Origin of the sequence: Odoribacter laneus YIT 12061 (assembly GCF_000243215.1) — a bacterium.
GTDB classification, from domain to species: Bacteria; Bacteroidota; Bacteroidia; order Bacteroidales; family Marinifilaceae; genus Culturomica; species Culturomica lanea.
This window is the reverse complement of the sequence record NZ_JH594597.1, coordinates 237,926-292,961: the sequence shown is the minus strand read 5'-3', so window position 1 is coordinate 292,961 and position 55,036 is coordinate 237,926. Positions and strand designations below refer to the sequence as shown.

Annotated in this window: 65 protein-coding genes and 2 tRNA genes (2 of these 67 cut by a window edge); 54 read left to right on the top strand and 13 right to left on the bottom strand. The window is 40.7% G+C overall.

All coding sequences use genetic code 11. The annotated features are described in order from the left end of the window. The 36 genes from fusA to HMPREF9449_RS13420 all read left to right on the top strand — a co-directional run. Positions 1 to 1,275, top strand: partial view of an elongation factor G gene (fusA, locus tag HMPREF9449_RS13590; protein WP_040611968.1) — the 3' portion only. Its footprint begins 828 nt before the window's first position; only the last 1,275 of its 2,103 coding nucleotides appear in the window; its start codon lies off the left edge, out of view; it ends in the stop codon at positions 1,273 to 1,275. Between the two features lie 71 nt (positions 1,276 to 1,346). Continuing rightward, a complete protein-coding gene (rpsJ, locus tag HMPREF9449_RS13585; protein ID WP_009137840.1) occupies positions 1,347 to 1,652 on the top strand; it encodes a 30S ribosomal protein S10 in 306 nt (101 codons plus the stop codon). 63 nt (positions 1,653 to 1,715) lie between these two features. Beyond that, a complete protein-coding gene (rplC, locus tag HMPREF9449_RS13580) occupies positions 1,716 to 2,333 on the top strand; it encodes a 50S ribosomal protein L3 (RefSeq protein ID WP_009137839.1) in 618 nt (205 codons plus the stop codon). After that, entirely contained in the window at positions 2,333 to 2,965 is a 633-nt protein-coding gene (gene rplD, locus HMPREF9449_RS13575; protein WP_009137838.1) for a 50S ribosomal protein L4, read from the top strand. The genes rplC and rplD overlap by 1 nt, the downstream gene beginning before the upstream one ends. Positions 2,966 to 2,976: 11 nt before the next feature. Next, entirely contained in the window at positions 2,977 to 3,267 is a 291-nt protein-coding gene (gene rplW / locus HMPREF9449_RS13570) for a 50S ribosomal protein L23 (protein ID WP_009137837.1), read from the top strand. A 5-nt stretch (positions 3,268 to 3,272) separates the two neighbouring features. After that, entirely contained in the window at positions 3,273 to 4,094 is an 822-nt protein-coding gene (gene rplB / locus HMPREF9449_RS13565; RefSeq protein WP_009137836.1) for a 50S ribosomal protein L2, read from the top strand. 21 nt (positions 4,095 to 4,115) lie between these two features. Continuing rightward, positions 4,116 to 4,379, top strand: coding sequence for a 30S ribosomal protein S19 (gene rpsS / locus HMPREF9449_RS13560; RefSeq protein WP_009137835.1), 264 nt, complete (start codon positions 4,116 to 4,118; stop codon positions 4,377 to 4,379). A gap of 35 nt (positions 4,380 to 4,414) precedes the next feature. Beyond that, on the top strand, positions 4,415 to 4,834 hold the full coding sequence (gene rplV / locus HMPREF9449_RS13555; protein WP_009137834.1) for a 50S ribosomal protein L22: 420 nt from the start codon (positions 4,415 to 4,417) through the stop codon (positions 4,832 to 4,834). Positions 4,835 to 4,840: 6 nt separating this feature from the next. After that, on the top strand, positions 4,841 to 5,569 hold the full coding sequence (gene rpsC / locus HMPREF9449_RS13550) for a 30S ribosomal protein S3 (protein WP_009137833.1): 729 nt from the start codon (positions 4,841 to 4,843) through the stop codon (positions 5,567 to 5,569). Positions 5,570 to 5,575: 6 nt separating this feature from the next. Further along, entirely contained in the window at positions 5,576 to 5,995 is a 420-nt protein-coding gene (gene rplP / locus HMPREF9449_RS13545; protein WP_009137832.1) for a 50S ribosomal protein L16, read from the top strand. Between the two features lie 44 nt (positions 5,996 to 6,039). After that, positions 6,040 to 6,240, top strand: coding sequence for a 50S ribosomal protein L29 (rpmC, locus tag HMPREF9449_RS13540; RefSeq protein WP_009137831.1), 201 nt, complete (start codon positions 6,040 to 6,042; stop codon positions 6,238 to 6,240). Positions 6,241 to 6,244: 4 nt separating this feature from the next. Beyond that, positions 6,245 to 6,502, top strand: a complete 258-nt coding sequence (rpsQ, locus tag HMPREF9449_RS13535; protein ID WP_009137830.1) for a 30S ribosomal protein S17 — start codon at positions 6,245 to 6,247, stop codon at positions 6,500 to 6,502. 2 nt (positions 6,503 to 6,504) lie between these two features. Further along, positions 6,505 to 6,870, top strand: coding sequence for a 50S ribosomal protein L14 (rplN, locus tag HMPREF9449_RS13530; protein WP_009137829.1), 366 nt, complete (start codon positions 6,505 to 6,507; stop codon positions 6,868 to 6,870). Between the two features lie 87 nt (positions 6,871 to 6,957). After that, positions 6,958 to 7,281, top strand: coding sequence for a 50S ribosomal protein L24 (gene rplX / locus HMPREF9449_RS13525; protein ID WP_009137828.1), 324 nt, complete (start codon positions 6,958 to 6,960; stop codon positions 7,279 to 7,281). Between the two features lie 160 nt (positions 7,282 to 7,441). Continuing rightward, entirely contained in the window at positions 7,442 to 7,990 is a 549-nt protein-coding gene (gene rplE, locus HMPREF9449_RS13520) for a 50S ribosomal protein L5 (protein ID WP_009137827.1), read from the top strand. An 11-nt stretch (positions 7,991 to 8,001) separates the two neighbouring features. Beyond that, on the top strand, positions 8,002 to 8,271 hold the full coding sequence (rpsN, locus tag HMPREF9449_RS13515; protein ID WP_009137826.1) for a 30S ribosomal protein S14: 270 nt from the start codon (positions 8,002 to 8,004) through the stop codon (positions 8,269 to 8,271). A gap of 20 nt (positions 8,272 to 8,291) precedes the next feature. Beyond that, the gene (gene rpsH / locus HMPREF9449_RS13510) at positions 8,292 to 8,687 is read left to right on the top strand and encodes a 30S ribosomal protein S8 (RefSeq protein ID WP_009137825.1); all 396 of its coding nucleotides are present in this window, start codon (positions 8,292 to 8,294) and stop codon (positions 8,685 to 8,687) included. Positions 8,688 to 8,705: 18 nt separating this feature from the next. Continuing rightward, a complete protein-coding gene (gene rplF, locus HMPREF9449_RS13505; RefSeq protein WP_009137824.1) occupies positions 8,706 to 9,260 on the top strand; it encodes a 50S ribosomal protein L6 in 555 nt (184 codons plus the stop codon). Positions 9,261 to 9,282: 22 nt separating this feature from the next. Next, the gene (gene rplR / locus HMPREF9449_RS13500; RefSeq protein WP_009137823.1) at positions 9,283 to 9,639 is read left to right on the top strand and encodes a 50S ribosomal protein L18; all 357 of its coding nucleotides are present in this window, start codon (positions 9,283 to 9,285) and stop codon (positions 9,637 to 9,639) included. Positions 9,640 to 9,651: 12 nt separating this feature from the next. Next, on the top strand, positions 9,652 to 10,158 hold the full coding sequence (rpsE, locus tag HMPREF9449_RS13495; protein WP_009137822.1) for a 30S ribosomal protein S5: 507 nt from the start codon (positions 9,652 to 9,654) through the stop codon (positions 10,156 to 10,158). A gap of 11 nt (positions 10,159 to 10,169) precedes the next feature. Further along, entirely contained in the window at positions 10,170 to 10,352 is a 183-nt protein-coding gene (gene rpmD, locus HMPREF9449_RS13490) for a 50S ribosomal protein L30 (RefSeq protein WP_009137821.1), read from the top strand. 27 nt (positions 10,353 to 10,379) lie between these two features. After that, positions 10,380 to 10,826, top strand: a complete 447-nt coding sequence (gene rplO, locus HMPREF9449_RS13485; RefSeq protein ID WP_009137820.1) for a 50S ribosomal protein L15 — start codon at positions 10,380 to 10,382, stop codon at positions 10,824 to 10,826. Between the two features lie 113 nt (positions 10,827 to 10,939). Beyond that, positions 10,940 to 12,280, top strand: a complete 1,341-nt coding sequence (gene secY / locus HMPREF9449_RS13480) for a preprotein translocase subunit SecY (protein ID WP_009137819.1) — start codon at positions 10,940 to 10,942, stop codon at positions 12,278 to 12,280. Between the two features lie 119 nt (positions 12,281 to 12,399). After that, positions 12,400 to 13,227 (top strand): type I methionyl aminopeptidase, encoded by an 828-nt coding sequence (map, locus tag HMPREF9449_RS13475; protein WP_009137818.1) that lies wholly within the window; start codon positions 12,400 to 12,402, stop codon positions 13,225 to 13,227. A 3-nt stretch (positions 13,228 to 13,230) separates the two neighbouring features. Then, positions 13,231 to 13,452 (top strand): translation initiation factor IF-1, encoded by a 222-nt coding sequence (gene infA / locus HMPREF9449_RS13470; RefSeq protein ID WP_009137817.1) that lies wholly within the window; start codon positions 13,231 to 13,233, stop codon positions 13,450 to 13,452. Between the two features lie 95 nt (positions 13,453 to 13,547). Continuing rightward, entirely contained in the window at positions 13,548 to 13,664 is a 117-nt protein-coding gene (gene ykgO, locus HMPREF9449_RS16310) for a type B 50S ribosomal protein L36 (protein ID WP_071987208.1), read from the top strand. Between the two features lie 30 nt (positions 13,665 to 13,694). Continuing rightward, positions 13,695 to 14,072: a 30S ribosomal protein S13 gene (gene rpsM, locus HMPREF9449_RS13465; RefSeq protein ID WP_009137816.1), complete on the top strand. Its 378-nt coding sequence runs from the start codon at positions 13,695 to 13,697 to the stop codon at positions 14,070 to 14,072. 12 nt (positions 14,073 to 14,084) lie between these two features. Next, complete coding sequence (rpsK, locus tag HMPREF9449_RS13460; RefSeq protein ID WP_009137815.1) at positions 14,085 to 14,474, top strand: 30S ribosomal protein S11; 390 nt, start codon at positions 14,085 to 14,087, stop codon at positions 14,472 to 14,474. A gap of 69 nt (positions 14,475 to 14,543) precedes the next feature. Next, on the top strand, positions 14,544 to 15,152 hold the full coding sequence (gene rpsD, locus HMPREF9449_RS13455; protein ID WP_009137814.1) for a 30S ribosomal protein S4: 609 nt from the start codon (positions 14,544 to 14,546) through the stop codon (positions 15,150 to 15,152). Between the two features lie 14 nt (positions 15,153 to 15,166). After that, complete coding sequence (locus HMPREF9449_RS13450) at positions 15,167 to 16,159, top strand: DNA-directed RNA polymerase subunit alpha (RefSeq protein ID WP_009137813.1); 993 nt, start codon at positions 15,167 to 15,169, stop codon at positions 16,157 to 16,159. Between the two features lie 5 nt (positions 16,160 to 16,164). Further along, a complete protein-coding gene (gene rplQ, locus HMPREF9449_RS13445) occupies positions 16,165 to 16,677 on the top strand; it encodes a 50S ribosomal protein L17 (RefSeq protein ID WP_009137812.1) in 513 nt (170 codons plus the stop codon). Between the two features lie 173 nt (positions 16,678 to 16,850). Further along, the gene (locus HMPREF9449_RS13440) at positions 16,851 to 17,084 is read left to right on the top strand and encodes a hypothetical protein (protein ID WP_009137811.1); all 234 of its coding nucleotides are present in this window, start codon (positions 16,851 to 16,853) and stop codon (positions 17,082 to 17,084) included. 440 nt (positions 17,085 to 17,524) lie between these two features. Further along, on the top strand, positions 17,525 to 17,893 hold the full coding sequence (locus HMPREF9449_RS13435) for a hypothetical protein (RefSeq protein ID WP_009137809.1): 369 nt from the start codon (positions 17,525 to 17,527) through the stop codon (positions 17,891 to 17,893). Beyond that, complete coding sequence (locus tag HMPREF9449_RS13430; RefSeq protein ID WP_009137808.1) at positions 17,890 to 18,462, top strand: hypothetical protein; 573 nt, start codon at positions 17,890 to 17,892, stop codon at positions 18,460 to 18,462. Before HMPREF9449_RS13435 ends, HMPREF9449_RS13430 begins: the two co-directional genes overlap by 4 nt. A 304-nt stretch (positions 18,463 to 18,766) precedes the next feature. Further along, positions 18,767 to 20,053, top strand: coding sequence for a phosphopyruvate hydratase (gene eno, locus HMPREF9449_RS13425; RefSeq protein ID WP_009137806.1), 1,287 nt, complete (start codon positions 18,767 to 18,769; stop codon positions 20,051 to 20,053). A gap of 472 nt (positions 20,054 to 20,525) precedes the next feature. Continuing rightward, complete coding sequence (locus HMPREF9449_RS13420; protein WP_009137805.1) at positions 20,526 to 20,924, top strand: hypothetical protein; 399 nt, start codon at positions 20,526 to 20,528, stop codon at positions 20,922 to 20,924. An 871-nt stretch (positions 20,925 to 21,795) separates the two neighbouring features. On the opposite strand, the gene corA is transcribed toward HMPREF9449_RS13420, so the two are convergent. After that, the gene (gene corA / locus HMPREF9449_RS13415; RefSeq protein ID WP_009137803.1) at positions 21,796 to 22,857 is read right to left on the bottom strand and encodes a magnesium/cobalt transporter CorA; all 1,062 of its coding nucleotides are present in this window, start codon (positions 22,855 to 22,857) and stop codon (positions 21,796 to 21,798) included. Positions 22,858 to 22,952: 95 nt separating this feature from the next. Further along, positions 22,953 to 24,464, bottom strand: coding sequence for a mechanosensitive ion channel family protein (locus HMPREF9449_RS15985; RefSeq protein ID WP_009137802.1), 1,512 nt, complete (start codon positions 24,462 to 24,464; stop codon positions 22,953 to 22,955). Between the two features lie 394 nt (positions 24,465 to 24,858). Between HMPREF9449_RS15985 and HMPREF9449_RS13405 the strand changes: the two genes are divergently transcribed. Both HMPREF9449_RS13405 and HMPREF9449_RS13400 read left to right on the top strand, forming a co-directional pair. Then, the gene (locus tag HMPREF9449_RS13405; protein ID WP_040612017.1) at positions 24,859 to 26,703 is read left to right on the top strand and encodes a 2-oxoacid:acceptor oxidoreductase subunit alpha; all 1,845 of its coding nucleotides are present in this window, start codon (positions 24,859 to 24,861) and stop codon (positions 26,701 to 26,703) included. A 55-nt stretch (positions 26,704 to 26,758) separates the two neighbouring features. Then, positions 26,759 to 27,778, top strand: a complete 1,020-nt coding sequence (locus HMPREF9449_RS13400) for a 2-oxoacid:ferredoxin oxidoreductase subunit beta (protein ID WP_009137800.1) — start codon at positions 26,759 to 26,761, stop codon at positions 27,776 to 27,778. 154 nt (positions 27,779 to 27,932) lie between these two features. Here HMPREF9449_RS13400 and HMPREF9449_RS13395 read toward each other — a convergent pair whose 3' ends face one another. Then, positions 27,933 to 28,625 carry a tetratricopeptide repeat protein gene (locus HMPREF9449_RS13395; RefSeq protein WP_040611962.1) on the bottom strand — a complete coding sequence of 231 codons (693 nt, stop codon included), beginning with the start codon at positions 28,623 to 28,625 and terminating at the stop codon, positions 27,933 to 27,935. Positions 28,626 to 28,884: 259 nt separating this feature from the next. On the opposite strand from HMPREF9449_RS13395, the gene recF reads away from it, so the two are divergent. The 4 genes from recF (at position 28,885) to HMPREF9449_RS13375 (ending at position 32,960) form a co-directional block, all read left to right on the top strand. Beyond that, positions 28,885 to 29,979 (top strand): DNA replication/repair protein RecF, encoded by a 1,095-nt coding sequence (gene recF / locus HMPREF9449_RS13390; protein ID WP_009137798.1) that lies wholly within the window; start codon positions 28,885 to 28,887, stop codon positions 29,977 to 29,979. Positions 29,980 to 30,045: 66 nt separating this feature from the next. Beyond that, entirely contained in the window at positions 30,046 to 30,339 is a 294-nt protein-coding gene (locus tag HMPREF9449_RS13385; protein WP_009137797.1) for a DUF721 domain-containing protein, read from the top strand. A 135-nt stretch (positions 30,340 to 30,474) separates the two neighbouring features. Continuing rightward, positions 30,475 to 32,274 (top strand): lysophospholipid acyltransferase family protein, encoded by a 1,800-nt coding sequence (locus HMPREF9449_RS13380; RefSeq protein WP_009137796.1) that lies wholly within the window; start codon positions 30,475 to 30,477, stop codon positions 32,272 to 32,274. A gap of 26 nt (positions 32,275 to 32,300) precedes the next feature. Then, positions 32,301 to 32,960, top strand: a complete 660-nt coding sequence (locus tag HMPREF9449_RS13375) for a LysE family translocator (RefSeq protein ID WP_009137795.1) — start codon at positions 32,301 to 32,303, stop codon at positions 32,958 to 32,960. On the opposite strand, the gene hydE is transcribed toward HMPREF9449_RS13375, so the two are convergent. From hydE to HMPREF9449_RS13360, 3 genes are read right to left on the bottom strand one after another with little or no spacing between them, the layout of a single operon-like run. Then, a complete protein-coding gene (hydE, locus tag HMPREF9449_RS13370) occupies positions 32,957 to 34,009 on the bottom strand; it encodes a [FeFe] hydrogenase H-cluster radical SAM maturase HydE (RefSeq protein WP_009137794.1) in 1,053 nt (350 codons plus the stop codon). The two genes, HMPREF9449_RS13375 and hydE, sit on opposite strands and share 4 nt — an antisense overlap. A gap of 12 nt (positions 34,010 to 34,021) precedes the next feature. Beyond that, a complete protein-coding gene (locus HMPREF9449_RS13365) occupies positions 34,022 to 34,507 on the bottom strand; it encodes a hypothetical protein (protein ID WP_009137793.1) in 486 nt (161 codons plus the stop codon). A 6-nt stretch (positions 34,508 to 34,513) separates the two neighbouring features. Beyond that, positions 34,514 to 35,668 carry a 6-bladed beta-propeller gene (locus HMPREF9449_RS13360; protein ID WP_009137792.1) on the bottom strand — a complete coding sequence of 385 codons (1,155 nt, stop codon included), beginning with the start codon at positions 35,666 to 35,668 and terminating at the stop codon, positions 34,514 to 34,516. Between the two features lie 269 nt (positions 35,669 to 35,937). Here HMPREF9449_RS13360 and HMPREF9449_RS13355 point away from each other — a divergent pair, with 269 nt between their 5' ends. After that, positions 35,938 to 38,664: a WD40 repeat domain-containing protein gene (locus HMPREF9449_RS13355; RefSeq protein WP_009137791.1), complete on the top strand. Its 2,727-nt coding sequence runs from the start codon at positions 35,938 to 35,940 to the stop codon at positions 38,662 to 38,664. A 200-nt stretch (positions 38,665 to 38,864) separates the two neighbouring features. Here the strand turns inward: HMPREF9449_RS13355 and rsmI are convergent, their stop codons facing one another. Continuing rightward, a complete protein-coding gene (gene rsmI / locus HMPREF9449_RS13350) occupies positions 38,865 to 39,572 on the bottom strand; it encodes a 16S rRNA (cytidine(1402)-2'-O)-methyltransferase (RefSeq protein ID WP_009137790.1) in 708 nt (235 codons plus the stop codon). Between the two features lie 214 nt (positions 39,573 to 39,786). Between rsmI and HMPREF9449_RS13345 the strand changes: the two genes are divergently transcribed. From HMPREF9449_RS13345 to HMPREF9449_RS13310, 8 genes are all read left to right on the top strand, one after another. After that, positions 39,787 to 39,858: transfer RNA gene (locus HMPREF9449_RS13345), tRNA-Glu, on the top strand. Between the two features lie 18 nt (positions 39,859 to 39,876). After that, positions 39,877 to 39,948: transfer RNA gene (locus HMPREF9449_RS13340), tRNA-Glu, on the top strand. Positions 39,949 to 39,981: 33 nt separating this feature from the next. After that, a complete protein-coding gene (rpsT, locus tag HMPREF9449_RS13335; RefSeq protein WP_009137789.1) occupies positions 39,982 to 40,233 on the top strand; it encodes a 30S ribosomal protein S20 in 252 nt (83 codons plus the stop codon). Positions 40,234 to 40,440: 207 nt separating this feature from the next. Continuing rightward, positions 40,441 to 41,193 (top strand): RadC family protein, encoded by a 753-nt coding sequence (radC, locus tag HMPREF9449_RS13330; protein ID WP_040611960.1) that lies wholly within the window; start codon positions 40,441 to 40,443, stop codon positions 41,191 to 41,193. 88 nt (positions 41,194 to 41,281) lie between these two features. After that, complete coding sequence (gene grpE, locus HMPREF9449_RS13325; protein ID WP_009137787.1) at positions 41,282 to 41,857, top strand: nucleotide exchange factor GrpE; 576 nt, start codon at positions 41,282 to 41,284, stop codon at positions 41,855 to 41,857. Positions 41,858 to 41,967: 110 nt separating this feature from the next. Beyond that, positions 41,968 to 43,116, top strand: coding sequence for a molecular chaperone DnaJ (gene dnaJ, locus HMPREF9449_RS13320; protein WP_009137786.1), 1,149 nt, complete (start codon positions 41,968 to 41,970; stop codon positions 43,114 to 43,116). Between the two features lie 10 nt (positions 43,117 to 43,126). After that, the gene (locus HMPREF9449_RS13315) at positions 43,127 to 44,074 is read left to right on the top strand and encodes a hydrogen peroxide-inducible genes activator (protein WP_009137785.1); all 948 of its coding nucleotides are present in this window, start codon (positions 43,127 to 43,129) and stop codon (positions 44,072 to 44,074) included. Positions 44,075 to 44,126: 52 nt separating this feature from the next. Beyond that, positions 44,127 to 44,804: an inorganic pyrophosphatase gene (locus HMPREF9449_RS13310; RefSeq protein WP_009137784.1), complete on the top strand. Its 678-nt coding sequence runs from the start codon at positions 44,127 to 44,129 to the stop codon at positions 44,802 to 44,804. Positions 44,805 to 44,853: 49 nt separating this feature from the next. Here the strand turns inward: HMPREF9449_RS13310 and HMPREF9449_RS13305 are convergent, their stop codons facing one another. From HMPREF9449_RS13305 to HMPREF9449_RS13295, 3 genes are all read right to left on the bottom strand, one after another. Further along, positions 44,854 to 46,389, bottom strand: a complete 1,536-nt coding sequence (locus HMPREF9449_RS13305) for a YifB family Mg chelatase-like AAA ATPase (RefSeq protein ID WP_009137783.1) — start codon at positions 46,387 to 46,389, stop codon at positions 44,854 to 44,856. Positions 46,390 to 46,481: 92 nt separating this feature from the next. Next, the gene (locus HMPREF9449_RS13300; RefSeq protein WP_009137782.1) at positions 46,482 to 47,285 is read right to left on the bottom strand and encodes a UDP-2,3-diacylglucosamine diphosphatase; all 804 of its coding nucleotides are present in this window, start codon (positions 47,283 to 47,285) and stop codon (positions 46,482 to 46,484) included. Positions 47,286 to 47,372: 87 nt separating this feature from the next. Continuing rightward, on the bottom strand, positions 47,373 to 48,536 hold the full coding sequence (locus HMPREF9449_RS13295) for a TlpA disulfide reductase family protein (RefSeq protein ID WP_009137781.1): 1,164 nt from the start codon (positions 48,534 to 48,536) through the stop codon (positions 47,373 to 47,375). 189 nt (positions 48,537 to 48,725) lie between these two features. Between HMPREF9449_RS13295 and HMPREF9449_RS13290 the strand changes: the two genes are divergently transcribed. The 3 genes from HMPREF9449_RS13290 to HMPREF9449_RS13280 all read left to right on the top strand — a co-directional run bounded on the left by HMPREF9449_RS13290 (position 48,726) and on the right by HMPREF9449_RS13280 (position 51,892). Further along, complete coding sequence (locus HMPREF9449_RS13290) at positions 48,726 to 49,178, top strand: hypothetical protein (protein WP_009137780.1); 453 nt, start codon at positions 48,726 to 48,728, stop codon at positions 49,176 to 49,178. A gap of 83 nt (positions 49,179 to 49,261) precedes the next feature. After that, a complete protein-coding gene (locus HMPREF9449_RS13285; RefSeq protein ID WP_009137779.1) occupies positions 49,262 to 51,535 on the top strand; it encodes a TonB-dependent receptor in 2,274 nt (757 codons plus the stop codon). Between the two features lie 39 nt (positions 51,536 to 51,574). Next, positions 51,575 to 51,892 carry a heavy-metal-associated domain-containing protein gene (locus HMPREF9449_RS13280; protein WP_009137778.1) on the top strand — a complete coding sequence of 106 codons (318 nt, stop codon included), beginning with the start codon at positions 51,575 to 51,577 and terminating at the stop codon, positions 51,890 to 51,892. A gap of 66 nt (positions 51,893 to 51,958) precedes the next feature. On the opposite strand, the gene HMPREF9449_RS13275 is transcribed toward HMPREF9449_RS13280, so the two are convergent. The 3 genes from HMPREF9449_RS13275 to HMPREF9449_RS13265 form a co-directional block, all read right to left on the bottom strand. Beyond that, on the bottom strand, positions 51,959 to 52,849 hold the full coding sequence (locus HMPREF9449_RS13275; RefSeq protein WP_009137777.1) for a sugar phosphate nucleotidyltransferase: 891 nt from the start codon (positions 52,847 to 52,849) through the stop codon (positions 51,959 to 51,961). Between the two features lie 101 nt (positions 52,850 to 52,950). Continuing rightward, positions 52,951 to 54,894 (bottom strand): glucosamine-6-phosphate deaminase, encoded by a 1,944-nt coding sequence (nagB, locus tag HMPREF9449_RS13270; RefSeq protein WP_009137776.1) that lies wholly within the window; start codon positions 54,892 to 54,894, stop codon positions 52,951 to 52,953. Between the two features lie 48 nt (positions 54,895 to 54,942). Beyond that, on the bottom strand, positions 54,943 to 55,036 hold the 3' end of the coding sequence (locus HMPREF9449_RS13265; protein ID WP_009137775.1) for an ROK family transcriptional regulator. 1,142 nt of this gene lie beyond the right edge of the window; the window shows 94 of its 1,236 coding nt (coding positions 1,143-1,236); the start codon falls outside the window, past its right edge; it ends in the stop codon at positions 54,943 to 54,945.

Sequence of the window (55,036 nt, the reverse complement as noted above, 5' to 3'; positions counted from 1 at the left end):
GTGATCGCTTATCTGCCGAATCCGCTGGATATCCCGAATAGTAAGGGAACAAATCCCCGTACGGGAGAAGAAGTATATTTCCCGGTAGACCCCGAAGCTCCGCTTTCTGCATTGGCCTTTAAGATCGCAACCGATCCTTTCGTAGGACGTTTGTGTTATACCCGGATTTATTCCGGTAAAATAGAAGCCGGTTCGTATGTATACAATCCGCGTACCGATAAAAAAGAACGTATTTCCCGTTTGTTCCAGATGCATTCCAATAAGCAAATGCCGAAGGAGGTACTGGAAGCCGGAGATATTTGTGCTTGCGTAGGATTTAAAGATATCCGTACCGGAGATACTCTTTGTTCAGAAGAGAAACCGATTGTATTGGAAAGCATGACCTTCCCCGATCCGGTAATCGGAATTGCTGTGGAACCTTTGACACAGAAAGATACTGATAAGTTGGGAATGGCTTTGGCCAAATTGGCCGAAGAGGATCCGACATTCCGGGTAAAAACGGATGAAGATTCCGGTCAGACGGTTATCAGCGGTATGGGAGAGCTCCATCTGGACATTATCTTGGATCGTTTGAGACGGGAGTTTAAGGTGGAATGTAACCAGGGAGCACCTCAGGTAGCTTATAAAGAAGCGATTACTCAGCCGGTGGAACATCGTCATGTATTCAAGAAGCAAACCGGTGGTCGCGGTAAATTCGCCGATATTATTTTCCGTATGGAACCTGCGGAAGAGGGCAAGGAAGGTCTGACTTTTGTCAACGAAGTGAAAGGTGGTAATATTCCGAAGGAATTTATACCTTCTGTTGAAAAAGGCTTTAAGGAAGCTATGAATAACGGCGTATTGGCCGGTTATCCGCTGGAAAGTCTGAAAGTAACACTGATAGATGGATCTTTCCATCCGGTAGACTCCGACGCTCTTTCCTTTGAGATGGCTGCCAAAATTGGTTATAAAGAAGCTGCGCAGAAAGCCAGACCGGTATTGCTGGAACCGATTATGAAGCTGGAAGTGGTCACTCCGGAAGATTATATGGGAGATATTATTGCTGACTTGAATCGTCGTCGCGGACAGGTGGAAGGGATGGAATCCCGTACAGGGGCCCGTGTAATCGATGCGAAAGTACCGCTGTCGGAACAGTTCGGTTATGTAACCGTTTTGAGAACATTATCTTCCGGTCGTGCTAGTTCTTCTATGGAATTCGATCATTATGCCGAAGTTCCGAAGAATATCGCCAAAGAAGTGGTAGAAAAAAATAACGGGAGAACAGAATTAGTGTAAGAATTTTCGATTGTTGATTTGCGGTGAGGATTTCCTGCCGCAAATCTGAAATCATAATCATAACTAAAAACATGAGCCAAAAAATCAGAATTAAGTTGAAATCTTACGATCACAACTTGGTGGACAAATCGGCAGAAAAAATTGTTAAAACGGTAAAAGCTACCGGAGCTGTAGTCAGTGGTCCTATTCCATTGCCGACACATAAGGGAATTTTTACAGTAAACCGCTCTACTTTCGTGAATAAAAAGAGCCGGGAACAATTTTTGGTATGCACTTTCAAAAGACTCATTGATATCTACAGTTCTACTGCAGGTACCATTGACGCACTGATGAAACTTGAATTGCCAAGTGGTGTTGAAGTAGAGATTAAGGTATGATAACGGCGAATACCTTATGTCGTTATTAAGAGAAAAAAAACCTATTAAAAAAGTAAAAGAAAAATGCCAGGTTTAATTGGAAAAAAAGTCGGAATGACTTCCGTATTCAGTGTTGAGGGGAAAAGTATCCCATGCACTGTGATTGAGTGCGGTCCATGTGTCGTAACCCAGGTCAAAACAACAGAGACCGATGGTTACGAAGCACTTCAGTTGGGTTTTGAAGAAAAGAAAGAAAAACACACAACGAAGCCGCTAAGTGGACACTTTAAAAAGGCAGGCACAACTCCGAAAAGGAAGCTCGTAGAGTTTTCAGGATTTGAGACTGAACACAAGTTAGGAGATGTAATTGATGTTACTTTGTTCGAGGGTACAGCTTTTGTGGATGTCATCGGTACCTCTAAAGGAAAAGGATTTCAGGGCGTTGTGAAACGTCATGGATTCAGTGGTGTTGGCGAAGCTACCCATGGTCAGGACGACCGCCAGAGAGCACCGGGTTCTATTGGAGCTTGCTCCACCCCCTCACGTGTTTTCAAAGGGATGAGGATGGCCGGTAGAACAGGAGGTGACAGAGTTACTGTTGCAAACTTGCAAGTTTTGAAAGTAATTCCTGAAAATAATTTGTTGTTGGTGAAGGGATCCGTTCCCGGAACGAAAGGTTCATTCGTAATTATTGAGAAGTAATGGAGTTAAGTGTATTAAACATTGCCGGAAAAGAAACAGGCAGAAAGATAGAGTTAAATGACGCTATCTTTGGAATAGAGCCTAATGAACACGCCATCTACCTTGACGTAAAACAGTATCTCGCCAATCAGCGGCAGGGTACCCATAAGTCAAAGCAGAGGAATGAAGTGTCAGGTAGTACTGTAAAGCTGAAAAAACAAAAAGGTACCGGAGGAGCACGTGCGGGTAGTATCAAGAATCCTCAATTCAGAGGAGGGGGACGCGTATTCGGACCCGTGCCCAGAGATTATCGTTTCAAATTAAATAAGAAACTGAAGAGATTGGCTCGTAAATCAGCTCTGGCTGTAAAAGCAAGTGCAAACGCCGTAACGGTAATTGAAGATTTCAGCTTTGAAGCACCGAAAACAAAACAGTTTGTGGAATTGGTTAACAACTTGAAAGTAAATCAAGGAAATCTGTTGTTGGTTTTAAGTGACGTAAACGAGAATATATTGTTATCGGCTCGCAACTTACAGAATGTTGAAATTAAGAGAGTCAACGACTTGGCCACTTACAACATCATGAAGGCTAAAAACCTGGTGCTTGTTGAGAGTTCTGTGAAGGGCCTGAATGAAATGTTCAATCTTAACTAATCAAAGAAGAGATGGAAATCATAATGAAGCCCATTCTGACAGAAAAAATGTCAGCGTTGACCGACAAAGAACACAAGGTGGCTTTTGTCGTAGCAAGAGATGCGAATAAGATAGAGATAAAGAAGGCAGTTGAAGAAATGTACGGAGTAAAGGTAAAGGCTGTGAACACTCAGCGCTATCAAGGCACTGTGAAGTCCAGATACACCAAGGCCGGTGTAATTACCGGAAGGACTGCGGCATTCAAGAAAGCAATTGTAACTTTAGCAGAAGGTGATAGTATTGATTTTTTTAGCAATATTTAAAGAACATGGCTGTAAGAAAATTAAATCCTGTAACTCCTGGTCAAAGACATAAGGTAGTAAATACCTTTGAACAGGTGACTACAGATAGACCTGAGAAATCATTGTTAAGACCTGTGAAAAAAACCGGTGGCCGTAATAATACCGGTAAAATGACAATGAGATATATAGGTGGAGGTCATAAACAAAAATACAGAGTGGTGGATTTCAAACGGGACAAAGACAATATTCCTGCAAAAGTAGCGTCTATTGAGTATGACCCGAACAGAACCGCCCGTATTGCTCTGTTAGTATATGCAGACGGAGAAAAGCGTTATATTATCGCTCCGATTGGTTTGACTGTTGGTCAGACTGTTGTGAGTGGAAAAGAAATTGTTCCTGAAATAGGAAATGCTCTTTTCTTATCTGAAATCCCATTAGGTACAATTATTCATAACATTGAATTGAGACCGGGACAGGGAGCTGTGATGGCTCGTAGTGCTGGTTCTTATGCTCAATTGGTTGCCAGAGAAGGGAAATATGCTTCCATCAAGTTACCTTCCGGAGAAATCCGTATGGTGCTTGTAACCTGTAAAGCTACCGTAGGTACGGTGTCCAATACCGATCATGCTTTGGAACGTTCCGGTAAGGCTGGTCGTAGCCGTTGGTTGGGCCGTCGTCCGAGAGTGAGAGGTGTGGTAATGAACCCGGTTGATCACCCGATGGGTGGTGGTGAAGGCCGCGCTTCAGGAGGTCATCCGAGATCACGTAAGGGCTTGTTGGCTAAGGGTTATAAGACCAGAGCACCGAAGAAAGCTTCAAGTAAGTATATTGTAGAAAAAAGGAAATAATAACCGATAAATAGTAATGTTATGAGTCGTTCGTTAAAAAAAGGCCCTTTTATAGATGTGAAGCTGGAGAAGAGAGTGTTGGCAATGAATGAGTCCAATAAAAAATCGGTTGTTAAAACCTGGGCTCGCTACTCTATGATTTCTCCGGATTTTGTAGGCCATACAGTAGCTGTACATAACGGTAATAAATTTATTCCGGTATATATCACCGAAAATATGGTGGGACATAAACTGGGAGAATTTGCACCGACACGTACCTTTAGAGGTCACGCCAATAAAAAATAAGCGTGATTAAGTTGAACCAATGAAGATGTATTAAAATGGGTGCAAGAAAAAGAATAAGAGCAAATCAGATAAAGGAGGCCAAAAAGGAGAAAGCTTTTGCGATCCTGCGTGGTTGTCCTTCGTCACCTCAGAAAATGAGATTGGTGGCAGACTTGGTACGTGGAAAGGACGTACAGAGAGCTTTGGATATACTTAAATTTTGTCCTCGTGAAGCTGCCCGTAAAGTGGAAAAACTCTTGCTTTCGGCTATTGCCAACTGGAGTGCCAAGAATGAAGGTAAACGGATCGAAGATGCTTCTTTGTTTGTCAAAGAAATTTTCGTTGACGGTGCTGGCATTCTGAAAAGACTGAGACCAGCCCCACAGGGGAGAGCTCACCGGATCCGCAAGAGATCAAATCACGTGACTATCGTCTTGGGTAGCAAGACAGCAGTTGAAAATGTTGTAAAAGAATAAAATCGCATGGGACAAAAAGTTAATCCAATAAGCAATAGATTAGGAATCATCCGTGGATGGGATTCTAACTGGTTCGGCGGCAAAAAATATGGCGATAAACTGGTAGAAGATTATAAGATCAGAAAATACCTGAACGCCCGTTTAGCGAAAGCCGGAATCGCAAAGATTGTTATCGAAAGGACCCTTAAGCTGATTACCATCACCATCAACACCGCCCGTCCGGGAATTATCATCGGTAAAGGCGGCCAGGAAGTGGATAAGTTAAAAGAAGAGCTTAAGAAAATTACCGATAAGGAAGTACAAATTAATATCTTCGAAATTAAACGTCCTGAATTGGATGCCGTTATCGTAGGCAATAACATCGCTCGTCAGCTGGAAGGACGTGTTGCATACCGTAGAGCTATCAAAATGGCTGTTCAGTCTACCATGAGAATGGGGGCTGAGGGAATCAAAGTTTTGATATCCGGTCGTTTGAACGGAGCTGAAATGGCACGTGCCGAAATCTTTAAGGAAGGTAGAATTCCACTGCACACTTTTCGTGCAGACATCGATTACGCACAGGCAGAAGCATTGACGACTTACGGTTTGCTGGGTATAAAAGTATGGATTTGTAAAGGTGAAGTTTATGGGAAACGGGAATTAGTACCGAATTCAGTTTTGGCTTCCCGCGAAACCCGTAATGCTGCTAATGCAAATCCCGCTGGTAAGAAGAATTTCAAAAAAAGAAAAAAGTAGTGAGTTATGTTACAGCCAAAAAGGACTAAATACAGAAGAAGTCAAAAGGGAAGAATGAAAGGAAATGCCCAGAGAGGACATGAACTGGCATTCGGATCTTTCGGAATAAAGGCGTTGGAGTCCATGTGGATCGAAGGACGCCAGATTGAAGCAGCCCGTGTTGCTGTTACGCGGTATATGCAACGTCAGGGACAAATATGGATACGAATATTCCCGGATAAACCGATTACCAAAAAACCTGCGGAGGTACGTATGGGTAAAGGTAAAGGTAATCCCGAAGGTTTCGTGGCTCCAGTAACTCCGGGGCGTATTCTTTTCGAAGCAGATGGCGTGCCGTATGCAGTAGCAAAAGAAGCTTTACGTCTTGCAGCCCAGAAATTACCTATTACGACAAAGTTTGTGGTTAGACGTGACTATTCCGAATAGTCGTCAGACTGTTGATTGTAGAACTAAATTAATTTGACAGAAAGATGAAAAATTCAGAAATTATAGAAATGACCACAGACGATCTTAAAGAAAGAGTAACTGCTGAAAAAGTGGCTCTGAATAAGATGAAAATGAACCATACGATCACTCCTCTGGAAAATACGATGCAAATCCGTGCCAAGAGAAAAGATATCGCTCGTATGTTGACAGAATTACGTAAGAGAGAATTAACGGTAAAGAAGTAAAGTAATGGAAGAAAGAAATCTTAGAAAAGAACGTATTGGTCTTGTCGTGAGCAATAAGATGGAAAAATCCATCACGGTTGCCGTTCATTTTAAAGAAAAACATCCGATCTACGGAAAATTCGTGAATAAGACCAAAAAGTTCACCGCTCACGACGAAAAAAACGAATGTAACGTCGGAGATAAAGTGAGAATTATGGAAACCCGTCCCTTGAGTAAAATGAAGAGATGGAGATTAGTGGAAATCATTGAAAGAGCGAAGTAATCATGATACAACAGGAAACCAGATTAACAGTAGCAGATAACAGCGGTGCCAAAGAAGTACTGTGTATCCGCGTTCTGGGAGGAACCCGGAAAAGATATGCACGCGTGGGCGATAAGATCGTTGTATCTGTAAAAAGCGCCTTACCGGGCGGTGAATTGAAAAAAGGAACGGTTAGTAAGGCTGTCGTCGTTCGTACCGCTAAGGAATATCGGCGTCCCGACGGTTCCTACATCCGCTTTGACGACAACGCTTGTGTGTTGTTAAATAATGCAGGAGAAATGAGAGGAACCCGTATTTTCGGACCGGTTGCCCGTGAAGTTCGTGAAGGTTATACGAAAATTGTTTCGTTGGCTCCCGAAGTACTTTAATAATTTTAGATTTAGAATTCAGGAGCGGGGGGGACTACAAGTCCGATAACCGGTTTTGAAATCATAAATCGTAAATAAAAAAATGCGATGAACAGAAAGTTTCATATAAAGAAAGGTGATTTAGTTTACGTGAATGCCGGAGTCGATAAGGGAAAACAGGGCAAAGTCCTGGAAATGTTTCCTGAACAGGAAAGAGCGATCGTCGAAGGCATCAACATGGTAAGCAAACATACCAAACCCAATGCGAAAAATCCGCAGGGAGGGATTATTAAAAAAGAAGCTCCGATTCATATTTCCAATCTGAACGTAGTAGATCCTTCTACCAACAAACCTACTCGTGTCGGCCGCAAGCTGAATGACAAAGGGAAATTAGTCAGATATGCGAAAAAATCAGGAGAAATCTTGAAGTAAGATAACAGTACGGTTGTAGTATAGTCGGAAAGGACAAGTTGCAAGTTACCTCAGAACTTGTAACTTGTCAATAGACGACTTGCAACTTTTGAATTAAATTTGTAGCTTTGCCGCCGCAAATATTTATGCTGTGGGATACAGCCAATTAATAAAATAACGAATGAAATACGTACCAAGTTTAAAAACAAAGTATAACGAAGAAATTGTACCGACCTTAATGAAAGAATTCGGATACAAGTCAGTTATGCAGGCCCCTCGGTTGGAGAAGATAGTAATCAATCAGGGCGTAGGTTCCTCTATTCAGGACAAAAAAATTCTTGAATTTTCAGTGAACGAAATTGCGGCTATTACAGGGCAGAAGCCTGTGACAACGAAATCCGTAAAAGACGTATCTAACTTTAAATTGCGTAAAGGCATGCCGATCGGCGTACGGGTTACATTACGTAAAGAACGTATGTACGAGTTCCTGGAAAGGCTGATTACTTCAGCTTTGCCGCGTATCCGCGACTTCAAAGGAATTAACAGTAAGCTGGACGGCAGGGGCAACTATACATTAGGACTCGATGAGCAGATCATATTCCCGGAAATTGTGCTCGACAATGTGCATAAAATTATGGGTATGAATATAACATTTGTGACTTCGGCTAATACCGACGAAGAAGGTTTTGCTCTTCTGAGAGAATTTGGATTACCATTTAAAAAGAATTAAAACCAGAGAAAATGGCAAAAGAATCAATGAAGGCCCGTGAAATGAAGCGTGCAAAATTGGTAGAAAAGTACGCAGCAAAACGGGCAAAGTTAAAAGCTGAAGGCGACTATGCAGGATTGAGTCTTCTTCCGAAGAATTCCAATCCTATCCGTTTGCACAACAGGTGCAAACTGACCGGCAGACCGAGAGGTTACATGAGACAATTTGGTATCAGCAGAATCCAGTTCCGCGAAATGGCATCTGCAGGTTTGATACCGGGAGTGAAGAAAGCTAGTTGGTAATATTTAAAAGTAAGAAAGAAATGACAGATCCAATAGCAGATTACCTTACGCGTTTGAGAAATGCGATAAGAGCCGGTCATAAAGTAGTAGATGTTCCCGGTTCAAATATGAAGAGGGAGATCACTAAGATCCTGAAAGAAAAAGGATATATTTTGAATTATAAGTTTGAACAAGACGGAGCAAAAAGTAATATTAAGATTGCTCTTAAATATCATCCGGAAACGAAATTACCTGCCATTCAATCTTTGGTGCGGGTATCTAAACCGGGTTTAAGACGCTACACCAATGTCGAAGAAATGCCGCGTGTATTGAACGGCTTGGGGATTGCCATCTTGTCTACTTCTATGGGATTGATGACAGACAAAGAAGCTCGCCAGAAAAATGTAGGCGGTGAAGTATTGTGTTATGTGTATTAATTTAAAAGTGAAGAAGAGATGTCACGTATAGGAAAATTACCGATTCATATACCACAAGGAGTTACGGTAGCCGTAAGTCCGGATAACACCGTCACAGTAAAAGGTCCGAAGGGACAGCTTTCCCAGCAAGTAAGCAAAGATCTTACTGTAACAGTAGACGAAGAAAATGTGCATGTAGCACGTCATACAGAAGATAAGGAACATAAAGCAATGCATGGTTTATATCGTGCTTTGATCCATAATATGGTAGTAGGTGTTTCTGAAGGTTATACGATCAAACAGGAATTAGTCGGCGTCGGTTACAGAGCGAATGCTGACGGACAGATTCTGGAGTTGGGTTTGGGATATTCCCACTCGATTTTTCTCCAGTTGCCGGATGAAGTAAAAGTTTCCGCTGTTACGGAAAAACGTGCGAATCCGATTATTACCCTGGAAAGTTGCGATAAACAACTGATCGGTCAGGTAGCTGCTAAAATCCGTTCTTTCCGCCGTCCGGAACCTTATAAAGGTAAGGGTATCCGCTTCGTAGGTGAACAGGTACGCCGTAAAGCAGGTAAGTCAGCTAAAGTTTAATCACCTAAAGTAAGTAAAAGTTATGGCTTTAACGAAGGAAGAAAGAAGATTAAGAATAAAGAGGAGAATTCGGAAGATTGTCTCCGGAACAGCTGAGAGACCCCGTTTGAGCGTATTCCGTTCAAATGCGCAGATTTCCGTACAGCTGATAGATGATGAAGCAGGTAAAACGCTTTTATCTGTCTCATCCTTGAGCAAGGAAATTGCTGAAAAGAAAGGCACAAAAACAGAACAAGCTGCTTTGGTGGGTGCTGCTGTTGCAGAAAAAGCAAAAGCAGCCGGTATTGAAGTAGTGGTATTCGATAGAAACGGTTATTTGTATCACGGAAGAGTGAAAGCTTTAGCTGACGCTGCCCGTAACGGAGGTCTTAATTTTTAAAAGTTAGCAGGAATGGAACAAAAAATTAATAATACTGACTTGGAATTGAAAGACAGATTGGTGGCTATCAATCGGGTGACCAAAGTTACTAAAGGAGGTCGTACCTTCAGTTTTGCGGCTATTGTCGTTGTCGGAGACGAAAACGGTATTGTAGGCTGGGGACTGGGAAAGGCAAATGAAGTCACTACAGCTATTGCCAAGGGTATAGAAGCAGCTAAAAAGAATTTAGTGAAAGTACCGGTGTATAAAGGGACAATTCCTCATGAACAGGTGGCTCGTTTCGGAGGTGCTGAGGTATTTATGAAACCCGCTTCTTCCGGTACGGGAATGGTTGCCGGAGGTGCTATGCGTGCCGTATTGGAAAGTGCTGGTATCCATGACGTATTGGCGAAGAGCAAAGGTTCTTCCAATCCTCATAATCTGGTAAAAGCCACTATTGCTGCTTTGAAACAGATGAGAGATGTCCGTATGGTGGCTCAGCAAAGAAATGTGAGTGTGGATAAAGTGTTTAACGGTTAATGAGATGAGTTATGGCAAAGATTAAAGTTACATTGGTAAGAAGTAAGATCGGTAGCGATAAACGTCAGGTAGGCACTTTAACAGCTCTGGGTTTAAATAAAATCAGCAGCAGTGCTGAACACGAAGCTACTCCTCAGATACTGGGTATGATCGCTAAGGTGAAACACCTGGTAAAAGTGGAAGAAGTAAAGTAATTGTCAAACGATTTTAATACATATAGAATGGATTTAAGTAGCTTAAAACCGGCTTGCGGTTCCACTCACCACGAAAAGAGAATAGGCCGCGGACAGGGTTCGGGAAAAGGAGGTACTTCTACAAGAGGACACAAAGGTGCCAAATCAAGATCCGGCTTTAAACATAAGATCGGTTTTGAAGGAGGTCAGATGCCGCTTCAGAGAAGAGTGCCTAAATTCGGTTTTAAAAATATCAACCGGATTGAATTCAAGGCTATAAATATCAGTATGCTTCAGGAATTGGCTGAAAGAGACAATCTGACAGCTATCGATAAAGATATATTGATTAAAGCCGGCCTGCTCTCAAAGAATGATCTTTTGAAGATATTAGGTAATGGTGTACTGAAAGCAAAGCTGGAAGTGAAGGCGGATGCTTTCTCTAAAAAGGCTGTAGAAGCTATCGAAGCTGCTGGAGGTGCAGCAATCGTTTTGTAAAACAAAACGGGTCCATAAAGTCCGTAAGGTCTGTAAAGAGCTAAGGTCGCAGACTTTCGACTTTTTGACTTCCGGCTTTATTGACTTTATGAACTATTAATAAGGAAGAACTTATGAAGTTATTTGATACATTAAAGAACATTTGGAAAATTGAGGAACTCCGGACCCGGATTCTCATGACGGTAGGGCTGATAGCTGTATACCGTTTGGGTACAGAAATCGTACTGCCGGGTATTGATCCAGCTGGGCTTGCTGCTTTGAAGGAGCAGACTGCGACAGGAGTAATGGGTTTGTTGGACATGTTTTCCGGAGGAGCATTTTCGAATGCTTCGGTATTTGCATTGGGTATTATGCCTTATATCTCAGCTTCTATTGTGGTTCAGTTGCTGGGAATCGCAGTGCCTTACTTCCAGCGTATGCAGCGGGAAGGAGAAAGCGGAAGGCGTAAAATCAATCAGATTACCCGTTATCTGACTCTGATCATCCTCGTATTACAGGGAGCAGCGTATCTGACCAACTTACATGCACAGATTCCAGAATGGGCATTTGTGATCAAAGGAGCTTTCTTTACAATTTCGTCTGTCATTATTCTGGCCGCCGGCTCTATGTTTGTGCTGTGGCTGGGTGAAAAAATTACGGATAAAGGTATCGGTAACGGAGTTTCCATCATCATTATGATTGGTATTATTGCCCGTTTGCCTTTTGCTTTCTTTGCGGAAGGAGCTTCCCGTATGTCTCAGCAAGGCGGCGGAATGGTCGCTTTATTGGTGGAATTGATTCTGTTGTTCCTGGTATTCTGCGGAACAATACTGTTGGTACAAGGTACCCGTAAAGTTCCTGTACAATATGCGAAACGTATTGTAGGAAATAAACAATATGGCGGGGTTCGCCAGTATATACCTTTGAAAATCAATGCGGCCGGTGTAATGCCGATCATCTTTGCCCAGGCTTTGATGTTGCTGCCGATTTCATTTGTCAATTATGCAGCTTCTGAATCTTTATCGGGATTTGCTGCTGCTTTTTCCAATTTTACCGGTTTCTGGTATAATTTTACGTTCTTTATTTTGATAGTATTGTTTACTTATTTTTATACTGCAATCACTATCAACCCTCAACAAATGGCGGAGGATATGAAGAAGAACGGTGGGTTTATACCGGGAGTGAAACCAGGCAAGAAGACTATGGAATTTTTGGATACGATTATGTCACGCATTACTTTGCCCGGGTCTATTTTCTTGGGGATCGTTGCTATATTACCGGCTTTTGCAATAATTGCCGGAGTGAATAATCAGTTTGCACATTTCTATGGAGGTACTTCATTGCTGATTCTGGTAGGAGTGGTATTGGACACCTTGCAACAGATTGAGTCCCATTTGTTAATGCGTCATTACGACGGATTGATGAAGACGGGAAGGATCAAGGGAAAGACTCCGGGAGGACCTGCTGCATATTAAGAAACAGAAGTCGTAAAGTTGCTGAAAATATTCGGGGCTTTGCGACTTTTTTACGCTCATCTTCCACTTTTAAAAGCTTGGAACTTTGAGACTTTTAAAAAAAGTATTACTTTTGCGGCATGATTTTTTTAAAGACAGCAGAAGAGATTGAGTTACTGAGGGAGAGTAATCTTCTGGTTGGAAAGACTCTGGGTGAAATGGCAAAGCATGTTCGTCCGGGGATTTCAACTTTAGAACTGGATCGTATCGCAGAGGAATTTATCCGGGATCATGGAGCCCTGCCCGGCTTTTTAGGATACGGCGGATTTCCGAATACCTTGTGTATTTCCATTAACGAAGAGGTGGTACATGGAATTCCTTCCGCCCATCGTATTTTGAAAGAAGGAGATGTCGTTTCCATAGATTGCGGGACGTTGAAGAACGGGTATTATGGAGATAGCGCCTATACCTTTGAAGTGGGAGAGGTCCGGGAAGAAGTCCGGAAATTATTGCGTACCACGAAAGACGCTTTGTATCGGGGTATTGAAAAAGCAGTTGCCGGATTGAGGATAGGAGATATTGGCTATGCCGTACAGAGTTATTGTGAAGCAAACGGTTATTCGGTAGTCCGGGAGTTGGTCGGACATGGTGTCGGACGGGATATGCACGAAGAGCCTCAGGTGCCGAATTACGGACGTCGTGGACAAGGGACGAAATTAGCGGAGGGAATGGTCATTGCGATCGAACCGATGATCAACCTGGGAAAGCGTCACGTCTATCAGGATGCCGACGGATGGACCATACGGACACGTGACAGAATGCCTTCGGCTCATTTTGAGCATACTGTAGCTATAGGCAAACACGGGGCCGATATTTTGTCTTCGTTTGAATTTGTAGAAAAAAATTTAGAGAAAAAATCCCTGAAGGGAGAGAATACCTCTGAACAATTTGATAATCAATTAAATTAAAGTATGGCAAAACAGCCGTCAATAGAGCAAGATGGAGTTATAACCGAAGCGTTGTCGAATGCGATGTTTCGGGTAGAGTTGGAGAACGGACATATTATCACCGCTCATATATCCGGGAAAATGCGGATGCATTATATAAAAATTCTTCCTGGGGACCGGGTGAGGGTAGATATGTCGCCCTATGATCTGACGAAAGGCAGAATTACGTTCAGATATAAAAATTAAATTCATCGATACGTTTAAGGAGCTGAGATTTTTTCGGAGGTTTCAGGGAGGTGAGCTGTCGATGTATTATTTGTGAATATTCAAATTTAAAAACCATGAAGGTAAGAGCGTCCATTAAAAAACGTAATGACGATTGCAAGATTGTAAGAAGAAAAGGCGTTTTGTACGTCATTAACAAAAAGAACCCGAAGTTTAAACAACGTCAGGGTTGATTCATTAATCTGTAAAATTAAAAGAGATTTATGGCAAGAATCGTAGGTGTAGATTTACCCTCAAACAAAAGAGGAGAAATAGCCTTGACCTATATCTTCGGTATAGGTAGAAGTAGTGCCCGGACCATTCTGAGTAAGGCCGGCATCGATTTTGACACTAAGGTAAAAGACTGGAATGACGACCAGCTCGCAGCTGTACGAAAAGTGATCAATGCAGAGTACAAAGTTGAAGGAGAGCTGAGATCTACCATTCAGATGAACATCAAGCGTTTGATGGATATCGGTTGTTACCGGGGTATCCGTCATCGTCTGGGATTGCCCGTAAGAGGACAAAGTACAAAGAACAATGCCCGTACAAGGAAGGGTAAGAAGAAAACTGTTGCTAACAAGAAAAAAGCAACTAAATAATTGAATTGAATTATGGCAAAGAAGTCTACATCAAACAGAAAACGGTTAGTTAAAGTAGAAGCCGTTGGACAAGCACACGTTCATTCATCTTTCAATAACATTATTATTTCGTTGACGAATCAAACCGGTCAGGTTATTTCATGGTCGTCAGCCGGTAAAATGGGATTTAAAGGATCGAAGAAAAACACTCCTTATGCTGCACAGATGGCAGCCAGCGATTGTGCAAAAGTGGCATTTGATCTCGGAATGAGAAAAGCCAAAGTATATGTAAAGGGTCCGGGTAATGGTCGGGAATCAGCGATCCGCGCTATTCATGCAAGTGGGATTGAAGTATCCGAAATTATCGACGTAACTCCGCTGCCGCATAACGGTTGCCGTCCCCCGAAACGCCGGAGAGTGTAAGGAAATAAGAATCATTGGAGGATTTTTATTTTCAATTTATTGTAACGTGTAAATATAATTCGAAGTAAAATGGCTAGATATACAGGACCTAAGTCTAAAATAGCAAGAAAATTCGGGGAACCGATTTATGGCCCGGATAAAGCACTGGAACGGAGAAATTATCCCTCCGGACAGCATGGTTTGGCCCGTCGCCGGAAGAAAATTTCGGAATACGGAGTTCAGTTAAAAGAAAAACAAAAAGCAAAATATACTTACGGTTTGCTTGAAAAACAATTCCGTAATTTATTTGAAAAAGCAGAACGCAGCGGAGGTGTTACCGGTGAAGTGTTGTTACAGATGCTGGAATGCCGTCTGGACAATACCGTTTATCGGTTAGGGATTGCGCCGACCCGGGCAGCTGCCCGCCAGTTGGTGTCCCACCGTCATATTACCGTTAACGGTACCGTATGCAATATCCCGTCCGCCGCTGTAAAGCCGGGTGATATTGTGGCCGTTCGTGAAAAATCAAAAGCATTGGAAGTTATAGCAGAAGCGTTGAGAAGCAACCGGGTGATCAAATATTCCTGGCTGGAATGGGATGCCGCTTCCATGAGTGGTAAACTGCTGAATGTTCCGGAGAGAAGCGATATCCCGGAAAACATCAAAGAACAGTTAATCGTAGAATTGTATTCTAAGTAATAAATAAAATATTTATGGCAATATTAGCTTTCCAGAAACCGGACAAAGTAATCATGCTCGAGTCGACAGACAAATTCGGTAAATTCGAATTTCGTCCGCTGGAGCCGGGTTACGGAATCACCATTGGTAATCCGCTGCGCAGGATTTTGCTCTCTTCCTTGGAAGGGTTTGCGATTACCGGTATAAAAATTCATGGCGTAGAACATGAGTTTGCTACCATTCCGGGAGTAATCGAGGATGTGACCGAGATTATCCTGAATTTGAAGCAAGTTCGGTTTAAGAGAAAAGTAGAGGATGTGGAGGATGAAAGGCTGACTGTTCTTGTTTCTGGGCAGGAAACTTTTACTGCAGGGGATATCAACCGGTTCCTGACAGGTTTCGAGGTGTTGAATAATGACCTGGTCATTTGTAATATGGACCCCAGCGTTAATTTCCAGATGGAAATCACCATCCAGAAAGGACGCGGATATGTACCCAGCACTGAAAATATGCCGATAGATGCCGATATGGGATTTATTCCGATCGATGCAATTTACACCCCTATCAGAAATGTAAAATATGAGATAGAGAACTATCGTGTGGAAGGTAAAACGGACTATGAACGACTTTTACTTGAAATAGAAACCGATGGTTCTATTAATCCTACCGATGCTTTGAAAGAAGCTGCTAAAATTCTGATCCATCATTTCATGTTGTTTTCCGATGAAAAGATTACCCTGGAATCAGAAGATAAATACGGAAATGAAGAATTTGACGAGGAAGTGTTGCATATGCGCCAACTGTTGAAGACAAAACTCGTCGATATGGATCTTTCTGTACGGGCTTTGAACTGCCTGAAAGCAGCTGAAGTGGAAACTCTGGGAGAATTGGTAAAATTCAATAAGAACGACTTGTTGAAATTCCGTAATTTCGGTAAGAAATCTTTGACGGAATTGGAAGCTCTGCTTGAAAATAACAACCTTGAGTTCGGTATGGATGTATCTAAGTATAAATTAGACAAGGAATAAGTAAAATGAGACATTGTAAGAAATTTAATCATCTGAATAGAAAAAGCGCTCATAGAAAAGCATTACTTTCTAATATGGCAGCTTCTTTGATTCTTCACAAAAGAATCTATACTACAGTTGCCAAAGCAAAAGCTTTGAAAATATATGTTGAGCCCCTGATCACCAAAAGCAAGAACGATAATATGCATTCCCGCCGTGTGGTGTTCAGTTACCTTGGACAAAAAGAAGCCGTTACCGAATTGTTCAAAGAAGTAGCCCCGAAAATTGTAAACCGTCCCGGTGGATATACCCGTATCCTTAAAACAGGAAACCGCATTGGGGATAATGCCGAAACTTGTATGTTGGAATTGGTGGATTTCAATGCTACTTATACCGAAGTAAAACAGGAAGTGAAGAAAACGGCTACCCGCAGAAGAAGATCTTCCTCTAAAAAAGCAACTGCTGACGTTTCTGACGCTGTAGTGGAAGAAGCTTCCCAATCTGCTGCTCCCGAAACAGAAGCTCCTAAAGCAGAATAACCTTATTCAACTCTTTATAAAAACCGTTTTGCTCAGACAGAACGGTTTTTTTTATGTCCGGCTGCAGACAAAAATGGGGGTTATTTATTTTCTTTTTCTTTTTTTATAGAGGCTTTTATTTAGAATTGTATCCTATTCCTGTTAATTTTTATAGGAATACGGAGTACTTTAAAATGACATTTTTTCTTCAGAAATCTGACGATTTAAACAGTAATTTAAAAATAGATAACAGTCGTGATTTGAATTATCAATATAATTATTTAAGTTTGTTGAATAAGGCCAGCCGTTCGGGAGTTCCTCAAGTCCGTTACCGTTATACGGCTGGAGGAGAGAAGTTGGGCGTAACGGATTATTCTGGCCGAGATTACGATTACCGGGGTTCTTTTTACAGAAGGGAAATTCGTTAGAAAAAAATTAAAAAAGAACTGAAGCTGTGAAATGGAGCAGAAAATTATTGGTAATTATGAGTAAAATATTTTTGAAAAGCTCTTTTTTATATTATTTGTTTAAATATCATTAGCCGTAATCGTTTATGAGATAATATTTAATATAAGTCAAATGGTTCATATTAAGTATTGTTTTAATGACGGTCTTCCGAATGGTAATATGGGATGTTTGTTACCTATTTGTGAACGAGAATATTTTTATGAGTTAATTATAACTACAAAGGTGATAGTTGTTTATGCTATTTTTGGACTGATTTTATCCGTTTATTGTATAAGAAAAATAGATCATTATAATGTGTAATTTTGATAGTCATAAATGATAATAAAAAGTCCTGTTGACTAAATTACTTTGGTTAACGGGATTTTATTCTGCATTTTTGAAACGATGAAATCGGGTAAATTTGCTAAACCTGCAGGCAGCGGTATCGGAAAGAATACTCTTTAATAAGAATCTTAAAGGTCCGGATTCTTTCCGTATATCTGTCAATCAGGGGAATAGTGGTGTACAGAGGGATTTTACACTGGTTGAACAAGTGGAAAATATATTAGGGGTTCACGAGTATACCGGTCATGGGGTTCGTAAATACGGTGATCATAATAAAACTCATTATATGGCTTATGACTTGCAGGTAGATCATCCCAGTTGGCAAAAATGTACGCCGGTATTCAGGGGAGATATCATGCGGCGATATAGGCATACCGTAACAGAAGAGAATCCTGATTATTATTATAAAGTATATGATAAATTTTTAAAATATTGGTATAAATGAAACTTTTCAAGATTTTGTTTTTGATCATTCTGTTTTTTCCGGAGCGTGAAATAGTTTTCGGAAAAAGTCATAAGGATGGCATAACTATTACCATAGATAGTGCCTACAGTAATCAGTATCCGGAAGGTAATTATTTTATAGGTATGGTCTTTTTGAATATAACTGTGATCAATCGAAGCGATAGTGTTGTAACTGTTTATATGCCAAATATACCTGCGCCACAATTGCCTCATGGCTTTGATTGTTACGGAATATTTCGTTCCGATACGCTGGAATTAGGTACGATTTTTTCTTCACTGATCTTAGAACCGAATACTTTGGAGAGCCGCCAATATATCTATGGTAATGGAAAGTTATATACGCTTTATGAAAAATACGGTTATCCTTCTCCTCAAAAATTTTTGCAGGATTTGGTTCGTGAAAGTCGTTACTATTTTATATTCGATCGTCGTGATACATGTATGGTAGAATCCGATTCGACCTTAGAAATCCAATTTTTAGGACGTTTTGGAGAAGAAGGAGAATGGATAGAAGTGCGTCCGCTTCGCAAAGAGAAACTTCGTGACTAATAAGGCTTTTTTTCTTATTCCTCTTCTGTTTTGAAAATAGGAGAGGAATTTTTTTATAGTTATTGAACTGATTCCCTATACAAGAGGAGGAATATATTGCCGACAAATGGTTATGCCCTCTTTACTGGGTCAGGAAAAAGGAATGATCTTTATTTTAAAAGAAAAGAATGGTATAGAATATTTCTATAAGGTGATGTTGTTTATAGATGACTTTTATTTTTTTCGGTTTTCTTTTTCGTTTTTCCGTTCTTTTGTCGTAACTTGGATGAATAAAATAGCGTTAAATTAAAAAATATAAAAAATTATGACACATATTGTAGAAATCGTTGGCCGGGAGATTTTAGACTCCCGTGGTAATCCCACTGTGGAAGTGGATGTTTTATTGGAATCGGGCGTAATGGGAAGGGCGGCTGTGCCCTCAGGGGCTTCAACCGGAGAGAATGAGGCTTTGGAATTGAGGGATGGAGATAAATCACGGTATATGGGAAAAGGTGTATTGAAGGCTGTTGAGAACGTAAATACCGTTATTTCGGATGCATTGTTAGGAATGGATGTTATGGATCAGGTGGGAATCGACCGGATGCTTATCGAATTGGACGGGACGAGGACGAAGTGTAATTTAGGTGCCAATGCGATGCTGGGAGTATCTTTGGCTTGCGCTAAAGCTGCTGCTAATGTATTGGAAATACCTCTGTATCGCTATATAGGAGGATGTAATGCGAAGTTATTGCCTGTACCGATGATGAATATTATTAACGGAGGCTCTCATTCGGATGCCCCTATCGCTTTTCAGGAATTTATGATCCGGCCGATCGGCGCCTCCTGTTTTAAGGAAGCTTTACGGATGGGGGCAGAGGTGTTTCATACATTGAAAAAAGTATTACACGACCGGGGATTGAGTACAGCTGTCGGTGACGAAGGCGGGTTTGCTCCTGCTTTGGAGGGAACGGAGGACGCATTGGATTCTATTATGAAAGCGATAGAAAAAGCTGGATATAAACCTGGTAAGGACGTTATGATCGGTTTGGATTGCGCTTCTTCGGAATTTTATAAGGACGGGGTGTACGATTATACCAAGTTTGAAGGTTCTCACGGGGCTCGTCGTACTTCTGCCGAACAGGTACTTTACCTGGAAGAATTGATTTCCAAATATCCGATTGATTCCATAGAGGACGGGATGGCTGAAAATGATTGGGATGGCTGGGAAATGCTTACGGCTAAAATAGGAGATCGCTGCCAATTGGTGGGAGACGACCTGTTTGTAACGAATGTAGAATATTTACAAAAGGGAATTGAATTGGGTTGCGCGAATTCCATCCTCATCAAAGTGAACCAGATCGGTACGTTGACGGAAACTCTGGATGCCATTGAAATGGCTCAACGCGCTGGGTATACTACAGTTACTTCTCATCGCTCCGGGGAAACAGAAGATGCCACTATTGCGGATATAGCTGTGGCTACTAATTCCGGACAGATTAAAACGGGCTCTCTGAGCCGGTCCGATCGTATGGCGAAATACAACCAATTATTACGGATTGAGGAACAACTGGGGAAAGATGCTAAATTTTGTGGAAAGAAGTTTAGTAAGTAAGGAAATATTTCAAATAAAGAAGGCCGTCGAATGAAAAATTTGACGGCTTTATTTTTTTATAAAAAGGATTACTTATAGAATTTTAAATAATATTCTTTTTCTTTTTAAAGATTTTGCAAAATTCACCTACTGTTTTTATCTATTTTCTTCTTTGTAAACAATTTAAATATATATTTAATATCTATTTAAGTTGTTGTGCATTGTTAATCAATGTGTTAATTCTTGAATTTTACTTTTTTAGGAATAATAATGGGGATTAATTCCCCTATTTTTTTCTGAATTTCTACAAAATTCTACACTTATTTTTTTTGACAAGAAGGGAAACGAACCTAGTTTGCTCTTTATCAGTTAGATAGAAATGATAGGAATTCCATAAGTATTTTTTGGTATAACTTTTTCAGGTATAAGAAAAGAAAGCGGGGAGTGATCACATTTAAGAAAGACGATTGTTAAACTTTAAAATTTTTGAGTCATGAAAAATCTAGTAACAAATGTATTGGTGATGGTATCATTGAGTTTATTTTTCGTACCGGCTTCGGCTGCTGTAACAGCTGAGGGAGGACCGTTTATGTCGAGAGATACGATTAGAGAAGATACTTTGAAAAAAGATGTACCTTCACAAAATCTTTATTTTGCTCAGCAAGAAAATGTATATACAGCCGTGGAAACAGCTACTCTTCCGGAAGCCGTCACGAAAGCTGCCGCAGCAAAATACACCGGTTATACGATAGAAGCGGCTTATAAAGGAAGTGCAAATGATTACAAATTAATCTTGAAGAAAGATGATGCGAAAGTAACGGCATATTTCAGTGAAGCAGGAGAGTTTGTAAAAGAGGAAACTGTTACTTCGCCTGCAGCTATGCAAGGCTGATTTTCAGATAACCTTTTTTGAAAAAGCTGCCAGTACGAACTGACAGCTTTTTGTTATATAGAAATATCGGTTGTTTCTTTTTTACCTGTTCTTTTCGTTTCCCTGTCGTTTTGTATTTAAAAATTTAAGCTTTCCACAAACTCTTTTAATTTCAGAGAAGTTATTTTATCTTTGTGCTGTGTAGTATGAAGGTGTAGACTGAAAGCAATAAAAAGAGATTTATATTTATTCTTGAGAAAAAATCCGCCAGATTTTAATGATACAGGAATAAATGCAGGTGATATTTACGTTCAAGCGTGGATTCTTGTATTTATTTGTATCGGGGCTTCTGGCGGGGCCTTTTCTCAGATAAATGCAGATCCACGTTTTTTGTATCGGTAAATGTTGATTTTTTTAATCCAATGTTTGTAAAATTGGATGTTATATCGTTCTATTTTGAAAATTTTAGTATATATTTGTGTCGTTAGGAGCCTGTTAAAAAGGTTCTGTAATGACCAGTTTATCACTTATATTATTCTTATAGTGAAATCCGCCAGATTTCTACAAAACACGGGAATAATACTTTATTCCTATATGCGTGGACTGCGTTGTCTATGTTTGTGTTTGGGCACCTGGCGGAGCCTCACTATAAACAGACGGCGAGTCCACGTTTTTGTGGGGGGAAAGAAGGTTTTAGGAGAGGGTGTTTCTCTTCGTCGTTAGTATAAGTAAAGGAGAGCCGCAAGGAAGGTAAAGAAAGGGGAGGGCTCTTGACGTAAGCTGAAAAGTTACGGTATATACTTACAGATAAAAGGGCAGGGGAAGCGGTTATCTTTCCTGAAATAACACACACAAATCACTCATGCTGCTTTCCTGCCCTTCTTTTATAAAATTATATCCATTTTTTTCTTTTAAAGAACAGTAGCATAATAATAACGATGACAAGCATAACGGCCCATAATATAAAATAAGCCCAATGATATTTCAAGGCCGGAATGTATTCGAAATTCATCCCATATACTCCAACGATGAAAGTAAGAGGGATAAAAATGGCCGAGAAAATTGTCAGGATCTTCATGACATCGTTTACATTATTACTTATATTACTATTGTATATATTTTGTTGGTCGGCTACCATCATATAATAGATTTCAATGGTTTCTAAAGCTTGAGTAACAAGGCTTTTGAGGTCTTTCAGGTAATTCAGCGTCCTATCGTTAATCAAATCTGAGTCGGAGGTCATAAAACGGGTCATTACTTCCTTGACAGGACGGATATTTTTACGGATATAGGATAGTTCTGTTTTGTAACGGTAGATATCTTCTATGATTTTCTTATCGGCAGTCAGCAATTGTTTCTCCTGAGCTTCGATATCGCTTCCCAGATTTTCAATTGTCAAGATATAACCGTCTACCAGTGTATCCATTAATGCATAACAAAGGTAATCCGGACTATAAGACCGAATCTTGGAAAGTCCGGAAGCCAGTCGTTTGTCTATATCTTCAAAATAAGGAGAGGCGGATTCCTGAATCGATATCAGATAATTTTTACCCAATATAAAAGAGATCTGATCGATTTGAATTTTTTGAATGTCCGGATTGTAAGACAACGTTTTGAAGATGATAAAAATATGTTTTTCATCTTCTGCGAGTTTAGGTCGTTCGTCTGTATTCAGAATATCTTCCAGGATAAGGGAAGGAATGTCGAAGATTTTCCCGATTTGTTCGATATATTTTGTATTGTGAAGCCCGTAGAGAGAAATCCAGGTGACGTGATCGTCTGCTATATATTTTTCGATGCCCGTCAGGGATTTCGGATGTTCCTCTTTCAGGCTTTCATTATTATATTGCACTACTCGCAGCAAAGGATCTTTCATTTTTTGTTGGCCGATAAATATCAGGGATCCCGGGGCAGCTCCTTGCGATTTCGATTTGTTTTTGAGAAAGCGAGCCATAATTTGGTCAAAAAAGTTAGTAACCCAAATGAGAAATAAAGATAATAAGTAAAAAGAAAATGCAGACGATTTTGAGGTGAATTTTATGTTTGTTTTTATTTCTTATCTTCGGTTTCTTCCTTTGTAAGAGTGATGGGCATCGGTTTTGTTACTTCTCCTGCATACAGGCTAAGATGTGGGAAAGGTATTTCAATGTGGTGGCGTTCAAAAGCTTTTTTGACACGACGGCGGAATTCCCGGCTGATACTCCATTGCTGACCGGCTTTGGTGGTCAATTTGACTTTTAGAATGACGGCACTATCTGCAAATTGATCGACTCCCCATAAGTCAACTCCCAGTATATTCGGGCCGAAATCCGGATCTTTTTTCATGTCTTCTCCTACTTCTTTCAGAACGGTATTTACCTGATCCGTATCTTCTTTATAGGCGACTCCGATTTCCACTACCATGGCGGACCATTCTTTTGTCATATTGGAAAGCGTATTGATTTTGCCGTTTTGGAAAATATGTACTACCCCGGAAGCATCGCGGAGAGTTGTCGTACGGAGTTCTATTTTTTCGACTGTGCCTCCCGTTCCGTTGATGATGGCTACGTCGCCTTCCCGGATTTGGTCTTCCAATAGCATAAAAAAGCCGGAAATAAAGTCGCGAACCAATTCCTGAGCTCCAAATCCTACGGCTAATCCTACAATTCCGGCACTGGCCAGAATGGGAGCGATGTTGATGTTGAACTTTTCCAGAAGCATTAAGATAAAGATGGTCCAAAGGAAAATTCGTCCGATTCCATAAGTAATTTCTGCGATTGTATTGATCCGTTTTAAACCTTCGCTATCGTCCTGTTTCAATTTCTGAAGCCGTTCGGTAGCAGATTCTCTTATCTTTTTAACGATAAAACGAAGTAAACGCAACAAGCCGATAAAGATGAGAATAAGCAGGAGAATGGCTGGAACTTGGGTGACGATCCAATTGACGAGATGATGAATCAGATCATTCCAGAATAATTTGTCCGTAATATTGCTGGCATCATAAGTCCAGACAAGGGTCAGATCGGTAATTTCGGTAGAGGCGGGAATACTGTCGATTTGGATGTTGCCTGTCGTGTCATTCCAAATTGTTGGGGACAAATAGCGTTCATCTAGTTCAAAGTTGGCGTCCAGTTCCCGGACATATAAAATAATGTCGTTTATGGAAGGAACGATTTTACTATCGGGATAAGCATTGCGGATTTCTCCTACCGTTGAAGTTAGGCCTATACCAGAACGTGTTGTAAACCGATGGTCTTTGATAATGACCTGGCTGATACGGGAGGTTTCATCGTTTTTACGCCGGGGACTGACAATGAATAATAATCGGGTGCTGTCGTCGTAAATGTAATAATTGTCTGCTGTTTCTGCAGACAGTTCAGAACGGCTGGCCAGCTTTTTCATCTGATCGTCCGGTAATAAAGCACGCAATTGCTTGATAGTCATCCCCTTTTTTACAGGCCCTACTTGATTACGAGCAATGAGAAACGCTTCTTCCGGATTTAGGGTATCTGGGGAAGAGGAAGAGGGACGGCAAGCTCCCAGGCTTATGAGTAAAATGAATAGAAAAAAAATTTTCTTCATCGGTTCGTTTTTTAACAGTCATACGAAAAATAGAAAAACTTGTGACAGTAAGGGAGCAAAATTTGTTTTCTGAGAAAAAGTAAAAAATGGTTCGGATTTTAATCTGTAGTCAGCATCTTCGTTTTCCCTAATTATTCCGCAAACGTAAGCGGTAATTTTGCAAAAAAAAGCTGTTTTTTAGGTAGTTATTTAGAATGAGTTTATTTTATAAGCTTTAAAAAGAACGGAAAACGTTTGCGGAATTATTGATAATCAAGCTACTTAAGGGGTGGGAAAAATTGTTCGGCTTAAACTTGTTTAGTCTCCACGATTCGCTACCTTTACCATGTTTTACAACATAAAATTTTCGCTGAAAACAAATAAAATTAAAAATTTAAAGGAAGATTATTTTGTCATGAATCAAGAGACAGAAGTTATCGAAAAACAAGATGTTGTCATCCGTTTTTCAGGTGATTCCGGAGACGGGATGCAGTTAACCGGGCAGCAGTTCTCAGATACGGCTGCGTTGTTTGGGAATGATGTATCGACATTCCCGGATTATCCCGCAGAAATTCGGGCTCCGCAAGGTACGGTCGGTGGTGTATCCGGCTTCCAGGTTCATATTGGTGAAGAACATATTACTACTCCGGGAGATTTCGCGGATGTATTAGTCGCCATGAATCCGGCAGCTTTAAAAGCAAATTTACGCTGGGCTAAAAAAGCGGGTACTATTATTTTGGATACGGATGCTTTTACAGATAAACATCTGGAGAGAGCAGGTTATACGTCTAATCCGTTGACGGATCATTCTTTGGATGATTATAATGTCATTGCTGTCAATATCACGAAACTGACGATTGAAGCATTGAAGGAGACTGGATTGGATCAAAAGTCGGTACTTCGCTGCAAAAATATGTTTGCCTTGGGTATGACTTATTGGATGTTTGAACGTTCTGTTGAGCATACGGAGGCATTTTTTGATATGAAGTTTGCTAAAAAACCGAGCATTGCTTCTGCTAATAAATTAGTGTTACGGGCTGGATACAATTATGCTGCTAACGTACATGCTTTAGCGGTACATTTTAAAGTGGCTCCGGCTCATATTGAAAAAGGAAAATACCGGACTATTACCGGAAATAAGGCTACGGCTTGGGGGTTATTGGCTGCTGCAGAAAAAGCAGGTTTGCCTTTGTTCTGCGGCTCTTATCCGATCACTCCAGCTACGGATATTTTGCAAGAGCTGGCTTTGAGACGGGATTTAGGAGCAAAGACCTATCAGGCAGAAGATGAAATCGGAGGTATTTGTACGGCTATTGGTGCCAGTTATGCCGGTAATTTTGCCGTAACGACGACTTCCGGACCCGGTTTGGCCTTGAAATCGGAAGCTTGCGGTTTGGCTGTAATGGCGGAACTTCCATTGGTTATTGTCGATGTACAACGGGGAGGACCTTCTACGGGTTTACCCACGAAGACGGAACAATCCGACCTGATGCAGGCTTTGTACGGAAGAAATGGGGAGAGTCCGATGCCTGTGATTGCCGCCAGTACTTCTGGTAATTGTTTTGATTATGCTTTTATTGCCGGTAAGATTGCTTTAGAGCATATGACTCCCGTTATTTTGTTGACCGACGGATTTCTGGCAAACGGTGCTCAGCCTTGGTTGATTCCTTCTATGGCTAAATTACCGGAAATTAAGATCAGACGAGCAAAAGAAGGAGACAATTATCAGCCTTATGCTCGCGATCCGGAAACTTTGGCCAGAACATGGGCTGTACCGGGAACCAAAGGTTTGGAACACCGGATTGGTGGTTTGGAAAAGATGAATATTACCGGTACGATTAGTTATGTTCCGGAAAATCATCAGGTAATGACTGATCTTCGGCAAGAAAAAGTAGCCCGTATTGCTAATTATATTCCCCAACAGGAAGTATTCGGAAATCCGGAAGGAGGAGAAGTATTGGTTGTCGGCTGGGGAGGTACTTACGGACATTTATTCTCGGCAGTGAAAGAATTGCGGAAAGAAGGCAAGGATGTGAGCCTGGCTCATTTCAATTACATTAATCCCCTGCCCAAAAATACCCAAGAAGTATTGGCAAAATTTAAGAAAATATTGGTGTGTGAATTAAATCTGGGCCAATTTGCGGCTTATCTGAGGAGTAAATATCCTGAATTTACTTATCAACAATACAATAAAGTGGCAGGATTACCCTTTACCGTGCTCGAAATTAAAGAAGAAGTTAATAAATTGATGAACGATTAATAATTGAAAAAGGCAAGTTTACCTTACTGAAATTTCAAATTTCAATTTTAAAGCTATGTCAGAAGAATTAAAATATACTCCAAAAGATTTTAAAAGCGATCAGGAAATCCGCTGGTGTCCTGGTTGCGGTGATCACGGGATCATCAATGCCGTATGGAAAGCCATGGCTGAGTTGGGCTATCCGAAAGAATCCTGGGCTGTGATTTCCGGTATCGGATGTTCCTCCCGCTTTCCCTATTATATGAATACCTATGGTTTCCACACGATTCATGGTCGTGCAGCTGCCATTGCTTCTGGAGCGAAGAATGCCAACCGGAAACTGAATATCCTGCAAATTTCCGGGGATGGAGATGCTTTAGCGATCGGAGGAAATCATTTTATACATGTGATCCGGAGAAACGTAGATATGACCTTATTGCTGTTCAATAATGAGATTTACGGATTGACAAAAGGTCAGTATTCTCCTACGACCAAATTAGGTACCAAAACGAAAACTTCTCCTTACGGAACGATAGAACATCCGTTTAACCCGGGAGAGTTAGCTATTGGTGCCCAGAGTAAATTCTTTGCCCGCTCTTTGGATACGAATGTTGCCTTGACGGCTGAAGTATTGGAAACAGCTGTAAAACATAAGGGGACTTCTGTAGTCGAAGTATTACAAAATTGTGTGATTTTTGCCGACGGAGCTCATGCTGCTATCACAGATAAAGAAGTCCGGGAAGATCGTCAGTTGATTTTACACCATGGAGAACCGATGATTTTCGGTAAAAATAAAGATAAAGGTTTGGTCTTTGACAAGAGTGGTAAGTTAAAGGTAGTGGAAATCGGAAAAGACGGAATTACGGAGAACGATATTCTGGTTCACGATGCCCATGATCCCAATCCATTCCTGCATTGGATGCTGGTCAATATGAAAGCTCCTGAATTCCCTGTAGCCTTAGGAGTTATACGGGATGTGGAAGCTCATACTTATGACGAAGCCTTGGATGAACAAATTGAAGAAGTGAAGAAAATCTCCAAGATTCATTGTATGGATGATTTGTTGAATAGCGGAGATATCTGGGAAGTGAAATAGATTCCAATTTTCTTTATACGAAAGCCGTCTGAATGTTCAGGCGGCTTTTTTGTTTGTGAGTAATCTTTCCCGAGGAGAAGAGCTTTGAAAAGGGGTATAAAAAAAACTGTCAGAAATTAAATTCTGACAGTTTTCCTATATTTTCCTTAGTGTTTTATTTCTTTAAATTCATTTGTGCTCTTGCGATATATTTTTCAACATCCCGGGCTTCCGGAGTATTCGGAAATTCTTTTTCAATCTGTTCGTAAATTTTTAATGCAGAAGCATAATCCCCGGCTTTTTCATAAGCAGAAGCATTTTTCATTAAAAAGAGAGGAGTTGTAAAATTATTGATCTTGGAAGCGCTTGCTTTTTTGTAATATTCAGCAGCTTTTTTATAATCTCCCAATTGCATATAAGCGTCGCCGATATTGGCTATTGCCATATTGGAAAATAACAAATCGTCTGAAGAAAACTTTTCCAAGTACTGAATGGCGTTTTTGTAATCTCCCGTATATAAATAACACAAGCCTGCATAGTATTTGGCTAAATTGCCAGCCGGGGTAGAACCGTAATTATCTGCAATTTCCAAGAAACCTGAAATATTACCATCTCCGTTTAGAGCCAGGTTAAAAGAATCTTTGGCGAAATAATTCTGAGCTCCGAAAATCTGCTGTGAAGCTTCCTGAATGCGAGGATTTTTGATAAATTTATTATAACCTAAAAAAGCTGCGATGATGACCAGAACCACAATTACAATGTTAATCAGCATTTTTTGGTTTGATTCAATAAATTGTTCCCCTCTGGTTAATGCATCTTCAATGTGTTCGAATTTGTCCTCGTGTTTTTTTTCCTTTGACTTTGACATAGTTATTTTCTTTACTGTTAAGGGATTTGATAAATTACGACGCACGCTGACGAAATAATTTTTCCTCCTCCAGAATTTGATAAACATATTAATAACGTGCAAAAGTAGCTTTTTAATTGGAAAGAAGAAATGAAAAATTGAAATTATTTTTTGTTTTTCTTTTCCTTCCCTTGAAAAGTTACCGTATTGTTTTTTGTATCTTTGTATGCGAGAGAAAGAAGAATGGAAAAACAGGTTTTTAGGGCAGATCGTAAGGTTTATGAGACTGAAGAAATTAAATATCGTCAATTTTAAAAATATTGCGGAGGCAGAGGTGGTGTTTTGTGCTGGTTTTAATTGTTTTATCGGCAATAATGGAGTGGGGAAGACGAATATCCTGGATGCGATCTATCAATTGTCGATGTGTAAAAGTTATTTTAACTTACCCGATTCTCAGAATATACGCCATGGCGAGCCTTTTTTTGTCCTGCAGGGGAAATATGAACAAAAGGGAGAAGAATTGGATATTTATTGTGGGGTAAAACGGGGACAGAAAAAGATTTTTAAAAAAAATCAAAAGGTTTATACGAAGCTATCGGAGCATATTGGTTTATTGCCGCTGGTGATGATCTCACCGGAGGATGTGACTCTGATAGAGGGAGGCAGTGAAGAACGTCGTCGCTTAATCGATCACATTATTTGCCAGTGCGACCGCACGTATTTGCACGCTCTGATCCGTTACAATAGAGCTCTTTCGCAACGGAATGCTTTGCTGAAGGCTTCTGCCGGCCGTGAATTGGACCGGGAGGCTTTGGAGATTTGGGATGAACAATTGATCGAATGTGGACAGGAAGTGCAGCAAAAAAGGCTTGATTTTCTGGAAGATTTTAAGGAAGTGTTCCGGGAATATTATGAGTTGATTTCTGCCGGGAAAGAAAAAGTGAGTTTACATTATTGCAGTTCGGTAAAAGAAGGGGATCTAAAAAAAGCTTTGAAGGAAGCTTTTGAGCGGGATCGTTTGCTGACGTATACCACAGTTGGAATACACCGGGACGATATTTCCCTGGAAATTGAAGGGTATCCGGTGAAGAAGATCGGTTCCCAGGGACAGAAAAAGACTTTCTTAATTGCTCTGAAGCTGGCCCAATACGTTTGGTTGTACCGGATGAACCGGTTAAAGCCGATGTTATTGTTGGACGATATCTTCGATAAGTTGGATGCCGAACGGGTGGAGCAAATTATCAGAATTGTGGGAGGAGATATTTTCGGACAGATATTTATTACGGATACGAACCGGGAACATATCGATGAAATGCTGAGAACACAGGGGAAAGAATATACATTGTTCCGGGTAGAAGGCGGAACTCTTTTTTAATTTTAAACCTCCAGAGGAGGGGGACGTATGATTTATATTATATTTGCAATTTAAAGAGAGAGTCGGATGATCAATCAGGGAAAAACGCAGAAGTTGGATGAGCTTGTAGCACTTGTGCTGAAACAGATGGGGTTGGACCGGAAGTTCAAGGAATGTGAAGTTTCCGAACTCTGGCCGCAGGTGGTTGGAAAATTGATTGCTTCGAAGACAAAAAATATTTATATGACGGAGGGTAAATTGTTTGTGAGCTTTACTTCTTCAGTAGTAAAAAATGAAATTCTGATGGTGAAAGAAGGGATTATTGCGGCTTTAAATGACCGTTTGGGAGAGAAGGTGGTGAAGGAAATGATTATAAAGTAAAAGATATCCGGAAATCCGGTAGAGAAAAAGAAGTTGTGCGGGTGACAAAGAAGAGTGTGCTACTGAAAGTATCCGGTATTAAAGTAAAAACCAGAATAGTTGGGAAAGAAAGGGGTAGGATAAGGAGGTAAAATTATGAATTTGATAGAATCGAGTGATTTATTAAAGGCATCGGAAGGGTTGAATCGTTTCGGAGGGAGTTTTGCGGCGAAAATGGTGATGCATATTATGCGGTTGAATAAAATCAATAAATTGTATTCGGATGTATACGATGAGGATCCGAATGCATTTTTAGATCGTTTAATCAATGCGCTGGGAGTAACGATCGAAATCAATGAAGAAGATTTACAGAAAATTCCAAAGGAAGGGGCTTTTATTACTATATCCAATCATCCTTTCGGAGGATTGGACGGGATTATTCTGATTAAGCTATTGAGTAAAATCCGGCCGGATTATAAAGTTATGGCAAACTTTTTGCTAAAAAAGATCGTACCGATTAAAGATTATTTTCTGGGAGTAAATCCGTTTGAAAGTCAGAAAACCATATCGAGTACGGCAGGTATTAAAGAAGCTTTGCGCCATTTGTCCGAAGGAAAGCCGCTGGGATTGTTCCCCGCGGGGGAAGTTTCTGCTTATCAGGCGGAGTCGAACAATATAGAAGATAAGGAATGGGGAACTTCCGTATTGAAGATGATCCGGAAGGCAAATGTGCCGGTGATCCCGATTTATTTTAAGGGGTCGAATAGTTTGTTATTTCATCTGCTGGGGTTGATTCATCCGATGTTGAGGACGGTGAAATTGCCGTCGGAATTATTAAATAAGAAAAATAGAATCGTGAAATTGAGAATCGGAAATCCGATCAGTGTCGAGACACAAAATTCTTTTGCAGATATTATCCAATACGGAAAGTTTTTGCGGGCGAAAACGTATTTGTTGGGTTCTTCTTTAGAAGTGAAAAAATTCTTTTTGAAGTCGCAGAAAGCCGAACCCAAGGCCGAACCGGTGATTTCGGAAGTGGATGTAGCGGTATTGAAAAAAGAAGTGCAGAATATTGCAGAAGATTATCTGTTGTTTAACATGAAAAACTACAGTGTCTATTGTGCACCTTCTATTAAAATACCCAATATCCTCAATGAAATCGGCCGGCTCAGGGAAGTGACTTTCCGGGCTGTCGGGGAAGGAACCAACCGGAGTATCGATCTGGACGAATATGATTTGTATTATTATCATCTTTTTATCTGGGATAACGATACCGATAAGATTGTTGGGGCTTACCGGGTGGGAAAAGGCAAAGAAGTGATTGACCGTTATGGTTTAAAGGGATTTTATATTCATTCGCTTTTTAAAATCCGGAAAGCCATGTTGCCGATTTTATACGAATCGATCGAATTAGGGCGTTCGTTTATCATTGAAGATTACCAGCGGAAACCCTTGCCTTTGTTTTTGTTATGGAAAGGTATTCTGTATTTCCTGATTAAGAATCCGGAGTATCGCTATCTGATTGGACCGGTGACCATTAGTGGAAAGTATACCGATGTTTCCAAAGAACTCATTATGAAGTTTATCATTCAGAATCACTATAATAATGAACTGGCGCGTTACGTATCTTCCCGTTGTAAATATCGGGTGGAAACCAAAGATCCGGATGTGGACGTGATGCTGGAAGCTTCTCAGAATAATCTTGCTTTATTGGATAAGATGATCGGGGATATCGAACCGTCGAGTGATAAACTTCCGATTTTACTGAAAAAATATATTTCGTTAAACGCAAAAATTATCGGGTTTAATATCGATCCTAAATTTAATATGTGTCTGGATGGGCTGTTGATCTTAGATTTGTTTGATGTCCCGATGAATACAATTGAATCTTTGTCGAAAGAGATCAATGACGAAACCATTTTAAATCGTTTTACGTCAGATAATGTGGTTTTGTAACGGCAGAGAGTAAAAACAGAACAGAAATGTACGATATCGTATACATTTTCAGAGGGATGTTGATCGGACTGATGGTGTCTGTTCCCTTGGGGCCTATGGGTGTGCTTATTATTCAGAAAACATTGCATAAAGGAGCACTTTCCGGATTTATTGCCGGTATGGGGGCTGCTTGTGCAGATCTGTTTTATGCTACTGTAGCAGCTTTCGGTCTGGGATTTGTCATTAATACGATACAAACCCACGAATTGATTCTGCAAATCATAGGGGGTATTTTCCTGATTATCGTAGGCTTAAAAATTTATTTTGATAATCCGCTGAAACAGATTAAGGCCAAGAGGCGGGTGACGAAAAAAGGTTTACTGGGAGATTTCTTGTCTTTGTTTTTTCTGACGGCTTCCAATCCGGTTACTGTGATTGTATTTATGGCTGTATTTGCCGGAACTTCTGTCTTTGGAGATGCTCCCAATGTGGTGACGGAGGTGATGGTACTCCTGGGAGTATTGGTGGGGGGAAGCGCTTGGTGGTATGTATTGTCGACGGTGGTCAATATATTCCGGAAAAAATTTAAGTTACGGGTATTGATCACGATCAACCGGGTGTCGGGTATCATCATTACGATTTTAGGGGGATTGGTTATTTTGGCTGTTTTCGAGCCGTTCCGTTCGATGTTGCCTTCTGCTGCCTAATCGGAGGAATGTTTTTTGTGCCAGTGCCGGGAGTCTCCCCATGCTCCGAAAGCGATACGGCAGCCGTAGTGGGAAACGCTTTCCACCAATTTTTGCATCACTTCTTCGGCTCCTTCTTCGGAAAATGGTTTATTTTGGTAGAGCGTATAATTTTTACGTTGCAGGGCTGGCGTAATGTTTGGCATAATGACATTGGCTCCGGCAGCCAGGGCTTTTTCCCGTCCCAAGGGGTCGATGGCCTGAAGAGCTGTGGTCGCGGCGATGTTGATGTCCGGCATTAGTAACCGCAGACAGGCCACCATATGCAGGCCTAAACGTAATCTTTCCGGCAGAGGGATCAATTGTTTCCGCAAGGCATAAAGAGGCGTATCCGGATGTTCCAGATAAGGGCCCATACCTACCATATCGATATCCAGGGATTTTAAAAACAGGAGATCGCGGGCGAGCATTTCGGTTGTTTGGAAAGGCAAGCCAATCATGATGCCGCTGCCGGTCTGATAACCGCATCGCTTTAGCGCTTCTAGACATGCCCGGCGGGTATCGAAAGCGTGCAGGGCATTGTTCGGGTGGAGTTTTCTATAAAGTTCCGGATCGGAGGTTTCAATCCGCAGTAAATAACGGTGAGCTCCGCATTCAAACCAATGTCGGTACGTATCTTCCGTCTGTTCTCCCAAAGAAAGGGTGATTCCCAGGCGGTTCTGGCTTCTCCTTTTTATTTCGCTCAGTAATTTACCGATGCGTTGTACAAAGGCCGTGTCGGTTCTTTCGCCTCCTTGTAAAACGATGGAGCCGTACTGATGTTCATCTGCAAAACGAGCGGTTTCGAGAATTTCTTTGTCACTAAGGACATAGCGTTCTACGGGAACATTCGATTTCCGGATCCCGCAATAGAGACAATCTTTGCGGCAAACATTGGATATTTCAATCAGGCCGCGAAGGTGAACGGTATTACCCAATCGGGCATCCCTTAAACGTGCTGCTTCTGCAAAAAGCTGACGTTCTTCCTCTTCCCGGCAGTTCAACAGCCGGATTATTTCGGTAAGGTCCATTTCTCAGTGCATTTAAAAATGCAATATTAGGAAAAATCCTTTACTTTTTCCGATCCGATTCAGCATATTCCGGGCTATGCTGAAGTCTAAATTTTTTCCTTGCCGTTCATCGTGGCCTTGGTACACTTGCCCGTAAGTACAATACTTACAATTTAAATTACATTTATCAGTTACTTCAAAGGTCAATACCTTTAAATTTTCTAATTGTTGCTGTATCATTTCAGCTGTCAGTTGTCCGAATGTTGTTTCTATTTCCGGTTCTTCCGACCAGAAATGTTGATTTTTTAAATATTCTATTTTGTGGAGATAGTATAAAATATCTGCTTTTGTCTCCCTTTCCAGCTCTTTCTGTTTCCAAATATCTTCTGTCTTTATTCCCGATTCCAGCAACATAATGATTTTACGGGCTAGAGGAGGTAAAAGTATATATTCTTTATTCGATATAGAATACCAATAGGAAAACCTGTCAGGTGTTGAAAAGAGAATATTATTTTTCATATTGTTCTATTCCGTTTTTAGTTTTCCGATCATCATGACATCACCGTCTTTTTCTTTTAGTTGTCGGAGAAGATTGCTTATACGAGTTCGTACTTCGGGCAACAAGTCCGGATTTTCCAAAGCTTTTGTCAGTTGTTCCCTTAGGGTCATCGCGTCTTGGGGATAAGCGAAATAGCCGTTTCTGAAGCTATTAAAAAGAGTAGAAGGTACAAAATCTATTCCGCCGAGATAGTCATTAACAATTTTAACATATTGAGATTGTTGCGTTTTTTTGTTTACTTGGACAAAAGAGGTATTACTAATATCTGTATAAGGATTATTTCCCATTTGAATTGTTGAGAGTATAATAAAATAATCTAAAGGTAATTCCAGATAGGAATAAATTATTTTTCCTGGTTGTCTGGGAGCATTTAAAGTCAGTTTGGGAATAATTTTATTATTCTTACTATCATAATAATAAAGGGTATCCTGTTGTTTTTGAAAAAATGCAGATATACTAAAATCGATTGCCTCCGTATTTCGAAATGTAGATATTTCATTGCTGTAATCAGGTCTTAGGGCTAAATGTTTCGCTGCAATTTTTTGATAAATATTTCCCTTAAAGTCTTGTACCCAAGCAATCGGTTCCTCTTTACTAAAAGGTAAATTAATAACAGTAACTCTTTTTTTATCGTGATCTACATAAAAATAATTTTTAGGACTTAAATACGAGAGTTTGATACATTCTTTCGGTAAGAATCTTCCTTTTAAATTATAAGTGAGGATTTGCTTTGCAGTATAAGGAGCCAGATATACTCTTTGGGCTTTTTCATCTAACTGAGCATGATATAAAGCTTGATATTCTCCTGGTCCATATCCCTCATTCCCTATGGAGGTAATAAATTTTCCCTGACGATTGAAAAGTAAAAAATTGGAAGGATCAGAAAGCATAATGCCAATATAATGGTCTGTAATAATTCTCATGCCAATGAATCCTTTTAAGATGCTATCCAGTTGTATGATTTCCAGAGAATCGGTCAGCTCTGAAATCGGTAGCTCAACTTCTTCTTTTATATTTTGTATATCTACCGAAATAAATTTGGTAATGCTATCCTTTCCTGAAGTGCAGGAAAGAATGAATACGTGTAAAAAAAGCAATCCAATGTAAAATTTGTATTTCATAAAAGAAAAGATTAGTTATTCAATCCGGTTCAGGCAAATAAAGCTATGCTTTATGAAGGAAGATAAAAAAATGTCAATAATGTACAATTATATAAAATAAAAATAAAAAATGCAAATTTGAAAAGAATTATAAAGCAAAAAAAAGGAAAATAGAAAAGCTATCCGAAGGAGCTATCGTATTTAACATCGATAAAAAAGAGGAGTACATTATTTTCTTGTTATTATTTTCAATAATTTACTAATTTTGCTATCTAAATGAAATTGTTTTTATGAAAAAGGGGGTATGGTTATCCATTCTGGCAGTATTGTTATCGGGCGTGATTGTCTATAGCATGTGGTATATTTATCGACGTGGAGAATTACAAAATAATAGCAAGGATTCTTTTATTCCTTATAATTCAGCCTTGGTCGTTCAGATAAATGCTGGTGTTTCTTTGCCGGAGAAAGTAGGTTTGGCTTTTCAGTCCAATATTCCCGATTTTCAGAAAATTTTGCTTTACCAGGTAGCTTCTTTATTGGAAAAAAAGGGTTTTATTGCTCCGACTTCCCGGGTTCTTGCTCTGCGCAAGGAAGGGAAAGGGAAGATTGTATATTTGTTTGTAGGAGATAACAGTGACGTTTTATCGGGTAAGGAAGTTTTCGATTGTTTGAGAGAGAATATGAGTTGGAGGGCTATTATACCGCGAAAATACGATCAGTATAAAATTTATACGTTAAAATCGGGGGAAGAGGAAATCTTTTGTACGGCAGAAGAAGGGAAAATTTTGCTTTCCGACTCGGAGTTATTTATTGAAGATGCTTTAAAGCAATTTGAGCAGGAGGCTGCAAATGAGGGTAAACCCACTAAATTCCAAAATATTACGAAATATTTTTCTCCCCGGGCAGGAGTGAATGTGTTTTTGAATACGGATTGTTTTTCGGAGTTACTACCTTTGTATATACAGACGAATCGTCTTTTCCCTCATTTGAATATTTCTTCTTGCTTCAAATGGGGAGCTTTGGACGGAGAATTGCAAGAGGAGGGGATCAGTCTGAACGGTTTCATGGATTACACGGGATTGGAGGCTTCTTATATGAAGACCTTCAGCGGGCAGGAACCGGAAGAGACGAATCTGGCCGGAATGCTTCCTGGCAACGCTTCTTCTGTGATGTTTTTAAATATCAGTCAGTTGGACTTATATTTAAAGAATTTAGAAGAATACAGACGGGATGCCGGGCTGATAGGAAATGTACGGAAACGGAAACAGGAGTATGCCTGGGCTTGGGGAAAAGGAGCTGAGGCAGAGTTGAAAGAACTGTTGCAAGGCAAGTTTGCTTTGGCCAATATGAGTTTTAACGAAGCTACGGGAAAAAATGAAGGACTGATCGTAGCGGAAGTAAAATCGGGCGGTTTGTGTAAAAACTGGATAGAGAAAATTGTGACACAGCGGGCGAAACAGCTTCAGCTGAATCCCGGAAATTTTTATTTACGTTATACCGTTGACCGGGAGAAAACGATCCCCTATTATAAATCGCCGGTGGAAGATTGGGCGGCTGTGTACTGGGGGTATATTTTTGAAGGTATTCCTGCAAAATATTTATTGGTCGTAGACAATTATCTGGTGTTGGGATCTTCTCAGAAGGTGATGGGAGATTTTATAAAAGAGTATATACACGGAAACTTTATAAAAAATACGGATTGGTTTAAGAAGGCCAAAACAAAACTTTCAGCAAAATCGAATTTAGCTTATTTTGCTAACGTCCGCAAGATGCTTCCTTATTATACCTATGTGACAAAAGGCGATTGGAAAAAATATCTGGCTACCCATGAGGAAGAATTAGCTGTTTTTTCCACCTTGGCAGTTCAGTGGTCGAATGAGGGAGAGATGTTGTACAGCAATCTATTTCTGAGTACGGAAGAGATAAAGCAGGAGAATTTGCCTCATCAGGTATGGCAGACAAAATTAGAAGCAAAGGTGAGCATGAAGCCGGTTCCCGTGATTAACCATATTACGAAAGAGCAGGAGATTTTTGTACAGGATGATCAGCAGACGATTTATTTGTTGAACAATTCCGGTCGTATTTTATGGAAATTGAAGGTAGACGGGCAGATTAACAGCGAGGTTTATCAGGTAGATGCTTTTAAGAACGGTAAATTGCAATATTTGTTTTCTACACCGGACAAATTGTATTTGGTGGATCGGAATGGCAAGTACGTAGATCGCTTTCCACTTGCTTTTGAAGCGAAGTGTGAAAGGGGAATTGCCCTGTTCGATTACGATCAGAACCGGAATTACCGCATCTTTGCTCCTTTACTCAATCAGCAGGTAAGTCTGTACGATATAAAAGGGAATCTGATTCCGGATTGGAAAGGGGTGAAAACGGACAAGGAAATTGTGAGCCGGGTCTATCACTTTCGGGTAGGGAATAAAGATTATATTGTATTGGCAGACCGGTATCGTTTGTATATTTTGGACCGTAAAGGAAAAGAGCGGGTAAGAGTGAGTGACGTATTTGATCTCGGAGAAGGTACGGAAATCTATCTTACTCATAAAGGGGGAAAACCTTTGCTGGCTTTTGCCAATTCGAACGAGCAATTGAATCTGGTCGATTTCAACGGTAAAAATCAGCCTTTAAAATATGAGAATTTAGCTCCGGGCTGGCATTTGAATGTGGCGAACATCAATAAGGATAATGAAGATGAATTGATTTTCACCGCAGGGAAACGGTTGAAGATTTATAATTTATCGGGGCAGGAGATTTATTCCAAAGAGATTGAGGCAAACAGCCTTGATTTCCCATATGTATACCGTTTTTCCGGCAATGATATCCGGATCGGGTTATTGGATAGAGACCGGCAGCAAATGTTGCTGTGGAATTTAAAAACCGGAATGTCGGCCGGATTTCCGATTCCGGGAGATTCGCCTTTCTCTATTGTATTTTCAGACAATGGTAATTTTTATCTTTTTGCGGGAGTGGATAATGGAAGTTTAATTAAATATAAAGTACAACGGTAAATGTTCGAATGTTCAAAATTTTGAGTAATGGAGGAAGTTGTCTGGTGATTGATGGCCATACGCCCCAAGTTCATTTAATATTTCGGTACTGCCGAAAGGAGAGGAAACGAAGACTTTAATTTTATTTTTTCAAGAAAAATGTTCCTCGTTGGAACGGAGGCAACACACTTTTCCCTTTACACATTCGAACATTTTCCCGTTTACATCATTTCGATGTACACTCCTCCTTCTTCTTCCTTCTTTTTCCCTTCTACGATCAGAACGATTTCTCCTTTGACTCCTTTTTCGGTGTAGTAGTCGGCCAGTTCTTGCAGATTTCCTCTTTTGAATTCTTCGAATACTTTTGAAATTTCACGGGCGACGCAGGCCTGACGATCGGGTCCGAATATTTCACTCATTTGCTGGAGTGCTTTTACCAGACGGTAAGGAGATTCGTAAAAAATCAGGGTACGGCTTTCCTCGCTCAGGCTTGTCAGCCGTTTGAGGCGACCTTTTTTCTGGGGCAAAAAGCCTTCAAAACAAAAGCGGTCGCAAGGGAATCCGGAATTCACCAAGGCAGGGACAAAGGCCGTGGCTCCCGGTAGGCATTCGGTTTCAATACCGTGTTCGATGCAGGTTTTGGTGAGCAGAAAACCGGGGTCGGAGATACCGGGAGTACCGGCATCGCTGACAAGTGCTATATCTTCCCCTTGAGCCAGCCGTTCGGCAATCTTTTCCACTTGTTGGTGCTCATTGAACTTATGATGAGATTGCAGAGGGGTTTTGATGTCATAATGTTTTAATAAATTGGAGGTGGTGCGAGTGTCTTCCGCGAGGATCAAGCTTACCTCTTTTAGGAGGCGCAACGCCCGAAGTGTAATATCTTCCAGGTTTCCTACAGGCGTTGGAATCAGGTACAATTTTCCCATTTCAGTTTTTTTGGATATTTCCTTTGCTATATTTTGTGTTGCCCAAAGATAGATTATTTATCTTTATTCTTGAAATAATGTAATCGTTTATTTGAATAAACGATTTATTGTCAGAGTTTTGCTGTTGTAAGCATTTGCATTTTGAAAAAAAATTAGCATTTTTTTGGAGTGAAATAAAAATGTCGTATATTTGCATCCGCTAAAGCAAAATAATGGTCCGTTCGTATAGGGGTTAGTACGCAAGATTTTCATTCTTGTAACACGGGTTCGATTCCCGTACGGACTACAAGAAAAAAGGATTTATGGTCCGTTCGTATAGGGGTTAGTACGCAAGATTTTCATTCTTGTAACACGAGTTCGATTCTCGTACGGACTACGCAAAAGAAGTTGAATTTTTATATTTGTAGCGATGGCAAATCATCAATCATCAGAAAAAAGAATAAGACAAACAGCAACGAGAAATGCTCGGAATCGTTATTATGCAAAAACGACAAGGAATGCCGTAAAAAAATTGCGTAATACTACGGAAAAAGCTGTAGCTGTTGAATTATTACCGAAAGTTTCAGCTATGTTGGATAAGTTGGCAAAGAAAAACGTGATCCACGACAACAAAGCTTCTAACTTGAAATCAAAATTGGCTTTATACGTCAATAAATTGTAATTGATCTTCATATGGATATAGGGAGAGAGTGTCAGAGACGACACTCTCTACTTCTTTTTACACATTAGGGACGTGCCCTAATGTGTAAAAAGCTAAAAGATTCGGATTAGTTTCCCGATGAACACTTGAATTTTTTCTAGCAAATTTAGGTTTGCTTTTTTATTTTGTAAAAAAGTCGTAACTTATTTGTTCAAAACTTTCGGTGTTATGGAGAAGCTATATCTTTCTATAAAAGACTGGGCGGATGACGATCAGCCCCGGGAGAAACTTTTGAAAAAAGGAGTCTCCGTTTTATCTACCAATGAGTTGTTGGCTCTCATTTTACGTTCCGGAAAACCGGGGGAATCAGCTTTGGATTTAGCCCGGCGTATTTTAGCCGATTGTGGATATGATCTCAATGTTTTAGCTCGTTTAGGGATGAGGGAGCTGATGAAGAATTACAACGGGGTGGGATTGGCGAAGGCTGCCGGAGTCATTGCAGCGATTGAGATCAGCCGGAGGCGTCCTTTAGAAACGGAAAAGCCAATCTATTCCATACATTCCAGTGTAGATGCTTATCGCTATATTGCTCCGATATTGAAAGATTTGGATCATGAAGAATTCTGGGTGATTTATCTGAATCGTTCCAATCGGGTGATCGATAGTGAAAAAATCTCTTCCGGAGGGATGGCGGGGACGGTGATCGATATCCGGATTCTTTTCCGGAAGGCTTTGGAGGTAAAAGCCTGTGCCATCATTGTTATACACAATCATCCAAGCGGGGCTTTGTGGCCTAGTGACCAGGATAAGCAAGTAACGGAAAAAATCCGGGAGGCTGGTGAAATCGTCGATATTTTATTACACGATCATTTGATTGTCGGAGGAGGTTCTTATTTTAGTTTTGTGGATGATGACATTTTAGAGAGTACCTTCAAAAAGACAAAAAAAATTAAATCCTGCCGGAAAAAGATGTCAGATTGACAACGACAAACTGACATCTTTTGTATTGGCAAAGTTTTTGCTTAATTTTGTTACGTTAAATGGAAAATAAACATTAAAAATATAAGACATGGCAGAAAAAGAGAAGGCGATGAAAGCAGAAGAAAAAGCGAAAGCCGAGAAGCAAAAGAAGGAAGTTGATCCGGAAGAATCGGAAAGAGCAGTAAATTCGGAAAAAGAACAGGACGTTCAGGCAGATGCAGTAAAAGAGCTGGAACAAAAATTGGCTGTAGTGAATGATAAATATCTGCGTCTTTCTGCTGAGTTTGATAATTACCGGAAACGTACTTTAAAAGAGAAGATGGAGCTGACGAAGAATGCAGGGGAGCAGATTTTGTCAGGGATTTTACCTGTTGTGGATAATTTTGAGCGAGCTTTAGCCAGTATGGAAAAGTCTGATGATATGCAGGCTATCCGGGAAGGAGTGAAGTTGATTTATAATAGTTTTAAGGAATTTCTGACCCAGAATGGGGTGACGGAAATAGATTGTGTAAACAATACGTTTGATACGGATGAGCACGAAGCTGTAACAAAAATTCCAGCGCCATCGGCTGATCTGAAAGGGAAAGTTGTCGATTGTATTCAAAAAGGATACAAATTGAATGATAAGGTGATGCGTTTTGCAAAAGTAGTGGTTGGAGAATAGAAAAAAGCGAAAGAGACCGTTTATAACGGTCCGTTTGGGTGTAGCGAATAATAACAATTCAGATTTCGGTTGGAAGCTTTCCGGCCGAATCTGAAATACAAATTAGGATAATGGCAGAGAAAAGAGATTACTATGAAGTGCTGGGTGTATCGAGGGGTGCTGATGCTGTAGAGATAAAGAAGGCGTATCGGAAGCTGGCTATACAATACCATCCGGATAAGAATCCAGGTAATAAAGAAGCGGAGGAAAAATTCAAGGAGGCGGCAGAAGCTTACGATGTACTGAGTAACGAAGAAAAGCGGAGGAGGTACGATCAGTTCGGTCATGCCGGTTTAGGCGGTGGAGCTGAAGGATTTGGGGGAGGGATGAGTATGGATGATATTTTTGCTCATTTCGGAGATATTTTCGGTAGTTTTGGTGGGTTTGGTGGATTTGGCGGGGGAGGACGTCGTGCCCGCAGAGTGAACCGGGGATCGAATCTGAGGGTGAAAGTCAAGTTGACATTAGAGGAGATCGCTACTGGAGTGGAGAAAAAAATCAAGGTAAAGAAATATGTTGCCTGTCAGCATTGTCAGGGCACGGGAGCGAAGGAGGGTTCTTCGTATTCAACCTGTTCTACTTGTAAAGGAAGCGGGCAGGTAACGCGAATACAGAATACCATTCTCGGGCAAATGCAAACGACTTCTACCTGTCCGACTTGTGAGGGAGAGGGGAAAATCATCAATGAGAAATGTACTTATTGTAATGGAGAAGGAGTGGAGTTGTCGGAGGAAGTGATTACTTTGGATATTCCAGCCGGAGTAGCAGAAGGGATGCAGTTATCTTTGAGCGGCAAGGGAAATGCAGCTCGTCGCGGAGGTGTGAACGGGGACTTGATTGTGTTGGTGGAAGAACAGGAACATCCTCAGTTGGTGCGGGACGGAAACGATTTGCTCTACAATGTATTTGTCAGTTTCCCGGAGGCGGTATTGGGAGATTCGGCTGAAATCCCCACTTTGGAAGGAAAGGTGAAGGTGAAAGTAGAGCCGGGAACTCAGCCGGGGAAGATCCTTCGGTTGAGAGGGAAGGGTTTGCCGGATGTAAACGGGTATGGGAAAGGAGATTTACTGGTAAAAGTGAATGTATGGATCCCCAAGAGTTTATCCAAAGAAGATAAAAAAATAGTGGAGAAGTTGAAAGATTACGATGTATTCAAGCCCGGAAAAGCTGACAATAAGACAGGTTTTTTCAAGAAGATGAAAGATTTTTTTGAACAATAAATAGAGAATTGTGATTACTCTCACTCAATTGGAATATATTGTAGCTGTTGACGATTGCCGTCATTTTGCAACAGCTGCGGAAAAATGTTTTGTCACTCAGCCAACGTTGAGTATGCAGATAAAAAAGTTGGAAGATGATCTGGGGGTAATTATTTTCGACCGAACCCGTCAGCCGGTAGTGCCGACTGATATCGGAACCCGGATCCTTACACAGGCTCGTGTAGCATTGGCTTCAGCCAGTCGGATAAAGGAAATCATAGTAGAAGACAAACAGGAAGTCGCCGGAACCTTAAAAATAGGGATTATTCCTACGCTAGCTCCTTACTTATTGCCAATTTTCATTGGAGACTATATTCGTAAATATCCAGCAGTCAAAATAGAAGTCGAGGAAATGGTATCGGAAGATATCATCCGTCGTTTGAAGCAGGACGCTATTGATGTGGGGATATTTGTAACTCCATACGGAGATGATAAAATTGTAGAACAGCCTGTATTTTATGAGGAAATGCTGGTATATGCTAGTCCGGGGCATCCTTTATTGCAAAAAAAAGAAGTCAGTGTTTCGGATATCGCTACTCCGGATATCTGGATGTTGGGAGACGGGCATTGTTTTCGGGATCAGGTGATTAATCTGTGTGAGATGAGAAATTTCCAGCACCGGAATCTGCCTTTTGATTTTGAGAGTAATTCTCTGGAAACGTTGATGAAAATTGTCGATAAAGAGGGAGGATTTACTCTGATTCCGCAATTGGCTGTGCTCTATATGGCAGCTGAGCAGCAAAAGCAGGTGAGAAAATTCCGGGAAAATGTACCGTTGCGGGAAGTAAGTGTTATTTATTCCCGTTATTATATTAAACACAAACTGATAGAATTGTTGTGTGAGGAAATTCGTGCTGTCGTTCCGAAAGAGATGTTGGATAAAAAGAGAGGACAGATTGTCGAGTGGAAGAATCATTAAGGATTGTCTGAAAAAAGAAAAAGTCCTGAAGGGCTTTATAACACATTAAATTATGGGAAATAAAATCAATGACCCGATAGCGCGTTTGATGGGGTTGCGTTATAAATCTCATCCCTGGCATGGTTTGGAAGTTGGAGAGGAAGCACCGGAAGTGTTGACTGCTTTTATTGAAATGGTACCTACGGATACCGTAAAGTATGAATTAGACAAAGTGAGTGGTTATATTAAGATCGACCGCCCTCAGAAATATTCCAATGTAGTACCTGCTTTATATGGTTTTATTCCGCAGAGTTATTGCGGGGATTTGGTGGCCGAATATTGTATGCAGCAATCTCATCGGACCGGAATTATAGGGGATAGCGATCCTTTGGATATTTGCGTACTGACGGAGCGGACCATTGCTCATGGGGATATTATTGCCAGGGTACGTCCCATTGGCGGATTCCGTATGTTGGATGGAAATGAAGCGGATGATAAAATTATTGCGGTATTGCGACACGATGCTACTTACCACGGGTATGATGACATTTCGGAGTTGCCGGTGGTTATTGTAGACCGGTTAAAGCATTATTTCCTGACCTACAAAGATATGCCTGGAGAAGACGGACAGCGGAAGGTGGAGATCACGAATATATATGGAAAAGAGGAAGCGCATGAAGTGATACGCCGTAGTTTGGAAGATTATAAGAACCATTTTGAAGGTTTGGAAGATATTCTGAGCCGGGTATAATGGAGTAGACATTTCAAAAATCCTTCTATCCAAAGCAAATATTTTTACCTTATTTCCCCCAGGAAGCTTTATCCAGACTTCGGTATTGGATAGCTTCTGCAATATATTGGGGGAGGATTTGTTCGTTTCCTGCCAAGTCGGCAATCGTCCGGGATAATTTAATAATTCGGTCGTAGGCCCGGGCGGAAAGTCCGAATTTTTGCATGGCTATTTTTAATAAAGCTGTACATTTTTCGTTTAGGGGGCAATATTTTTTTAATAGAGCTGAATTCATCTGGGCGTTGCAATATATGCCGGTATAATTTTTAAAACGTCGGTTTTGTATTTCCCGGGCGCGGATAACTCTTTCCCGGATGGCTTGGCTGCTTTCTTCTTCCTGATTTCCGGTTATTTTTTCCAATTCTACGGGAACCACTTCGATATGAATATCGATGCGATCCAGAAGCGGTCCTGAAATTTTGGAAAGGTAACGTTGAATTGCCCCTCCGTTACAGCTGCATTCTTTTGTAGGATGAGTATAATAGCCACAGGGGCAAGGATTCATGGAAGCAATCAGCATAAAATTGGCCGGGTAATCGACGCTTGATTTGGCACGACTGATTGTAATTGTCCGGTCTTCCAAGGGTTGGCGCATCACTTCCAGTACGGCCCTTTTGAATTCTGGTAATTCATCCAGAAAAAGTACTCCGTTGCAAGCTAGGGAAATCTCTCCGGGGCGGGGAAAAGAACCTCCTCCGATGAGGGCTATGTCGGAAATGGTGTGGTGTGGTGCCCGGAAGGGACGTGTCGTAATCAAAGAACTATTGCGTTGTAATTTACCTGCTACGGAGTGAATTTTTGTCGTTTCTAAAGATTCTTCTATTGTCATGGGAGGAAGTATGGAAGGTAATCTGCGGGCGAGCATAGTCTTTCCGCTTCCAGGCGGACCGATCATCAGCATATTATGTCCTCCGGAAGCAGCAATTTCCATTGCTCTTTTTACATTTTCCTGTCCTTTTACATCTTTAAAATCGTAAAAAAAACGGGAGTTGTCGATTTCATTTTTAGGGGAATGAAAGAGCATGGGGGAATATGTCTGTTCTTTTTTGAGAAAAGAGGTGACTTCCCGGAGGTGAGAAAAACCATATACTTTCAATCCTTTCACTACGGCAGCTTCATTTGCATTTTCATAAGGAACAATCATATGGGAAAAACCTTCTGCTTTGGCATTGATAGCAATAGGGAGCACCCCTTTGACGGCTAGCAGGCTGCCATCCAGGGACAATTCTCCCAGCATAGCGAAATGCGGAAGTTCTGTTGCCGGAATTTCTTCATTGGCCGCCAATATCCCCACCGCTAAGGGCAGATCATAAGCAGATCCTTCCTTTTTTACGTCGGCGGGAGCCAGATTCACAATAATCCGCTTCCCTGGAATTTTGGAGCCGATATTTCGCAGGGCCGAATCTACCCTTTGCTGGCTCTCTTTTACTGCATTATCGGGAAGTCCTACAATGATAAATTTTGCTCCCCAAAGGATGTTTACTTCGATGGTGATGGTTGTCGCTTCGATACCACTGACAGCACCACTAAAAATCTTAACCAACATGGTGACTGTAATTTAAATAAACGCAAAAGTAAGTTAAGACTTTTTTGGCAAAAAAACAAATGGGTCTTAAAGAGGAAAGAAAGGCAGAAAAGTCAGTTTCCTTCTTTTTTTACCGGATTTTCAAAAGTTTTTAATTCTAATTTCTGACCATCAAAAACAGCATAAGTATACCAGGTGATCCAGTCTCCTGTATTTATGTAACGGCTGTTTTTCGTTAAGAGAATATCCAGGGGGAGATGCCGGTGTCCGAAAACGAAGTAGTCGAAATGTTGGGTTTCGAGCATTTTCCGGGCATAAATTTCGATATCTTCCTGTTCTGTTCCTTTGTAACAGTTTGCTGCCGGATTTTCGCCTCCTTTCAGGCGGGAGTGAGAAGACCATTTCCGGGCCAAAGCGATTCCCCAATCCGGGTGAACCAGTCTGAAACAGCGTTGGAGAAAAGGATTGTGGAAAATACGATAAATAAATAGATAGCCTTTGTCTTGGGGATTCAGGCCGTCTCCATGTCCGATGTAAAATTTTTTTCCTCTGATATTGAAAATTTCATCGTGAGTATGAACACTCATACCGCATTCCTTATTCAGGTAATCGAAAGCCCAGATGTCGTGGTTACCTGTAAAGAAATGCACTTCTATGCCGGCGTCCGTAAATTCACAGATTTTAGATAAAAAACGGACGTATCCTTTAGGTACTACCCATTTATATTCAAACCAGAAATCAAAAATATCTCCCAGTAAAAAAAGGACGGAACAATCCGGTCGGATAAAATCCAACCATTTTATCAGTTTTATTTCCCGTTCCCGGTTATTGTTTAAAGCGGAAGCTCCTAAATGAACGTCCGAGAGGAAATAGATTTTTTTATGGGCGATATCTTTTTTTAGATTGAGTTCCTGCATCCTTTTTTGAAACTGCTATTACTTACTGCCAGTAGCTTATCTTTTTTCCGGAACTTATATTTTCTGTGTAAAATCCCGGAAGGAAGGTTATTTATTTATAATGTCCTGCAGTCTGTCTTCCATACGTTTTCCGTAAAGATTTTTGCCTGCAATATCAAAATCTTTGTTTATGATGTAATTGGAAGGAATTTCCTGTATATTGAAATCCCGGGCAGCTTTGCTTTTGAGGGCTTCCGGATCCCGGACACATTTCCATTTTATGTCGTATTTCCGGACAAGTTCTTCCCACAAAAGCTTGTTTTGGTCCAGGCATACCTGATAAATTTCTACTCCTTTGTGGTGGAATTTGTTATATACAGCTTGCAAGGCTTTGATGTATTCTACGCTTTCCGGGCTTGCAAGTACTGTAAAATCCAGAATAATGTATTTGCCTTTTAAAGCATTGAATGAAACCAGATTTCCGTTAATATCCGGCAAGTTGATTTCCGGCAGACTATTCTCTGAGTGGAGAATCAATGCTCTCATTTTTTGTGCTTGCAGATCTTTCTGGATTTTTTCGTAATGCGCATTTAAGGCTTTTGTATATTGAGATTCCGGGTACATCGCTAACAGGGAAGAAAGCACAATCTTATACGACTGGAGGTCTGTTTCCGGAGTGAGGATGAAATTGTCATTATTTATTTTCTGGTACAAGGCATAATAAGAGGCCGGCGAAATGGCATGTTGTACTATAAAATTCCGGGAAAAACGCACTTGATTTATCAGGACAGAATCCCATTCCGCAGCAACAGTTGTCCGTTGGATATCGTATTCTTTGTTTTCCGGAAGAGCATTATAGACGTTTCTCAAAGAATCAAGGGCAGACTGAGTCCGGTTCAACTGAAAGTTCAATAATTTGATCCATAGAGAACCTTCGGAACCTTCAACCCAATAATTACTTTTAAGTTGGTCCAGTGCCCCGTTTATTTTTATTTTTTGGTCCGGTTCAGCCAGTAAAGTAATTGCTTGCTGCTTCCCTATCCGGATCATATAAAAAGTGGGTAAAGAAACATTCATTTTAAAAGAAAATTGTCCGGCCCGGTTTGTCTTTGCCGAGTCGATGGTTTCTATACCCCCCACATTCAACTGGTCCAGATAAATTTGTTGTTTATCAGCACCTTCGATATTTCCCTCTATCTTTACATTGTATTTTTGACAGGCGGCAAGCGTTAGAAGTATAAATCCTGTAAAAAAAATATTTTTAATCATCATGATAGGCTATAAATTTGAAATTGTGAACGTACAAAGGTAGAAAAATAGCCATTAAAAACTAAAAGGGACTGCTTAAATTTGTAGTGGATTCTCTTCTGAAGGGGGAAAAAAGAATTTTAAGGAAGGGGAAGGGATATTATTTCTTATTCCGGAATTTTGTAATCCAGAATTTAAAGGATATTTTTGTGAATGATGCGGAAGTGGATGATTAAAATAGGAAATCTTTTTATATTGCTTATTGTCTTGGGGGCAATGATTGGGGTAAATATTTCCCAGTTCCGTTGTGCTCCTTGCAATAGAGATTACGTGTTTGTAGATATTTTTCCTCAAGAAGAGCTGTGTTGTTGTCAGCGGGTGAAGACTTGTCCGATACAGAAAACGGCTGTATCTTCTGATGAAAAATGTGGTGCGAAAAAAAAGAATGCCTGTCATCATACGGATAGTCGTCATTCTTTTTACCGGGTTTCGGATTTATTTCAGGTAGAGAGGGGTGTTACTTTCTCCTTCATTGCCGCTCTTCCGGAGGAAATTGTTTTTGATTTTTCTTCTGGCTTCGTTTTTAGAGAATCGTTGTTTTTGTTTCCGTACGATTTTTTTACGAAGGCTCCTCCTTTGGAGTGGTTGTGTACTTATCTTTGTTAAATATGGGCAATAAGCTATTTCCGGAAGAAATAGCCGGGAGGGGTGTGTCGTTTTGAAATGTGTTATTGCTAATATGATTCGTGATGAAATTCTTATGTATTTTATTTTTTTGTTGTATTGGTCGGTTGGCCTATACACAACAATTAGAAGGACGGGTTTGGGAAGAGAATGCAGGAGTAAAAAATGTTTTGCCGGGTGCTAATGTATATTGGGTAGGTTCGACAGTTGGGGCTACTACGGATCAGGAGGGACAGTTCCGTATAGAAAAGAGAGTCGGGGCAAAACTGGTGGTGAGTTTTATCGGTTATCGTTCCGATACGTTGACAGTTAGAGCGGAAGATAATTATGTCGAAGTGGTGTTGAAAAGCGGGCAGGAATTGGATGAAGTAAATGTGGTAAAACGGGGACCGGGTACCATTATCAATACTCGTAGTCCTTTGATTGAACAAGTCATTACGGGAGAGGAATTGTGCAGAGCAGCCTGCTGTAATTTGGGAGAAAGCTTTACGACCAATGCTTCCGTAGACGTATCCTATGCAGATGCTGTTACGGGAGCCAAACAAATTCAGCTATTGGGTTTAAATGGGAAATATGTACAGATGATGACGGAAAATATGCCCAATTTCCGGGGTGTTTCTGCTTTATATGGATTGAGTTATATTCCGGGGCCTTGGATGAGTGCGATATCCGTTTCTAAGGGAAGTGGTTCGGTGATTAATGGATACGAGGCCATTGCCGGGCAGATCAGTGTCGATTATAAAAAACCGCAAGATTCCGAAAAATTATTTGTAAACTTGTATGGAAGTGATGAAGGTATGGTCGAGTTTAACATGAATACCGGAATTCGCTTAAATGATAAGTGGAGTACAGCTATTTTGGCTCATGGGGACTGGATGAATCAATCCCACGACGGGCATCGTGATGGTTTTTTGGATATGCCTCGCAAGACTCAGTATAATTTGATGAACCGATGGGCTTATAAAACTGATACCTGGTTTTTACAGTTTGGTGGAAAACTTCTGGATGAAGATCGTTTGGGAGGGCAGAAAGGATTCCGGAAAAATATGCGATCAAAAATAGGAGAGGGTAATTTGTATGGAATAGGGATAACATCCAGACGTTATGAAGGATTTCTGAAAATAGGTTATCTGATGCCGCAATATGAAAATACCAGTATGGCCTTGTTGATAAATTATACGGATCATACACAGGATGCATACTACGGAGCCCGGGAGTATGATGCCGGCCAACGTTCTCTCTTTGTCAACTATATTTATCAGTCTATTTTCGGAAACAATCCGGACCAGAAATTTTCTACCGGTTTTTCTTTCAACTATGATCGGTATAAAGAAAATTTCAACGACTATGTGCTGAGGGGAATGGAATTTGTCCGGACGGATCCGGTATACTGGACCCGGGAGGAAAAAGTCGGAGGGGCTTTTTTCCAATATACGGGACATTTTTGGACAAAATTGACATTAATGGCCGGTTTGAGGTATGATTACCATAACATAGCCGGCAGTTTTGTAACTCCTCGTTTTCATATATCGTATGCTCCGGATGAACTGACTACTTTAAAATTTTCTGCCGGTCAAGGGAGTCGCTGGGCGAATGTATTGGCTGAAAACAGTTATTTGTTAGCTTCCGGGCGTTCTGTATATGTAAATAATAAATTATTGGTGAGTCATCCGGAAGAATTAAAACAATTGAAAATGGAGAGGGCTTGGAATTTTGGAGTTCTTTTCAACCGGAAATTTATTCTTTTTGACCGTATATTAAATATTAGTTTAGATTATTACCGGACGAATTTTTCCCGTCAGGTTATGGCCGATAATGAGACTTTTCCCGGTAAAATTAATTTTTACAATTTGCAGGGGAAATCTTATTCAAATTGCTATCAGGCGGAAGTCCGGTACGAATTGATTCCCCGTCTGGATATGCTATTGGCTTATCGTTACAACGATGCCCGGGTAACGTATGTCGGAGAAAATGGAGAACGGCAGCTCATGCGTACCCCTCTTCAAAGTAGGTATAAAGGATTGATCAATTTTTCGTATTATACAAATATGAAAAAATGGCAGTTCGATTTTACGATGCAACTGAATGGTTCTGGGAGATTACCTGGTGAGAGGGGAAATTTTGAATCTTATCAGCTGATGAATGCTCAGGTCACGAAATTTTTCCGGAAATGGAGTATATATGCCGGTTGTGAAAATATAGGGGATTTTATGCAGGAACATCCGATAATAGCGGCAGATGCTCCCTGGAGCCAAGAATTTGATGCTTCCCAGATTTGGGGACCTATACATGGACGTAAATTTTATATCGGATTACGTTTTGCCATCGATCGGGAATAGAAAATGTAAGTTACAACTTGAATAATAAATTTGACTTGAATGATGAAAACACTAAAAATTGTATGTTTATTGATGTTGGCTTTTTGCTGGGTGACAAAAGCAGAAGCTGCGAATAAAGAGGTAAAAACCATCGTTTATCACGCTACTTTACATTGTGAATCTTGTAAAGCGAAAGTGGAAAAGAATATCCCTTTTGAAAAAGGCGTAAAAAATTTAGATGTAAATCTGGAGAAACAAACGGTTACTATTACTTTTCGGACCGATAAAAATACCCCGGAAAAATTGCAGAAAGCAATAGAAAAATTGAATATTCCGGTGTCTGGTTTTGAAGAACAGAAAACTCCTTCTGCAAAATAATCTTCAGGGACGGAGGGAAGGCGTTATTTCCGGAACTACTCCCTTCCCCCCTTTCCCGGGATTATTTTATAAGTTGCTGTATTTGCCTTCTGCGTCGAAAGCGGCTAATGCGGCATTCACTCCGGGAGTATCTTCTTTATAAGTTATCCCGAACCATTTGGCATCCGTTTTCAATACTTTTACTTTAGCGGCTTTTTCCTTTAATACCTGATCGACAACTTTCGGAATATAAAATTCGGATTTCAAGTTGTCTTTGTTTTGAGGATAAAATTCCTGGAATTGTTTTTCAATTTCTCCGAAAACCGTAGGCATGAATCCCCAGAAATTCATAGAAACTACATCGTCAGGGTTAAGCACTCTGCCTAGTTCTTCGTCTTTAATGGTGCCATCCGGCAATGTACCGATTTTGGTACACTCTGTGACGGCTGTCAGATAATAATCTTTATCTACTTCGCAGACACCTCTGGAGACTGTACCGTTTTCTGATAAGGTAGAGGCTAAGCGGTAACCTATCAGGCAATATTCTTTTTCATTTTGATTTGCTGCTAAAAAATCATGGGCTTTAACGAATGCGTCGCTTCCGTAAAAGTCATCGGCGTTTAAAGCGGCGAAAGGTTCGTGAATAGCGTCTTTGGCGCACCAGATCGCGTGGGCTGTTCCCCAGGGTTTTTCCCTTTCAATCGGGGGTAACCCACCGGGGAGTTTATTCATATCCTGATAGCAATAAACCGTTTCTACTAAATTTTCGGCATATTTCCCGACGAAATTTTTGAATTCTTCAGCAAAACTTTCCCGGATGATAAAGACAATTTTATCAAATCCAGCTTGTACTGCGTCGTAAATAGTGTAATGTAATAGGGCTTTTTTATGAGGCCCCAAGGGAGTAATTTGTTTTAGGCTGCCGAATCTGGATCCCATGCCGGCGGCCATAATTAATAGTGTAGTTTTATTTTTCATAATGTTTAGATTTGAAAATTCCTTATTTAGAAATTATTTGCTTTAAATGGAGAACCGGAAAGGATCGCCTTTATGAAGGCCCTTCCTTTCCGGTAGTAAAATTATTTGGTTCCTTTTTTATGTATATAGCGGGCGAATACCTCCATAGCTTCGTATTCCGCCATTCCTAATTTGTTATAGATATCGGCTGTATTCCGGTTACGGTCTTCCGCTCTTTGCCAGAATTCGCGGGGATCATCACCGGGGAAAGCGGGGCCATTGTTTTGAGACCCGTGTTTATAAATGGATTTCCGTTTAATGGATAATTCAGACGGACTGATCGGCACTGCCATATCCACTTTTTCAATTTCCCATTCCATCCAGGCTCCTCTATACCACCAGGTGTAGCAATTTTTAAACCATTCGTCTTCACATACAATGTCGTAAGCTTTTAAAATGGCATCAAGGCATACGCCATGTGTCCCGTGAGGATCTGCTAAATCACCGGCTGCATAGATCTGGTGGGGTTGTACTTCTCTGAGTAATTTTACGATGATATCGATGTCTGCCTGGCTTAAGGGTTTTTTCTTCACAGAACCGGTTTCATAAAACGGTAGATTCAGAAAATGTACATGATCTTCAGGGATACCGAGGTACCGATCTGCCCCTCTTGCTTCTGCCCGGCGAAGAGCTCCTTTGAAAGGGAGTAATTCTTCCGGTTCATCGTCTTCCGGTTTACGGTCAGCTATAATTTGTTTTACTTTTTCAAAAGCGGCGTCCATCGTTTGGGTATCTCCTCCTACCAGATGAGTAAAAGCTGCGGCAATATCCATTTGCTGATAAATATAATCGTCCAGTACGGCGATATTACCGGAAGTTTCATAAGCTACATGTACATCGTGTCCTTGTTCGACTAAGCGGGCAAAAGTTCCGCCCATCGAAATGACATCGTCGTCCGGGTGGGGGCTGAAAATCAATACCCGTTTCGGATAGGGGAATGCTCTTTCCGGACGCGTTGTGTCGTCTGCGTGAGGTTTCCCTCCGGGCCATCCCGTGATGGTATGCTGGAGATCGTTAAAAACCTGTATATTCACTTTATTGGCAGAACCGAACGTTTTGATGAGGTCACTCATCCCGTTGTCCATATAATCTTTGTTTTCTACTTTCAGGATAGGTTTATTTACCTTTTGGCATAACCAGATAACGGCTTTCCGAATCAGTTTGTCGTTCCATTTCACCTTGCTTACCAGCCAGGGACGGTCTGCCCGGGTTAATTCTTCTGCGGCTTTGATATCGATGAAAAATCCTACATTCGGATGGGTTTGCAGGAAGGTAGCGGGTACTTTGTCTGACACACTTCCTTCGACGGTTTCTTTAATGATAGAAGCTTTCTTTTCGCCCCATGCCAGTAAAACAATTCTTTTTGCTTTTAAAATAGTACCGACTCCCATGGTAATTGCCCGGGTCGGAACTTTATCTTTTCCGCCGAAATCTCCTGCTGCATCTTGTATGGTCAGATCGTTCAGATAAACCATGCGGGTTGTGGAAGTAGGTAGGGAGCCCGGTTCATTAAAACCGATATGTCCGGTTCTACCGATTCCCAGGACTTGAAGGTCTATGCCTCCTGCGCTTTCTATTTGCTGATCATAAGCTTTGCAGAATTTTTCAATCTCTTCGGATGTTAGTGTCCCGTCGGGGATGTGAATATTAGCTGGGTCAATGTCTATGTGGTCGAATAGATGGTGATGCATGAAGTAGTGATAACTTTGTTCAGATTCTTTAGGCATCGGCAAATATTCGTCCAGATTAAAGGTGATGACATTTTGGAAAGAAAGTCCTTCTTCCTTATGCATTCTCACCAATTCCTCGTATAACTTTATCGGAGATGAACCAGTTGCCAGTCCCAGTACACATTTTTCGTTTTTTTCTGCTTTAGAACGGATTAAATTGGCAATTTCTTTCGCAACTGTAACGACGGCTGTGGCCGGTTCTTCGTAAATCTGTACGGGTATCTTTTCATACCTGTTGGCTCCTTCACCGGTAGCGATGTATGTATTCATTAACATAGGTTGGATATTATATAAGTTTTTATTTCTACGGCTATTGTATTCTCTTTAATAGAGTGAAAAATTGCTTTCCGAATCGTAATAAAGATTTTTCATGACGAGCATCAAGGTACCCATAATGGTGGAATGAGAGTTCAAATCG

Excerpts from the sequence above, each read along its gene's own strand:
- rpsJ (WP_009137840.1), top strand. The coding sequence starts at position 1,347 with ATGAGCCAAAAAATCAGAATTAAGTTGAAATCTTACGATCACAACTTG.
- rplC (WP_009137839.1), top strand. The coding sequence starts at position 1,716 with ATGCCAGGTTTAATTGGAAAAAAAGTCGGAATGACTTCCGTATTCAGT.
- rplD (WP_009137838.1), top strand. The coding sequence starts at position 2,333 with ATGGAGTTAAGTGTATTAAACATTGCCGGAAAAGAAACAGGCAGAAAG.
- rplW (WP_009137837.1), top strand. The coding sequence starts at position 2,977 with ATGGAAATCATAATGAAGCCCATTCTGACAGAAAAAATGTCAGCGTTG.
- rplB (WP_009137836.1), top strand. The coding sequence starts at position 3,273 with ATGGCTGTAAGAAAATTAAATCCTGTAACTCCTGGTCAAAGACATAAG.
- rpsS (WP_009137835.1), top strand. The coding sequence starts at position 4,116 with ATGAGTCGTTCGTTAAAAAAAGGCCCTTTTATAGATGTGAAGCTGGAG.
- rplV (WP_009137834.1), top strand. The coding sequence starts at position 4,415 with ATGGGTGCAAGAAAAAGAATAAGAGCAAATCAGATAAAGGAGGCCAAA.
- rpsC (WP_009137833.1), top strand. The coding sequence starts at position 4,841 with ATGGGACAAAAAGTTAATCCAATAAGCAATAGATTAGGAATCATCCGT.
- rplP (WP_009137832.1), top strand. The coding sequence starts at position 5,576 with ATGTTACAGCCAAAAAGGACTAAATACAGAAGAAGTCAAAAGGGAAGA.
- rpmC (WP_009137831.1), top strand. The coding sequence starts at position 6,040 with ATGAAAAATTCAGAAATTATAGAAATGACCACAGACGATCTTAAAGAA.
- rpsQ (WP_009137830.1), top strand. The coding sequence starts at position 6,245 with ATGGAAGAAAGAAATCTTAGAAAAGAACGTATTGGTCTTGTCGTGAGC.
- rplN (WP_009137829.1), top strand. The coding sequence starts at position 6,505 with ATGATACAACAGGAAACCAGATTAACAGTAGCAGATAACAGCGGTGCC.
- rplX (WP_009137828.1), top strand. The coding sequence starts at position 6,958 with ATGAACAGAAAGTTTCATATAAAGAAAGGTGATTTAGTTTACGTGAAT.
- rplE (WP_009137827.1), top strand. The coding sequence starts at position 7,442 with ATGAAATACGTACCAAGTTTAAAAACAAAGTATAACGAAGAAATTGTA.
- rpsN (WP_009137826.1), top strand. The coding sequence starts at position 8,002 with ATGGCAAAAGAATCAATGAAGGCCCGTGAAATGAAGCGTGCAAAATTG.
- rpsH (WP_009137825.1), top strand. The coding sequence starts at position 8,292 with ATGACAGATCCAATAGCAGATTACCTTACGCGTTTGAGAAATGCGATA.
- rplF (WP_009137824.1), top strand. The coding sequence starts at position 8,706 with ATGTCACGTATAGGAAAATTACCGATTCATATACCACAAGGAGTTACG.
- rplR (WP_009137823.1), top strand. The coding sequence starts at position 9,283 with ATGGCTTTAACGAAGGAAGAAAGAAGATTAAGAATAAAGAGGAGAATT.
- rpsE (WP_009137822.1), top strand. The coding sequence starts at position 9,652 with ATGGAACAAAAAATTAATAATACTGACTTGGAATTGAAAGACAGATTG.
- rpmD (WP_009137821.1), top strand. The coding sequence starts at position 10,170 with ATGGCAAAGATTAAAGTTACATTGGTAAGAAGTAAGATCGGTAGCGAT.
- rplO (WP_009137820.1), top strand. The coding sequence starts at position 10,380 with ATGGATTTAAGTAGCTTAAAACCGGCTTGCGGTTCCACTCACCACGAA.
- secY (WP_009137819.1), top strand. The coding sequence starts at position 10,940 with ATGAAGTTATTTGATACATTAAAGAACATTTGGAAAATTGAGGAACTC.
- map (WP_009137818.1), top strand. The coding sequence starts at position 12,400 with ATGATTTTTTTAAAGACAGCAGAAGAGATTGAGTTACTGAGGGAGAGT.
- infA (WP_009137817.1), top strand. The coding sequence starts at position 13,231 with ATGGCAAAACAGCCGTCAATAGAGCAAGATGGAGTTATAACCGAAGCG.
- ykgO (WP_071987208.1), top strand. The coding sequence starts at position 13,548 with ATGAAGGTAAGAGCGTCCATTAAAAAACGTAATGACGATTGCAAGATT.
- rpsM (WP_009137816.1), top strand. The coding sequence starts at position 13,695 with ATGGCAAGAATCGTAGGTGTAGATTTACCCTCAAACAAAAGAGGAGAA.
- rpsK (WP_009137815.1), top strand. The coding sequence starts at position 14,085 with ATGGCAAAGAAGTCTACATCAAACAGAAAACGGTTAGTTAAAGTAGAA.
- rpsD (WP_009137814.1), top strand. The coding sequence starts at position 14,544 with ATGGCTAGATATACAGGACCTAAGTCTAAAATAGCAAGAAAATTCGGG.
- HMPREF9449_RS13450 (WP_009137813.1), top strand. The coding sequence starts at position 15,167 with ATGGCAATATTAGCTTTCCAGAAACCGGACAAAGTAATCATGCTCGAG.
- rplQ (WP_009137812.1), top strand. The coding sequence starts at position 16,165 with ATGAGACATTGTAAGAAATTTAATCATCTGAATAGAAAAAGCGCTCAT.
- HMPREF9449_RS13440 (WP_009137811.1), top strand. The coding sequence starts at position 16,851 with ATGACATTTTTTCTTCAGAAATCTGACGATTTAAACAGTAATTTAAAA.
- HMPREF9449_RS13430 (WP_009137808.1), top strand. The coding sequence starts at position 17,890 with ATGAAACTTTTCAAGATTTTGTTTTTGATCATTCTGTTTTTTCCGGAG.
- eno (WP_009137806.1), top strand. The coding sequence starts at position 18,767 with ATGACACATATTGTAGAAATCGTTGGCCGGGAGATTTTAGACTCCCGT.
- HMPREF9449_RS13420 (WP_009137805.1), top strand. The coding sequence starts at position 20,526 with ATGAAAAATCTAGTAACAAATGTATTGGTGATGGTATCATTGAGTTTA.
- corA (WP_009137803.1), bottom strand. The coding sequence starts at position 22,857 with ATGGCTCGCTTTCTCAAAAACAAATCGAAATCGCAAGGAGCTGCCCCG.
- HMPREF9449_RS15985 (WP_009137802.1), bottom strand. The coding sequence starts at position 24,464 with ATGAAGAAAATTTTTTTTCTATTCATTTTACTCATAAGCCTGGGAGCT.
- HMPREF9449_RS13405 (WP_040612017.1), top strand. The coding sequence starts at position 24,859 with ATGAATCAAGAGACAGAAGTTATCGAAAAACAAGATGTTGTCATCCGT.
- HMPREF9449_RS13400 (WP_009137800.1), top strand. The coding sequence starts at position 26,759 with ATGTCAGAAGAATTAAAATATACTCCAAAAGATTTTAAAAGCGATCAG.
- HMPREF9449_RS13395 (WP_040611962.1), bottom strand. The coding sequence starts at position 28,625 with ATGTCAAAGTCAAAGGAAAAAAAACACGAGGACAAATTCGAACACATT.
- recF (WP_009137798.1), top strand. The coding sequence starts at position 28,885 with ATGAGACTGAAGAAATTAAATATCGTCAATTTTAAAAATATTGCGGAG.
- HMPREF9449_RS13385 (WP_009137797.1), top strand. The coding sequence starts at position 30,046 with ATGATCAATCAGGGAAAAACGCAGAAGTTGGATGAGCTTGTAGCACTT.
- HMPREF9449_RS13380 (WP_009137796.1), top strand. The coding sequence starts at position 30,475 with ATGAATTTGATAGAATCGAGTGATTTATTAAAGGCATCGGAAGGGTTG.
- HMPREF9449_RS13375 (WP_009137795.1), top strand. The coding sequence starts at position 32,301 with ATGTACGATATCGTATACATTTTCAGAGGGATGTTGATCGGACTGATG.
- hydE (WP_009137794.1), bottom strand. The coding sequence starts at position 34,009 with ATGGACCTTACCGAAATAATCCGGCTGTTGAACTGCCGGGAAGAGGAA.
- HMPREF9449_RS13365 (WP_009137793.1), bottom strand. The coding sequence starts at position 34,507 with ATGAAAAATAATATTCTCTTTTCAACACCTGACAGGTTTTCCTATTGG.
- HMPREF9449_RS13360 (WP_009137792.1), bottom strand. The coding sequence starts at position 35,668 with ATGAAATACAAATTTTACATTGGATTGCTTTTTTTACACGTATTCATT.
- HMPREF9449_RS13355 (WP_009137791.1), top strand. The coding sequence starts at position 35,938 with ATGAAAAAGGGGGTATGGTTATCCATTCTGGCAGTATTGTTATCGGGC.
- rsmI (WP_009137790.1), bottom strand. The coding sequence starts at position 39,572 with ATGGGAAAATTGTACCTGATTCCAACGCCTGTAGGAAACCTGGAAGAT.
- rpsT (WP_009137789.1), top strand. The coding sequence starts at position 39,982 with ATGGCAAATCATCAATCATCAGAAAAAAGAATAAGACAAACAGCAACG.
- radC (WP_040611960.1), top strand. The coding sequence starts at position 40,441 with ATGGAGAAGCTATATCTTTCTATAAAAGACTGGGCGGATGACGATCAG.
- grpE (WP_009137787.1), top strand. The coding sequence starts at position 41,282 with ATGGCAGAAAAAGAGAAGGCGATGAAAGCAGAAGAAAAAGCGAAAGCC.
- dnaJ (WP_009137786.1), top strand. The coding sequence starts at position 41,968 with ATGGCAGAGAAAAGAGATTACTATGAAGTGCTGGGTGTATCGAGGGGT.
- HMPREF9449_RS13310 (WP_009137784.1), top strand. The coding sequence starts at position 44,127 with ATGGGAAATAAAATCAATGACCCGATAGCGCGTTTGATGGGGTTGCGT.
- HMPREF9449_RS13305 (WP_009137783.1), bottom strand. The coding sequence starts at position 46,389 with ATGTTGGTTAAGATTTTTAGTGGTGCTGTCAGTGGTATCGAAGCGACA.
- HMPREF9449_RS13300 (WP_009137782.1), bottom strand. The coding sequence starts at position 47,285 with ATGCAGGAACTCAATCTAAAAAAAGATATCGCCCATAAAAAAATCTAT.
- HMPREF9449_RS13295 (WP_009137781.1), bottom strand. The coding sequence starts at position 48,536 with ATGATGATTAAAAATATTTTTTTTACAGGATTTATACTTCTAACGCTT.
- HMPREF9449_RS13290 (WP_009137780.1), top strand. The coding sequence starts at position 48,726 with ATGATGCGGAAGTGGATGATTAAAATAGGAAATCTTTTTATATTGCTT.
- HMPREF9449_RS13285 (WP_009137779.1), top strand. The coding sequence starts at position 49,262 with ATGAAATTCTTATGTATTTTATTTTTTTGTTGTATTGGTCGGTTGGCC.
- HMPREF9449_RS13280 (WP_009137778.1), top strand. The coding sequence starts at position 51,575 with ATGATGAAAACACTAAAAATTGTATGTTTATTGATGTTGGCTTTTTGC.
- HMPREF9449_RS13275 (WP_009137777.1), bottom strand. The coding sequence starts at position 52,849 with ATGAAAAATAAAACTACACTATTAATTATGGCCGCCGGCATGGGATCC.
- nagB (WP_009137776.1), bottom strand. The coding sequence starts at position 54,894 with ATGTTAATGAATACATACATCGCTACCGGTGAAGGAGCCAACAGGTAT.